Annotated in this window: 52 protein-coding genes and 4 pseudogenes (1 of these 56 running past the window's edge); 12 read left to right on the plus strand and 44 right to left on the minus strand. The window is 41.4% G+C overall.

What is annotated here, in order from left to right; translation table 11 throughout:
• Positions 1-43 precede the first annotated feature (43 nt).
• Positions 44-580, plus strand: a complete 537-nt coding sequence (locus tag ELQ35_RS16520; RefSeq protein ID WP_370873475.1) for a GTP pyrophosphokinase — start codon at positions 44-46, stop codon at positions 578-580.
• Between the two features lie 184 nt (positions 581-764).
• Here the strand turns inward: ELQ35_RS16520 and ELQ35_RS16525 are convergent, their stop codons facing one another.
• From ELQ35_RS16525 to ELQ35_RS23180, 5 genes are all read right to left on the minus strand, one after another.
• Positions 765-1988 carry an L-lactate MFS transporter gene (locus ELQ35_RS16525; protein ID WP_126866159.1) on the minus strand — a complete coding sequence of 408 codons (1224 nt, stop codon included), beginning with the start codon at positions 1986-1988 and terminating at the stop codon, positions 765-767.
• A 156-nt stretch (positions 1989-2144) separates the two neighbouring features.
• Positions 2145-2570 carry an ASCH domain-containing protein gene (locus ELQ35_RS16530; protein WP_126866161.1) on the minus strand — a complete coding sequence of 142 codons (426 nt, stop codon included), beginning with the start codon at positions 2568-2570 and terminating at the stop codon, positions 2145-2147.
• A gap of 68 nt (positions 2571-2638) precedes the next feature.
• Positions 2639-3025, minus strand: coding sequence for a DUF3021 domain-containing protein (locus ELQ35_RS16535; protein WP_126866163.1), 387 nt, complete (start codon positions 3023-3025; stop codon positions 2639-2641).
• Positions 3026-3042: 17 nt separating this feature from the next.
• Positions 3043-3117 carry a hypothetical protein gene (locus ELQ35_RS23175; RefSeq protein WP_246026106.1) on the minus strand — a complete coding sequence of 25 codons (75 nt, stop codon included), beginning with the start codon at positions 3115-3117 and terminating at the stop codon, positions 3043-3045.
• A gap of 119 nt (positions 3118-3236) precedes the next feature.
• Positions 3237-3470: a hypothetical protein gene (locus ELQ35_RS23180; protein ID WP_246026102.1), complete on the minus strand. Its 234-nt coding sequence runs from the start codon at positions 3468-3470 to the stop codon at positions 3237-3239.
• Between the two features lie 765 nt (positions 3471-4235).
• Here ELQ35_RS23180 and ELQ35_RS23800 point away from each other — a divergent pair.
• A pseudogene (locus ELQ35_RS23800) lies at positions 4236-5029 on the plus strand (MFS transporter); the annotation flags it as partial.
• Positions 5030-5310: 281 nt separating this feature from the next.
• Here ELQ35_RS23800 and ELQ35_RS16550 read toward each other — a convergent pair.
• The 4 genes and pseudogenes from ELQ35_RS16550 to ELQ35_RS22695 form a co-directional block, all read right to left on the minus strand.
• The gene (locus tag ELQ35_RS16550; RefSeq protein WP_126866165.1) at positions 5311-5877 is read right to left on the minus strand and encodes a DUF4256 domain-containing protein; all 567 of its coding nucleotides are present in this window, start codon (positions 5875-5877) and stop codon (positions 5311-5313) included.
• A 582-nt stretch (positions 5878-6459) separates the two neighbouring features.
• A pseudogene (locus ELQ35_RS23195) lies at positions 6460-6602 on the minus strand (hypothetical protein); the annotation flags it as partial.
• Between the two features lie 230 nt (positions 6603-6832).
• Positions 6833-7540 carry a DNA alkylation repair protein gene (locus tag ELQ35_RS16555; protein ID WP_126866167.1) on the minus strand — a complete coding sequence of 236 codons (708 nt, stop codon included), beginning with the start codon at positions 7538-7540 and terminating at the stop codon, positions 6833-6835.
• Positions 7541-7990: 450 nt separating this feature from the next.
• Complete coding sequence (locus ELQ35_RS22695; RefSeq protein ID WP_185861801.1) at positions 7991-8167, minus strand: hypothetical protein; 177 nt, start codon at positions 8165-8167, stop codon at positions 7991-7993.
• 12 nt (positions 8168-8179) lie between these two features.
• Between ELQ35_RS22695 and ELQ35_RS16560 the strand changes: the two genes are divergently transcribed.
• Positions 8180-8668, plus strand: a complete 489-nt coding sequence (locus ELQ35_RS16560; RefSeq protein ID WP_281278132.1) for an LrgB family protein — start codon at positions 8180-8182, stop codon at positions 8666-8668.
• A 269-nt stretch (positions 8669-8937) separates the two neighbouring features.
• Here ELQ35_RS16560 and ELQ35_RS16565 read toward each other — a convergent pair whose 3' ends face one another.
• The 5 genes from ELQ35_RS16565 to rlmD all read right to left on the minus strand — a co-directional run bounded on the left by ELQ35_RS16565 (position 8938) and on the right by rlmD (position 17280).
• Positions 8938-9246 (minus strand): transposase, encoded by a 309-nt coding sequence (locus ELQ35_RS16565; RefSeq protein WP_126866170.1) that lies wholly within the window; start codon positions 9244-9246, stop codon positions 8938-8940.
• A 273-nt stretch (positions 9247-9519) separates the two neighbouring features.
• Positions 9520-11145, minus strand: coding sequence for an ADP-ribosylglycohydrolase family protein (locus tag ELQ35_RS16570; RefSeq protein ID WP_126866172.1), 1626 nt, complete (start codon positions 11143-11145; stop codon positions 9520-9522).
• Between the two features lie 27 nt (positions 11146-11172).
• Complete coding sequence (locus tag ELQ35_RS16575; protein ID WP_126866174.1) at positions 11173-13722, minus strand: DUF4268 domain-containing protein; 2550 nt, start codon at positions 13720-13722, stop codon at positions 11173-11175.
• An 818-nt stretch (positions 13723-14540) separates the two neighbouring features.
• A complete protein-coding gene (locus tag ELQ35_RS16580; RefSeq protein ID WP_126866176.1) occupies positions 14541-15515 on the minus strand; it encodes a tRNA dihydrouridine synthase in 975 nt (324 codons plus the stop codon).
• Between the two features lie 385 nt (positions 15516-15900).
• The gene (gene rlmD, locus ELQ35_RS16585; protein ID WP_126866178.1) at positions 15901-17280 is read right to left on the minus strand and encodes a 23S rRNA (uracil(1939)-C(5))-methyltransferase RlmD; all 1380 of its coding nucleotides are present in this window, start codon (positions 17278-17280) and stop codon (positions 15901-15903) included.
• 202 nt (positions 17281-17482) lie between these two features.
• Here rlmD and ELQ35_RS16590 point away from each other — a divergent pair, with 202 nt between their 5' ends.
• On the plus strand, positions 17483-17698 hold the full coding sequence (locus tag ELQ35_RS16590) for a methionine aminopeptidase (protein WP_126866180.1): 216 nt from the start codon (positions 17483-17485) through the stop codon (positions 17696-17698).
• A gap of 178 nt (positions 17699-17876) precedes the next feature.
• Here ELQ35_RS16590 and ELQ35_RS16595 read toward each other — a convergent pair whose 3' ends face one another.
• The 5 genes and pseudogenes from ELQ35_RS16595 to ELQ35_RS16615 form a co-directional block, all read right to left on the minus strand.
• On the minus strand, positions 17877-18383 hold the full coding sequence (locus ELQ35_RS16595; RefSeq protein WP_126866252.1) for a GNAT family N-acetyltransferase: 507 nt from the start codon (positions 18381-18383) through the stop codon (positions 17877-17879).
• 79 nt (positions 18384-18462) lie between these two features.
• Positions 18463-18732, minus strand: a pseudogene (locus ELQ35_RS16600) (VOC family protein); the annotation flags it as partial.
• A complete protein-coding gene (locus tag ELQ35_RS16605; RefSeq protein ID WP_126866181.1) occupies positions 18728-19258 on the minus strand; it encodes a GNAT family N-acetyltransferase in 531 nt (176 codons plus the stop codon). The gene ELQ35_RS16605 and the pseudogene ELQ35_RS16600, both read right to left, overlap by 5 nt.
• Positions 19259-19969: 711 nt before the next feature.
• On the minus strand, positions 19970-20716 hold the full coding sequence (locus ELQ35_RS16610; protein ID WP_126866183.1) for a poly-gamma-glutamate hydrolase family protein: 747 nt from the start codon (positions 20714-20716) through the stop codon (positions 19970-19972).
• A gap of 403 nt (positions 20717-21119) precedes the next feature.
• On the minus strand, positions 21120-22034 hold the full coding sequence (locus ELQ35_RS16615; RefSeq protein WP_126866185.1) for a diacylglycerol kinase: 915 nt from the start codon (positions 22032-22034) through the stop codon (positions 21120-21122).
• A 333-nt stretch (positions 22035-22367) separates the two neighbouring features.
• On the opposite strand from ELQ35_RS16615, the gene ELQ35_RS16620 reads away from it, so the two are divergent.
• The 3 genes from ELQ35_RS16620 to ELQ35_RS16630 all read left to right on the plus strand — a co-directional run bounded on the left by ELQ35_RS16620 (position 22368) and on the right by ELQ35_RS16630 (position 25660).
• Positions 22368-23660 (plus strand): ABC transporter substrate-binding protein, encoded by a 1293-nt coding sequence (locus ELQ35_RS16620; RefSeq protein WP_126866187.1) that lies wholly within the window; start codon positions 22368-22370, stop codon positions 23658-23660.
• Positions 23661-23759: 99 nt separating this feature from the next.
• Complete coding sequence (locus ELQ35_RS16625) at positions 23760-24800, plus strand: carbohydrate ABC transporter permease (RefSeq protein ID WP_425466836.1); 1041 nt, start codon at positions 23760-23762, stop codon at positions 24798-24800.
• The gene (locus ELQ35_RS16630; RefSeq protein ID WP_126866189.1) at positions 24797-25660 is read left to right on the plus strand and encodes a carbohydrate ABC transporter permease; all 864 of its coding nucleotides are present in this window, start codon (positions 24797-24799) and stop codon (positions 25658-25660) included. The genes ELQ35_RS16625 and ELQ35_RS16630 overlap by 4 nt, the downstream gene beginning before the upstream one ends.
• A 131-nt stretch (positions 25661-25791) precedes the next feature.
• On the opposite strand, the gene ELQ35_RS16635 is transcribed toward ELQ35_RS16630, so the two are convergent.
• Positions 25792-26259 (minus strand): GNAT family N-acetyltransferase, encoded by a 468-nt coding sequence (locus ELQ35_RS16635; protein WP_126866191.1) that lies wholly within the window; start codon positions 26257-26259, stop codon positions 25792-25794.
• 350 nt (positions 26260-26609) lie between these two features.
• Here ELQ35_RS16635 and ELQ35_RS16640 point away from each other — a divergent pair, with 350 nt between their 5' ends.
• Positions 26610-27131 (plus strand): hypothetical protein, encoded by a 522-nt coding sequence (locus ELQ35_RS16640; RefSeq protein ID WP_126866193.1) that lies wholly within the window; start codon positions 26610-26612, stop codon positions 27129-27131.
• 116 nt (positions 27132-27247) lie between these two features.
• Here the strand turns inward: ELQ35_RS16640 and ELQ35_RS16645 are convergent, their stop codons facing one another.
• A complete protein-coding gene (locus tag ELQ35_RS16645; RefSeq protein ID WP_126866195.1) occupies positions 27248-27673 on the minus strand; it encodes a DUF1731 domain-containing protein in 426 nt (141 codons plus the stop codon).
• A gap of 30 nt (positions 27674-27703) precedes the next feature.
• Entirely contained in the window at positions 27704-28096 is a 393-nt protein-coding gene (locus tag ELQ35_RS16650) for a thiol-disulfide oxidoreductase DCC family protein (protein ID WP_126866197.1), read from the minus strand.
• A gap of 297 nt (positions 28097-28393) precedes the next feature.
• Here ELQ35_RS16650 and ELQ35_RS16655 point away from each other — a divergent pair, with 297 nt between their 5' ends.
• Entirely contained in the window at positions 28394-28843 is a 450-nt protein-coding gene (locus tag ELQ35_RS16655) for a GNAT family N-acetyltransferase (RefSeq protein ID WP_126866199.1), read from the plus strand.
• Positions 28844-29297: 454 nt separating this feature from the next.
• Here ELQ35_RS16655 and ELQ35_RS23490 read toward each other — a convergent pair.
• Together ELQ35_RS23490 and ELQ35_RS16665 are read right to left on the minus strand one after the other, a co-directional pair.
• Positions 29298-29543: pseudogene (locus ELQ35_RS23490) on the minus strand (VOC family protein); the annotation flags it as partial.
• A 27-nt stretch (positions 29544-29570) separates the two neighbouring features.
• The gene (locus ELQ35_RS16665; protein ID WP_126866201.1) at positions 29571-30602 is read right to left on the minus strand and encodes a S66 family peptidase; all 1032 of its coding nucleotides are present in this window, start codon (positions 30600-30602) and stop codon (positions 29571-29573) included.
• A 184-nt stretch (positions 30603-30786) separates the two neighbouring features.
• On the opposite strand from ELQ35_RS16665, the gene ELQ35_RS16670 reads away from it, so the two are divergent.
• Positions 30787-31212, plus strand: coding sequence for a VOC family protein (locus ELQ35_RS16670; RefSeq protein WP_126866203.1), 426 nt, complete (start codon positions 30787-30789; stop codon positions 31210-31212).
• Positions 31213-31463: 251 nt separating this feature from the next.
• On the opposite strand, the gene ELQ35_RS16675 is transcribed toward ELQ35_RS16670, so the two are convergent.
• The 4 genes from ELQ35_RS16675 to gatC all read right to left on the minus strand — a co-directional run bounded on the left by ELQ35_RS16675 (position 31464) and on the right by gatC (position 35255).
• Entirely contained in the window at positions 31464-31787 is a 324-nt protein-coding gene (locus tag ELQ35_RS16675) for a hypothetical protein (RefSeq protein ID WP_126866205.1), read from the minus strand.
• Between the two features lie 264 nt (positions 31788-32051).
• Positions 32052-33482, minus strand: coding sequence for an Asp-tRNA(Asn)/Glu-tRNA(Gln) amidotransferase subunit GatB (gene gatB / locus ELQ35_RS16680; protein ID WP_126866207.1), 1431 nt, complete (start codon positions 33480-33482; stop codon positions 32052-32054).
• 12 nt (positions 33483-33494) lie between these two features.
• A complete protein-coding gene (gene gatA, locus ELQ35_RS16685) occupies positions 33495-34952 on the minus strand; it encodes an Asp-tRNA(Asn)/Glu-tRNA(Gln) amidotransferase subunit GatA (protein ID WP_126866208.1) in 1458 nt (485 codons plus the stop codon).
• Between the two features lie 12 nt (positions 34953-34964).
• Positions 34965-35255, minus strand: a complete 291-nt coding sequence (gatC, locus tag ELQ35_RS16690) for an Asp-tRNA(Asn)/Glu-tRNA(Gln) amidotransferase subunit GatC (RefSeq protein ID WP_126866210.1) — start codon at positions 35253-35255, stop codon at positions 34965-34967.
• A gap of 466 nt (positions 35256-35721) precedes the next feature.
• Here gatC and ELQ35_RS16695 point away from each other — a divergent pair, with 466 nt between their 5' ends.
• On the plus strand, positions 35722-37014 hold the full coding sequence (locus tag ELQ35_RS16695; RefSeq protein WP_126866212.1) for an ATP-binding protein: 1293 nt from the start codon (positions 35722-35724) through the stop codon (positions 37012-37014).
• A gap of 269 nt (positions 37015-37283) precedes the next feature.
• On the opposite strand, the gene pruA is transcribed toward ELQ35_RS16695, so the two are convergent.
• From pruA to ELQ35_RS16730, 7 genes are all read right to left on the minus strand, one after another.
• On the minus strand, positions 37284-38831 hold the full coding sequence (gene pruA / locus ELQ35_RS16700) for an L-glutamate gamma-semialdehyde dehydrogenase (RefSeq protein WP_126866213.1): 1548 nt from the start codon (positions 38829-38831) through the stop codon (positions 37284-37286).
• Positions 38832-38925: 94 nt separating this feature from the next.
• Complete coding sequence (locus ELQ35_RS16705) at positions 38926-40107, minus strand: CamS family sex pheromone protein (RefSeq protein ID WP_126866215.1); 1182 nt, start codon at positions 40105-40107, stop codon at positions 38926-38928.
• A gap of 10 nt (positions 40108-40117) precedes the next feature.
• Positions 40118-42124, minus strand: a complete 2007-nt coding sequence (gene ligA, locus ELQ35_RS16710; RefSeq protein WP_126866217.1) for an NAD-dependent DNA ligase LigA — start codon at positions 42122-42124, stop codon at positions 40118-40120.
• A gap of 26 nt (positions 42125-42150) precedes the next feature.
• Positions 42151-44370 (minus strand): DNA helicase PcrA, encoded by a 2220-nt coding sequence (gene pcrA, locus ELQ35_RS16715; RefSeq protein ID WP_126866218.1) that lies wholly within the window; start codon positions 44368-44370, stop codon positions 42151-42153.
• A 103-nt stretch (positions 44371-44473) separates the two neighbouring features.
• The gene (gene pcrB / locus ELQ35_RS16720) at positions 44474-45157 is read right to left on the minus strand and encodes a heptaprenylglyceryl phosphate synthase (RefSeq protein WP_126866219.1); all 684 of its coding nucleotides are present in this window, start codon (positions 45155-45157) and stop codon (positions 44474-44476) included.
• Between the two features lie 406 nt (positions 45158-45563).
• Positions 45564-45857, minus strand: a complete 294-nt coding sequence (locus ELQ35_RS16725) for a YerC/YecD family TrpR-related protein (RefSeq protein WP_126866221.1) — start codon at positions 45855-45857, stop codon at positions 45564-45566.
• Positions 45858-45963: 106 nt separating this feature from the next.
• Positions 45964-47706 (minus strand): adenine deaminase C-terminal domain-containing protein, encoded by a 1743-nt coding sequence (locus ELQ35_RS16730; protein ID WP_126866223.1) that lies wholly within the window; start codon positions 47704-47706, stop codon positions 45964-45966.
• A 173-nt stretch (positions 47707-47879) separates the two neighbouring features.
• Here ELQ35_RS16730 and ELQ35_RS16735 point away from each other — a divergent pair, with 173 nt between their 5' ends.
• The gene (locus tag ELQ35_RS16735; protein ID WP_126866225.1) at positions 47880-48137 is read left to right on the plus strand and encodes a YgaP family membrane protein; all 258 of its coding nucleotides are present in this window, start codon (positions 47880-47882) and stop codon (positions 48135-48137) included.
• A 145-nt stretch (positions 48138-48282) separates the two neighbouring features.
• On the opposite strand, the gene purD is transcribed toward ELQ35_RS16735, so the two are convergent.
• The 9 genes from purD to purC all read right to left on the minus strand — a co-directional run.
• Positions 48283-49554 (minus strand): phosphoribosylamine--glycine ligase, encoded by a 1272-nt coding sequence (gene purD, locus ELQ35_RS16740; protein ID WP_126866227.1) that lies wholly within the window; start codon positions 49552-49554, stop codon positions 48283-48285.
• Positions 49555-49888: 334 nt separating this feature from the next.
• Positions 49889-51424, minus strand: a complete 1536-nt coding sequence (purH, locus tag ELQ35_RS16745) for a bifunctional phosphoribosylaminoimidazolecarboxamide formyltransferase/IMP cyclohydrolase (protein WP_126866229.1) — start codon at positions 51422-51424, stop codon at positions 49889-49891.
• A 2-nt stretch (positions 51425-51426) separates the two neighbouring features.
• Positions 51427-52017 (minus strand): phosphoribosylglycinamide formyltransferase, encoded by a 591-nt coding sequence (gene purN / locus ELQ35_RS16750; protein WP_126866231.1) that lies wholly within the window; start codon positions 52015-52017, stop codon positions 51427-51429.
• Positions 52014-53042, minus strand: a complete 1029-nt coding sequence (gene purM, locus ELQ35_RS16755; protein ID WP_126866233.1) for a phosphoribosylformylglycinamidine cyclo-ligase — start codon at positions 53040-53042, stop codon at positions 52014-52016. The genes purN and purM overlap by 4 nt, the downstream gene beginning before the upstream one ends.
• Positions 53043-53058: 16 nt before the next feature.
• Complete coding sequence (gene purF / locus ELQ35_RS16760) at positions 53059-54471, minus strand: amidophosphoribosyltransferase (protein ID WP_126866235.1); 1413 nt, start codon at positions 54469-54471, stop codon at positions 53059-53061.
• The gene (gene purL, locus ELQ35_RS16765; protein WP_126866237.1) at positions 54456-56678 is read right to left on the minus strand and encodes a phosphoribosylformylglycinamidine synthase subunit PurL; all 2223 of its coding nucleotides are present in this window, start codon (positions 56676-56678) and stop codon (positions 54456-54458) included. The genes purF and purL overlap by 16 nt, the downstream gene beginning before the upstream one ends.
• A complete protein-coding gene (gene purQ, locus ELQ35_RS16770; protein ID WP_126866239.1) occupies positions 56662-57348 on the minus strand; it encodes a phosphoribosylformylglycinamidine synthase subunit PurQ in 687 nt (228 codons plus the stop codon). The genes purL and purQ overlap by 17 nt, the downstream gene beginning before the upstream one ends.
• Entirely contained in the window at positions 57345-57599 is a 255-nt protein-coding gene (gene purS / locus ELQ35_RS16775) for a phosphoribosylformylglycinamidine synthase subunit PurS (protein ID WP_126866240.1), read from the minus strand. The genes purQ and purS overlap by 4 nt, the downstream gene beginning before the upstream one ends.
• Positions 57592-57671: the 3' portion of a phosphoribosylaminoimidazolesuccinocarboxamide synthase gene (gene purC / locus ELQ35_RS16780; RefSeq protein WP_126866242.1), read on the minus strand. The gene runs 640 nt beyond the window's last position; only the last 80 of its 720 coding nucleotides appear in the window; its start codon lies off the right edge, out of view; the stop codon is at positions 57592-57594. Before purC ends, purS begins: the two co-directional genes overlap by 8 nt.

Below are 57671 nucleotides of genomic sequence, written 5' to 3' on the forward strand. Positions count from 1 at the left end.
TTTAGGCTGTTGCATTTGATTATACAACTAGCCTTTAAGAAAAATATATAAAAAAGGAAAAACTCCTTCGTTATCATCCATTAAAAAAGACGTCCGCAACATTGCAGGAATCAGAATCACCTGTTCGTTTATTTCGGATATTTATGAACTGGCGAAGATGCTGCAAAACCAGAAAGATGTTGACGTTATCGAATACAAAGATTACATTCAAAACCCAAAACCAAATGGGTATCAAAGTCTGCATATGATATTGGAAATCCCCATTTTCATGTCTGACCGGGAGGTAAATATATTGGTTGAAGTCCAAATTCGGACCATTGCCATGGATTTCTGGGCGAGCCTGGAACATAAAATCTACTATAAATACAACAAAGAGGTACCCGAACATTTAATTGCAGAACTAAAGGAAGCCGCAACCACAGCAGCCACATTGGACCGCAAGATGGAGCAGCTCCATAAAGAAATCACTGTTTATAAACAAGAGGATGCCCATAAAAATGATGAATTTCTGTCGAAAATCAACGATGACAAATATTCGATTCCAAAATTTTTTTTTAGAAACGTTCCTTCAAAACAGTGAGACATTAAATAAGAAGCTTGAATAAACAAAATAGAATGGATGAGAGAAGCGGAAATCCGCTCTCTTTCCATTCTATTTTTGTATTACTCCCTTCCACGTGGGTTGAATCGTATTCTTAGATAGTAAATGATTTAGTTGTGTTTACTGCACAGTTTTTCTATATCAACCAAGCTAGGTACCCGGTCTAATGTTGTGGAATCCGGTGGTCCCTGTTTACTTCTCCGTCAGGTGATCCATTATCTGGGGCCTTTATTTTTATAGCTATTAATAATGAGATCACGCATAAAACTGCAATGAGTGTAAAGGTTGGCTTGAAACCACCAAGTGCGGTAGCGATAAAAGATCCGGACAATGCACCGAGACCAAAACCTTGGTAAATCACACCATAATTTTTTCCCTGGTTTTTCAATCCGAAGAAGTCAGCGACAATGGCTGGGAATACGGTAATATTGCCGCCAAAACAGAAGGCAATGCCTGCCACACAAGCAAAGAACAAAGCGTAATTCAGTTCTGCAAATCCTAATAAAGTCACGGCTATAGCTGTCACTAATAATGAACCGGCCACTACTTTAAGACGGCCGACTCTATCGGACAAGGCGCCGAGAACGATCCGGCCGGTTGTATTGAAAATGGCTACTAGTGCCACTGCATTTGCAGCCGCCGCCACATCCAGTCCAGCCAAGCTGACGCCAATATCTTTCACGATACTAATTAGGTATAAGCCACTCATGCAGGCAGTGAATAAAATGATAAACAATAGGTAGGCTTCCTTTGTTTTCAACATTTCTTTCACTGTATAATTTTTGCTCTGCACTCCATTAAGGGTTTGTGCCCCGCTGCTTAGTTCCGCCTCCCGTACAAGGAACGATCCGCCAACAATCATCACCATAACAATCAATCCCCAATAGAAAAACGCTTGGGAAACGCCTACGGATTCTATTAGTGCTTCGTTAATGTATTTGAATATCAAGCTTCCTGTACCATAGGCACCAACCGAGATTCCGGAAATAAGCCCTTTTTTCTCAGGAAACCACTTTATAAGATTGGATAAAGAAGTAATATATGCAGAGCCATCTGCAAAACCCACCACTACACCCACGAACAGATAGAGCATCCACAAAGACGAAATTTGAGAACTAAGTATTAACCCTGCTCCCAACAAGATACCAGAAAAACGAATTAGACGGGGAAGTCCCCATTTATCCTGCAGCTTACCGGCAAACAGCGTCGAAAATGCCAATGCAAAGCTTGTAATAGAGAATGTTATCGCAACCGAGCTCAATTCCCAGCCAAACCGTTCCACCAACGGCTGATTGAATAAACTCCAAGTGTAGATTGTACCTAACCCCATCTGCACAACTACGGTTCCAAGCACAATGAGCCATCGATTCCCATTGCCTGCTTTCATTAGATCTCCTCTTTTCTTCCGGTTTATTTTCTAAGGTGTCACAAAAGAGGATAAATAGTAGTGTTAGTATGAATTACCAGCCATTTTTCGTTGTTTGGTGAAAATTGTACCAATCGGCAATGGCTATCTTTTGCAGAGTTTCCCACTAATTAATTGTTATAACGCATACTCCCATAATCCAAGTTTTCCTTTCGCTGGAATGAATTCATCTAACATCTGCATGTCCTTCACTTCCCAAGCAAAACCTCCCACTGGAAAGTCACCTAAAAAATAGTCATTTCCCGATACGATTCGTCCATCCTCCAGGACTGCCCATGTCTCGTTGTTTTCAGTCACCTTCAAACATTTTTCCAGGCTGCATACAGCAATGATCATACCATTTGGAAGATTCTCCTTTATATACCCATGCTTACCAAGCAACGACTGAATGGCAACATGATTACAAACAGCCTTATCTATTTTTTTACTTGTGTGAATTGCCAGGGGTCCACGATAATTTGTTTTCCATGACCTTGTTTCATATTTGGCCTCTCTTAAAACAAAAAGGCTTGCCCAAGGCTGGATTATCGATAAAACCTTCATTCCAACTGCCTCCAACTTTATGAAAGTTTACTTTGGAATATAGTGTCCGAGTAAAACATGATTCCGATTCAATTTCCTCGGTTATCCAGGCCATCATTCAAACTTTTCACTTGGAAGCGGAAATAGAGATAGAATATAATCCAGATTATTACATATAAAAGGATGAAAATTCCGATTCCAGCCGATAATCCATTTAAGCTGAATGGTATCCAGCCAACTAAGAAAGAAAGGAAGAAGTACAGTATACTAACTATCATGAAATGCAGAATAGTCTGGGATAATAAACTCCATTTATCTATTTCAAATAATAAAGTTGCTGTAGTAAAAAACCAGCTGCATAAAAGGCAGCCTATCGCATTTTTCACGAAAATCTCACTATCCAATGCGGTTACATCCCCAAAGCCAATTATGCCAAAACTTATCCCGACAAAACTGCGAAGTAAAAGTGTTTTCATTTTGATCCCTTCCTTTTCTATTGAAATGCTTTTTTAATTCCTTGAACATAATGGCGAGAAACATAATCTTTTTCCCCTGAATTAAAATACACACACAAAGTTCCGTTGAAAGAAGCTTCAAATCTGCTTAATTCATCTAAGTTTGCGATGCCAATTTAGAAATTGATTACGTGGAAGGTCCTTTTCCAGCTCATATAACCTTTCTTTCATTTCAAAAAGTCCCTTGTTTCGCCCGCGCCATTATAGAAGTACTCTCTGTAAACAAACAGATAATTTCCTCAGCCCGGAAAACATGCTGCATTTCTCCTTTCCTTCCGATAAAATATGGCCGTTTCTTCTCCTTCAAGAGATCCATCAGTTCCTTCACATCCTCATTCCATTCATGATTCCGAATAAGTACCTCTATCTCTTGGAACTCTTTATCTATCTCTACCTGTATTTTCATCTTTGTGGACCTCCTTTGCTTGTAGTTTAAGTATATTGATTAACGGAAATAACACTTGTGATTTCCAGCTACCTGTATGTAAACACCACTAACTTGCATAAAATATGCTTTCAGTTACATCGATATTTTAGTAATAAAAGTATAAGCACCTTCGAACAAGGATGAAAAAAATGGACAGCAAATAGCATGAAAATAATGTAAAGATCAGAACGGAGAACCAATTTATCAATGGATTCAGGTTCACCAAAAAACCGGTAATAACCCAGATATAATTTGTGGAAACCAACAATCATAAAGCATGTACATAACCGATCGAAGAAAAATATATGTTTTGTGAGAAGGAAAGTGTGCAAGCTTTTCTCAAATATATCACGTTTAAGAAAGAACAAATCCAAGGAGTGAGGCAAAGTAAATCGGACGAGTCGAAAACTTGTCCTATTATGATGAAGTGGTTTAGTGGAAAGAAGAACATCTGACTTTTCAAAAAGTCCAAAGCCATGGAGTACTTAGAAGGTACATCAAGTCTAACTATACCTAAGCCCATATTCAGGGAAGTAAGAAAGGCTGATTCTTAAGCGGCCATTTGTGAGATATTTTGATGGAGTAAACTTAAAAAGGTCAATTCATTTTAGCTATGTTTCGGTATTGTCTCTAATTCTGATTCCCCTCCCCTAATCACATTTTTTCCCTGGCTTAAAAAGGTTTCATAAGGGAAAAAGCTTTTTATGTGTTATTTCGTAAATCTAAACATTTAACAGGAGGGGTATGGTGAGAAATCCTATAAAGAGATTAGATAAGGATAATGTCACGGTTATTGATAGCAGCGTTGCAAAAAAATCCATGGTTGGGACATCTTTCGGCAATGCTATGGAATGGTTTGATTTTGGAATTTACTCTTTTTTGCTGTAACAATGGGAAAGGTATTCTTTCCTGAAAATTGATCCTTCTTTTCAGTTAATTTATGCTTTCGCTACTTTTGCAGTTGCTTTTATAGCAAGGCCAATTGGAGGCATATTCTTTGGAATGCTTGGAGACCGCATTGGCCGTAAAAATGTTTTGGCTTTAACTATGATTCTAATGGCTGCTGCCACACTGAGTATAGGACTTATTCCCGGTTATGCAACATTGGGCATTGCAGCGCAGATTTTGCTTCTTCTGGCGAGACTGGTACAGGGATTTTCCACAGGAGGAGAATACGCAGGGGCCATGACATATATTGCAGAAACAACTCCCGATAAGAAACGTACTTTCATGGCTAGCGGCCTGGAAGTTGGAACACTTGTCGGTTATATTGCAGGGGCCGGTTTGGTTACAGGACTGACCTTTCTGCTCGGAAATGAAGCCATGGTGGAATGGGGCTGGAGAATAACATTCTTTATTGCGCTCCACTGGGCTTGATTGGCTTTTATTTCCGAAACAGCTTAGGTGAAACTCCGGCGTTTGAAGCGATGAATGAAGCTATAGATGAAGGAAATCAACGTACGTCACTAAAAGAGATTTTTGTTGAACATAGGAAAGCCCTGTTAATTTGTACAGCTATTGTTATTTTCTATAACGTGAGGATCCAAGTGAAATAAAAGAAGTGCTTAAACACCTGGAAAAAGCCTTATGGTGGCAAGAAGAGGTAAATGGGCAGGTGAAAGCCAACAATAAATATGAGGGTGCCAATGTGAACCCTTCATAAAGACTAACGATTGCTGAAGCCATAAAGACACAAAAAAAGGAGCTGCCGCAGCAGCCAAGTCTTATTAATTAACGCACCCAGTAGTTGAATAATGAAATTAAAGCCTTTCCCCAGGTATTCCATTCTCAAATTCAAATTTAGCTGTTTGTGCATAGTTTAGATCCTTAACCAGCCACGGAAACCCCTTGCAGCATAGTAGGATTCCGCTCCATTGTGGTACACAAATACAGTGTCGTAGCGACAATCACAAAAGATGGCCCCGCCAAGTTTTCTAATATTAGCAGGAGTTTGCACCCAACTCGATGTTTTCATATCGAAATTTTCAAGTTTCTGCAGCTCCCGGTATTGTTCTTCTGTTAAAAGTTCAATTCCCATGGTAGTTGCCATATCAATAGCGTTATTTTCTGGTTTGTGTTTTTTTCTTGACTCCAGTGCTTTACGGTCGTAACAAACACTTCTGCGACCTTTAGGACTTTCTGGTGAACAATCATAAAAAATGTATTCGCCCGTCTTTTTATCATGGCCAACAACATCCGGTTCACCGCCAGTTCCCTCCATTTCATTGAGCGACCACAGTTTTTCAGTATTATCTTCAATCTTAGCTTGTACTTTAGCCCATTCGAGACCTTTATGTCGGTGCATGTTTTTCTCAAAACGGGCTTCCAAAGTTCGTAGTAGTTCTTCACGTTGTTCTAGTGACAACTCCTTATTCCTCTTTGTCATATTAGTTTCCCCCTTGGGTTGTCCTCATAATTGAATAAGGACTAAACTGCTCCTTAGTACAATAACTTCAACAAAGATGCGTTATCCTTCTTAGATAAACGCACCCAATAGCCATCCATGAAGCGCAAAAATCAGCGCTTCACCACAGAGAATGAAAATTGGTCTCTATGTCGATAATGTTTTAATGGCTGGCGAAGAAGGTCGTTGAACTATGGTGCCTTTGAGCCCATCCGTTAGTCTGACTCCGACGACCACGGTGTACCACCGACTGTCGCGCCCTTTATGGGTAGCACTTATGGGAGATTAATCCTTTTTTGGTCGTCGCGCTAGCCTCAACTTAATTGGAGGTTTTTGTTTAACGATTTACCAAACTCAATCAGATCACTCATAAGGCTCAGCCTTTTTTTAAAAAGTGTTTTTACTGGGTCTATTTTGTTGTGGTTTTTTCTGGATTTTGAGCTTTTTTAATTTTCATGGGAGTTGAACAAAAAACCTTAAAACATAAAAATGATTATTCTATAACAAAAGATAAGAATTTCAATATAACATCCTTCATGCTGTAAGGTATTCAGCAATTACAATATTTCGATACGTGTAACAAGGATGCATCCACTCAAATTCTTCGGTCACCTCACAGTCAAGAACGATATTTCTCAACTTCTCATATTCTTCCTTCCACTTTTTAGCTTTAATTCAACCTTGTGATTCATTCTACTATTTGTCATCAAGGAACACCCCACTTAAATTTTTCAATCAGCAAACAGTTAAGAACCATCATTTTCAATTTCTCCAATTCTTTCGGTCACTTATTAGCTTCACTTGAATATTCATCAACCTTGAATCATTTTCCATGACCCACTTGGCAAGCCTGCTTGAATCGGTTAAGGTAGACCAAACCGAAACTCATTCTTCTTCCTACATGCGGTTACTTCTTCTTCAACACCCCAATGCGATTTTAACATCTTACATATTTGCGTTTGAAACCAAGCTTCCCTCTATCAATTTCTTTTTGAATACTTTCGTAAGCGTTTAGGAAACTGCTTTTCTTCTTGTCCCGTTTGACTTCTACTGTCCCTACTTCCTTCGCTGTCTCGACTGCCTTTTCATGTAGCGGCAAATATGAAATCGCTACGGTGTATAGAAAATTATTCATAGCGGATTTCGTTCGTTCTGGTGAATGATGAATCGAATTTTTCACAATATCAAGCATAATGGAAATCTTGCTTACGGAAAATTCATTGTCTAGGCGATTCCCTAAAAGCCAGCAATAGCAACTCCAGCCCGCTGACATTCTCAACTCGTCACCGCTAGTAATCCATTTATCAGCAACGTCTTGTGCAAGATCTGATTCTGATAAAGTTACTGCTACCACATAATCGGACAGCATATAAAAATACGCTCCATCCATCCAACGATCAAAATCCGACTCAGTCATGGCTTTTGGGTCTGCAATAATGCCTGCAAAGTACATAGAATCGTAGTTACCTGTGGCATAAAGCTCTTCAGCTAATCGTTGATTTATTTTTATTTTCTTTGCGATTGGCTTCATAGCACCTGTTGCCACGCCAAAAAGCGGCTCGTGCGCACCATTGGATATGTAAATTTTTTTAGCTCGTTCCTTACCAAGAGCTTCAAGCTCCTGCATAACTGTTTCGAGATCCATAGTATTGTACATCCTTCCTTAATATTAGTTCCCATTTAATTGTAACCAACTAGTTTATATTCTCTATCAACTCGTCAATACGTCTCAATTTTACCATTAATCTTATTGAAATATTCTGCCCCGTTAGCCACGCATGCAGCAGAGCTGCACCACAGAGAATGAAAATGGTTTGGAAGTGTCAATACTGATACTGACCTTAATCCAATAAACCAGAATCCATAAATCAATGAATGTCGTGGCTCTCCATTTTTTTATAAGGAATAAAACGAGTCTTCATTAGTAGTGCCTTTTTACGAGATTACAGAAGATTATTTTCATGGTAGTTAAATAAGAAAACAATTGTATCAGACTATAAGTGCTGATTATTCTTTTGGTGCAGGAAATACCTTTATAATGTCTGTGACGACTTTTTGCCCGTCTTTTTCACTGAATGCTACTGTTACACTAATATTATCTTTGAAACGTCCTGAACTCAGGGATTAATTCTTCCATTATGATGAACTTTGTTTCTATCCCATCCACCAAACCAACTAGTTGTGCACCATTTTTACTAGCTACTTCCATTGTTATTAATTCAGGTTTTCCGCCCAAATAGTCCAAGGAATACTTTACCTTGAACTTCTCCATTTTGGCCCATCTTTGTCGCTACCCTCTAATAAAAAAGCACATGTCCACCTGCTAATGAAACATCTGATTGAAGTGGTAGCCAGCATTGTGGTCGGCTCTGCGGTTGCAATTATCTCTTCCTTTCTTTACGCTGTTTGGATCCAGCTTAGCCCATCTCTGATAACCAGTCTAGTCCCGCGTTCCATCACGACACCAGTCGCGATGGACGTATCGAAAACCATTGGAGGAGTTCCCACCTTGACAGCTGTGTTTGTGATCATAACTGGCATAACAGGATCCATCGTGGGACCGGGAATGATACGGTTACTTAAAATAGAGAAAGCTACGGCAAAAGGACTCATGCATGGGATGAGCTCACATGGTGCTGGTACATCAAGGGCATTTGAAATCGGAGACTTAGAAGGCACATTCGCTAGCCTGGCCATGATTACAGCAGCCATCATCACGATCATATTGGCCTATACCATTTTTCCGGCATTGCAGAATGAGCTAATTATATAACACACATAGTGTCTAAGAGCAGGTTCTTGTGTATATCTGAAGAGAAGCTGGTTTAATGCGTGACATATGGGATAAAGAGGGTATGAAAAGTTCATGTTTTTTAGTTATGGAATTAGCATAGAATTCACATTGCAAATAGCTGATTTTGATATCAATTTCTTCTTGGTCGGTTTCCGACAGCCCCTTCGTTTGATAATAAGCTGTGGATCTTGACATATCTAGCAATTCACATTGATGCTTAATGGATCGTTCACCGTTATTGAAATCAATTAAGGCTTTCTTTTCTTCAACTCTAAGACCTGTTGTTGTTTTTTTTTAAGCCAGTTCATGTCCACAGTCAGCTGCCCAATCTGATTGATCAGATCCTCCTTTTCGGCAGCATGTTCTTTTTTCATATTTTCAATTTGAGAAGATTTCTTGTCGAACACGGTGGGCAATTCTGTCCTCCATCGACTGATGAGCTGTGGGCTGACACCATGCTTCTGGGAAATCTCATTCAGGGTACTTTCTTCCCTGAGTATTTCTAAAACAACTTTTGCCTTTTCTTCTGGGGTATAGGTTTTCCTCTTTTTACTCATAGTGTTAGTTTATCTTATTTTATGATTTTGTGTGTCCAACACTATGGGTACATTATAGTCTACTATCTCTTAAATCCTTAAGCTTTTCCCATTCTTTTTTTCGCACTTTTCTCTCTTGTTCTTTAAAATATGAAATATCATCTTTTGTCATACCAGATGAATAGCATCTTCAAGTTCTTTACCACTTAGCCCCCAAAAGAAAATCCCATTCACTCATAATATGTTCCACCAATCTAAAAAGTAATAGTAATTATTTATTTCTTTATGAGCATTCTACTCATCCTCATCTTCTTCATGTTCAATTTCTAAGCAAGATAGGAGGTCATTCCAATTATTTGGATATGCATTACTTCCTTCCCAAACAGTGTCTCTTTGACCTTTGTATTTTACTGCAAGCTCCCATTGTGTTCCATCGCAAACGCAAGGATCAATATACTCACTGTTCCAATAATCAACATGGATAGAATTGAATTTATCTAGTAGCTTACTTGTTTCTTCTTTTGAATACTTTTTTTCAATCGGAGCCTCACACCATAGGGTTGTAATCAAACATGCTGAATTTTCTTTGAAAATTAAACGATACGTATCATATCCCCCGTATCCACCAATTTCAAAGTAAATTCCCTCAACTTCTTGAGCAGAGCCATTAATATCTATGTCCTTGAGTCTTTTTAGCCATTTTAAGATAATACCTTCTTTAAAAAAGCTATGAAGCAATCCTTCACTAAATCTTTCTCCTCGAATTGCCCTCATTATAAGTGCAAGGATACATTGGGCATCTAATAATTCTACCTCCGTATTTCGCATAACTCTTGTATTCCATTTAAGTCCGTTATCTTCTAAAATTGAACCATAATTAGTGAGCTTATACTCTGTATGGCTTTGTGAAAAGTGATAGAATTCATCAACAAACATTTTTACTAGCTCATCATAATTTACAAACGGCATTTGAATTGGGTGCTCAGAACTCCCATCATTTTTACGATCGAAAATCCAGTCACCAAAATTCTCAGTATCAGATAGTTTACCAATATATTTTGTGAGAACTTTAAACTTACTATATGAATTTCCATCTTCAGCGAATTCCCGCCACTGATTAAAAATGGTGCTTAGCTCCTTATCAAGGTAGGTAAATGCCTTTTCTTTAATTTCTAAAGGGACTCCGTAATACGCTTCTGCAATAGCCCCAGTAATCGCTGTCAAAGTATCACTATCACCACCGACTGAAATCGCAGTACGAATAGCATCTTCAAAGGAAGTGGATTCCAAGAAGGCTACTATTGCCTGCGGTACCGTTTCTTGGCAAGTCTCATTAAATTGGTATGTTTCTCTGATTTCATCAATTGTGAAATCTAAAGAATAATAATTTCTATTAATCTTTTTTCGAATCTCACTTTTAGTAAATCCACGCCTCGCCATAAGTATTGCTACAGATGTAGCCTCAGCACCTTTAATTCCCTCATCATGATTATGAGTTATCCCAGTGACGATTTCAGATAATCTGCATGCTTCACTTTCAGTCCTTGCAGCAAACCCGACAGGACTTATTCGCATAGCCGCCCCATTTCCAAAACTATTATAAGGTTTAGGATTTTCACTAAAAACCCATTGTCCAAACATGCCACCATAACCGCAATTTGGATACTTACATCCGATTTCCTTCATAAATTTAATGGTCATATTTTCAAGCAATGAATAATAATCACTATCGAAATCATACCCGCCAAATGAAGGCTCCATTATTTTCTCTGTTTCCATAATTGCTTTTGCAACGGCAAGACTCATAATGGTGTCATCTGTTGCTTGGCAATCATCACTAAACAAGTCAAAGTCCTTGCTTCTATGATTATTGAATTCAAAACGAGAACCAACAATATCACCTATAATCGCACCAATCATCAACTATCCCCCTTCCCACACTCTTTATTAATCCACGGTATCGAGCGCATTTTTAAGTTTATCAAAATGGTTAATAAGCCATTCAAAATGTTGAATATACAATTCTGAGTTGTGTATATCTGCTTCAACTGAATATAGAATCCTTTTTGCTACACTTTTTTCCCGGCTGGTGTACCACTCAAGGGAAATACCACATGAATTTTCAATCTTATCTTTTTTCGATTCAAGCTTTGAAAAAGACTCTGGGTTGTAAACATAAATCCCTATACGCAGTATTTTCTTTTTAAGAAGTTGAAAAAATAAATGGTAGTCAGGACTGCCAACTGTAACATCATACCAGTTTTGACCAAAAGGTTTTCTCGAACCAATATCTTCTGATCGGCCTTGTTCTGCACAATACCGAACAAAGGCAGTCCAAAAATCTAATTGTAAGTCTGTCGTTGCAGATGATAGTTCACCGTTTGCCGTTTCCACTGTACCAGGCATAATATCATCCTCGGTAATTTCAGGAACTTCATCTCTTGATTCGTTTACAAAAGAGATATGGAGCAGTTCAGTCATCTGATCTTCATCTTTAAAACGTATGTCCCAACGCTTCTCAATGAATTTTAGCATTTTCATACCACGTTTAAGGATACGCTCGGCATCCCAATCAGATTCATGAGACACTTCAATTTCAGAATGTGAACCATCTTGATAACCACGACGTCCATTTGTCTTTGATACTTTCTTATCTTCAAAACTATCATTCTGTAAAGCAGAATTTACACTCTGCGATAATGGTAGAAGATTTCCAAGGGAACCTGATAATATTTTGATTTCGCCATCCGTATATTGGCGGAACTGATTCCTCCAATACCATTTAGTTGGTGTTTGAGGAAGTATATGCTCAATCGTAACTTTGTCTTTCTCTACTTTTGTAAAAGGTGTCCACCCAAGTTTTTCAATACCTGTTTGTTCAGCTTTTCCATATTCATATTCAAATAAAAGATAACGTAGATCACGCCAACCATAAAATCCATCACCATTGGAAAAATTTTTACCCATCCGAGTAACAAATGTATCAATCGTGTACTCCATATCCCAGTCAGTTGTATCATTCAAAGATGTTGTAACTTGATCAATAGCCAGTTTTCCCATATATACTTCACGCGTTTTTCGGTAATAATGACTACTTTGATAGCTAGACTGATAAGCAGCCATTCTGAAAGATAAAAATATAAAACGTTCAATAGCGCAAAATAAATCGACTCGTTCGTTAGATGAAACTTCTTTATCTAACGAAAGTGATACAGTAACGAGCGGTCTAAAATAGCCAATTCCAATTCGATTAAGACGCTCTAACCAAAGTTTTTCTTCATGAGTTAAACTACTAAATTGCGGAAAATAAGAATAAAACCAGTATTTTGCTACATCTTTCAAACTATTAACATAATCTGCTATGTCCTTTGGTTCAAGTTTACTTATTGTTTTTACAGTAGCATCATCAGTAGGCTTCGGAATATCATCATCTTCATCAGCAAATTCTATATCTGTATTTTCTGGAATTTCTTCCTCAATCGCTTCAACCTGCTTATCAAATACATTTTTTGCGGAGAATTTATTCAGTAAGAATTTTATGTAGTCATCGCCTTTTTTACGTGAATAATTAAAATACATAATCCAATGAGCTCTTAAAAATTCATCATCAGAAAGTGGTGAATGTTGATTTCGGCCAAGCTGGTAATAAACCTCTTTCCATCCATCGTTTATTTGTTTTCTCATTTCTGCTTTATCCATCACATCCAATTGTGAATCATCATATAGCGTAGTCAAATATATAAGTCGATTCTTAAGTAATTCAAGATTCGTTAGTTTCTTACCTCGATTATTCATTGTCTCAAAAGCAACGAAAACATCGTAATCATCTTCAATTTCATGAATATTAAACATCAACTGTAACGTAAGTTTACGAAATAAAATTTCTATACCCTCAATACCTTCAGTTACATACAGTTTTTCAAGGCAATCTGCAAAAAAGTCCTTTGCATATTTTAAATTTTGTGTGTAGTAAGTTTCATTTACCGCTCCGCTGTACGGCTCTTCATATACCCTAAAAATAAGATAATCAGCACTAGGATTATCTGTCTCATATCCAAACAAGTATGTTGTTATTAGGTTCTGTGGAGGGCGTTTCTGTGATATATATTTTGACCGTAAGGATTTTAAGGTTTGATAGCAAAGAACAATCTCATCTTCGCTTTTGTCAACATTACATTCTAGGTTCTTCACGAAAGATACTAACTCGTTTACAAGTATAGAAAAGGTGGTAAGACGTTGTTGTCCATCAACAACATGATAAGCTTTATAACCTGATTCAAGCAGCCACTTATCGTTTCCCCAGCTTTTTGTTTCTGACTTTGGAACTGCTTTTAGAGAAAGTAACCCCGTATAGTGATATCTATCCTCCTGCAGATTCATTACATCATCCCAAAAGTCCACAAGCTGGGCCTGCTTCCAAGCGTAACCTCTTTGATAATCTGGAATGCGAAACAATTTATTTTGATATAACTCAGAAAGTGATTGTAATTCGCTCATAATTTTTCTCCTATTTCCATTAAAATTTAACTGTTTACTTTAATTATACTGGATACACAAAGACCATACACGAGCTATCGTAATTTTTCTTACACCGCCTACAATGTCTCCTTCAAACACAACCAAAATTTCGACTCCCTCTCGATTATCAACATAAAAACAACCCTTAAAAATGCGGTAAATAAGCCATTTCCAAGGGTTTCAACATTATTTTTGTATAACCAAGTAAACTCCTCCGAAAATACCCATTCCGAACCCGTATTCTTCCGTTGTCGATAATATAAAGATTTCCTACCGAACCCCAATTTTGAGTGTTTTTTGATTCAAAATTGACCATTTTCCGTCTGTTTTCCCGCATTTTTTTCATAAAAAATCACGAGTTGAAAAGAGTTTTCCGACTGAAAAGAAACCGAAATAAAACCGTAAACCGAGACAGGACAAGGGTTTGTACCGAAAAAGACCCGAAAATTGAAAAAGTTTATTTTACCGAAAACCGAGTCTGAATCGGAAATGTTTATTTTAAGTGAGAAATGTTTATCTTTGGGTTACAATTTTAACTCCAGCAGTGCGACCGTTTCAACGTGTGTAGACTGAAATTGACAACACAAGGAGATGTTGGTGGGTTTATCAACAAATCCTATTTGGAACCTTACTAAAAGGAGCGACTAATAACAAACATATAAAGCAAAAATTGGCGGGATGAGTCCGGTTCAATACCGCCTTCACACCAGCCAATTAACTGCTTAGTATAACCTCTAACTTTTGTAGGCACACCAGTTTAACGTCCTACTTCGCTTTTCCCTTGAATTGGGATACTTCTACTGTTCCTCCATTCCATCAAGATGCTTTGACCCAAAGTTATCGAGCAATGCACGCACTTCATCTGTTGACTCTGTGCTCATTAATTGATTTCTTAATTCACTTGCCCCTCGAAACCCACGGACATATATCTTAAAAAAGCGATGAAGAGCCTTGAACGAACGCAGCGAATATTTATCATGAAGATCGAGATGCAGCCTTAAGAGATCAAGCAATTCCTTACTACTATGATCTTTCGGCTGCTTTTCAAAGGCAAATGGATTTTTGAAAATACCACGCCCAATCATAACCCCATCAACACCGTATTGATGAGCGAGCTTTAAGCCAGTTTGACGGTCAGGGATATCCCCATTGATTGTCAAGAGTGTATCTGGTGCCACCTGGTCACGAAGCTTCTTAATCTCCGGGATTAGTTCCCAATGAGCATCTACTTTGCTCATTTCCTCTCTTGTACGCAGATGAATGGAAAGATTAACAATGTCTTGTTTCAATATGTGTGTTAGCCAGTCGTGCCATTCGTCTACATCAGTGTAACCAAGCCTTGTCTTTACACTTACGGGCAATCCTCCTGCTTTTGCTGCTTGTATTAAACCTGCTGCAACTTCTGGACGACGGATAAGGCCGCTTCCCTTCCCATTCTGTGTCACATTAGGTACAGGACAGCCCATATTGATATCCACACCCCGAAACCCAAGTTTCGCCATACCAATACTCATTTGCCGAAAGTATTCAGGCTTATCCCCCCATATATGAGCTACAATTGGTTGTTCATCCTCTGTAAAAGTCAAACGCCCACGCACACTTTGGTTCCCCTCTGGGTGACAATAACTCTCCGTGTTTGTAAACTCTGTAAAAAACACATCAGGTCTGGCTGCTTCACCCACTACATGGCGAAAAACAACATCCGTCACATCTTCCATTGGTGCCAGTATAAAAAAAGGTCGTGGTAAATCACGCCAAAAATTGTCTTCCATATTCAAATCCTCTCATTATGGGATATCAGTCCAACTCCTTATCCCAAAATTAAAAGCAAAATGTCCCTGCTTCTTTTACACTTATACCATGCTTAAGCACTTTTTAACAAACTGATTGGAAATGTTTATTTTTATAAGTTATTGTTTATTTTACCTTCACAATCTCTGTACTACCAAAATAAATTCCTGCTAAATTCTTCCCCATCAACCAGCATTCCACTGTTCGAGTTAAAATAAAGTTTTGCTAAAAAAGACTGAAAAGAAAATTGGAAGAGCACTGGATTGACAAGGGTTTAACAGGAAAAAGACCCCGAATTCGCAAAAGTATTTTTTACGAATCAGGGTCAGACTGGCAATTGTTTATTTTAACTAGCAAGAGCATTTTTTAATTAAACATCTTCAATTCCAAATCCGTCACGACTTCTACGTGAGTAGTCTGCGGAAACATATCCACCGGCTGCACCTCAACCGTCTTATACCCGCCATCCTCCAAAATCCGCAAATCCCGCGCCAGCGTTGCCGGATTACAAGACACATAAACAACCTTCTTCGGTTTCATATCAATAATCGTTTGCAGCAGCGCTTCGTCACACCCTTTACGCGGTGGATCAACAACCAGAACATTAGCCTTGTTACCCTGCTTGTACCATTCTGGAATAACAACCTCCGCTTCCCCGACTGAAAATTCCGCATTATCAATCCCGTTCAATTCAGCATTCCTTCTTGCATCCTCAATCGCTTCTGGAATAACTTCAACGCCAAACACTTTCTTCGCCTTTTGAGCTAGAAACAAGGAAATCGTCCCAATCCCACAGTAAGCATCGATGACCGACTCTTCTCCAGTGAGCCCGGCATACTCTAATGCTTTGCCATACAGCACCCTAGTTTGATCTGGATTCACCTGATAAAACGACAAAGCCGAGATGGCAAATTTGACATCCCCAATATAGTCGTAAATCACGTCATTCCCCCAAAGCACCTTTGTTTTCTCACCGAGAATCACATTTGTCCGTTTTGAGTTCACATTATGCACAATCGACTTCACATGCGGCAGACGGACCACAATTTCTTCGACGATTTTATTTTTCTGAGGAAGGTCAGCTGTTCTGGTAATGACCACAACCATAAGCTCCCCTGTTGTTTTCCCATAACGAGCCATAATGTGGCGGAGAGTTCCTTTATGCGCTGCTTCATCATATGCCTGAATCCCCTGCTCGCTGCAAATTTCCTTCACAACCTGAATCGCTTCATTAACAGCAGGATGTTGGATCAAGCTTTCATTCGTATCAACAATCTCATGGCTTCGCGGCTTAAAGAACCCTGCAATGAGTTTTCCGTCTTTTTCTCCGACCGGTACCTGTGCCTTATTTCGGTAATGCCACGGCTCTTCCATGCCCAGAATTGGGTGTACCTTGACGTCTTCCAATTTCCCAATTCGCGAAAGGACCTCACGTACTTGCTTTTCTTTAAATTGGAGTTGTCCTTCATAACTTAGATGCTGGAGCTGGGTTCCTCCATATTTATGTGTTTCAGAAGCGGGCACTTCAATCCGGTGCTCGCTTTTTTCGTAAAGTTTAATCAGTCGGCCAAATCCGTAGCCTTTATTGGTTTTGATCACTTTAATTTTTGCCTTTTCGCCCGGGAGCCCGTCTGGTATGAAGATTGGGTAACCATCTACCTTTGCCACCCCTGCTCCATCATGGGTCAGATCCTCGAACGTCACATCTATATAATCATTTTTAGCGACTGGTGCTGTTTTTTTCATGTGTACTTCCTCTTTCTATAAAGATCAATATCACATTTTACCATACATCGTTATAATTAAAAATTCATTCCGGGCTTAGTCACAAAACACCTAAACTCTTCATAAAATAATATAACAAATTTTATCCCTAGAGCCTCGAGGTGTTATGTATAAAAATCCTATTTCTAAAGCAAAATAAGAAAAAATAGGTGAGGTGAGTAGAATGGGATTATTCAATGCTATATCTGCGTGGAATGCTTCCAGACTTGAGAGGCATGTTTCGAATATGGAGGAAAAGGGGTTATGTCCTGACTGTCGCGGCAGGGGGTTTAATGCCTATGCTCCGAATGAGTATAACTATTCGAACGTGTACGACTGCTCCGGATGCAATGGTACTGGTTCCTTTACCGACTGGGCTGAATCAAATGGACAAATCTAATGATAGATGTCAAAACTAATTCAATTTTTAACATCCAAAAGGGCTGATTATGTTGGGAGATTCCCGCGAATCAGTCCTTTGGATTGGAACAGTACAAGCTTAGCACTTCCGACGCAGGTTTTAACTTTAAATTGAAGGCATAATTAATTGTTTTTATTCATTTGCCTATGATCGATTTCTAAAGAGATTTATAATAAAAAACGGTTGTATGTAGTTCCCCATTTGCTGACCGTGCATAGTTAGGGATTCGTCCCGATTCAACATAATCTATTGAAGTATAGAGGTGATTAGAAGGATCTCCTTCTCTTGTATCAAGAACTAAAAGCGACCTGCCTTCTTGTTTTGCTGTTTCTTCAGCTTTTTGCATTAATGAACGGCCAATACCATTACGTCTAAAATCAGGGTGGGTCATTAATTTTCCGATTTCCCCTCTATGCCTGCCGTTCTGCTGAGTGCATAAATGTAATTGGACGCTCCCAGCTATCTCATTGTTTATTTTGGCCACAAATAAAATCACATCAGGTTTTATTACAGTTTCCCAGTATTTTTTCGCCTCTGAAAGCTGCATTGGCGGCAGAAAACCAATGGACGCACCATCCTCAACTACCCTTACCAGAAGCTCCGATAGCCTATCAATATGTACCCCAATTGATTTTACTTCTTCAATTTCCACTTCACTAAACAACACAAACACCTCCAATGGACTGCTTTCTTTATCCAACCATTCAAATAAGCCTCCTGTTTGTTAAAGAAGGAAAATTTGATTATATCAAAAACTCCATATGTTTTTTTTCTTCTTTATAATAATCCAATCTGTCTTGCAGAGTACCTGTATGGAATTCAAACTTATGGCCATCCAGATCAGTAAAGTAAATAGACTTTTTATCGCGCTCATCTCTCTCACGACTTGAATTTACATGTAGGTTCTTTAGTTTTTCATGCATCTCATCGAAGTCTTTTTCGTCAATTGAAAAAGCTACATGTGTATAGGACTCATTTATTTCGTTTCTTGGAATATCTTTTTCTAAGTTAACTGGATTTTAATATAGAATAAACATTTGTATCATAAGGAACACCATTTTGATACATATAGTTTCTTAAAATCCCTTCTTTTTCAAAGCCTAATTTAATTAATAACTGATTAGAAGCATGATTATCAATAAAAACAACTGCCCCAATACGGGTTAAGCCAAGTTCATTAAATCCAAATGAAACTACTTTTTTCACCGCTTCTGTAGCATACCTTTTTCTCCAGTAATCAGGATGGAGTTCGTATCCAATTTCAGCTCTCTTATATTTAGGTGACCAGGCATGAAACCCGATTGTGCCAATAATCCCTTCTTTGCCCTTTAATTCAATTCCCCATCTAATACCCCTTTTTTCGTTGTAGTTTTTAGAAAAAGCTTCAACAAATTGCTTTGCTTGGTCCAGGGTAGTTAATGTATCCTGTCCATAAAAACGTGTTACAGCATTATTAGAAAAGCAATTAAAGATTCCATGTGCGTCCTTTTCTGTAATTTCTCTTAAAATTAACCGCTCTGTTTCAAACACTGGAAACATTCTACCTCTCCTTTAATAAAACACCATTTATTTGCCATATTTCCGTATAAGTCAATTGGGTGTATCACAAACATTTTAACGTAAAACCCACGCTAAGACATTTCAGGTAGCAAAAAAAATGATTTTTCCTTCGCTAAGGGGATAATCGTCTTCTTAGCCTATCACACCCATTAGCCATCCATGAAGCGCAAAAATCAGCGCTTCACCACAGAGAATGAAAATTGGTCTCTATGTCGATAATGTTTTAATGGCTGGCGAAGAAGGTCGTTGAACTATGGTGCCTTTGAGCCCATCCGTTAGTCTGACTCCGACGACCACGGTGTACCACCGACTGTCGCGCCCTTTATGGGTAGCACTCATGGGAGATTAATCCTTTTTTGGTCGTCGCGCTAGCCTCTACTTAATTGGAGGTTTTTGTTTAACGATTTACCAAACTCAATCAGATCACTCATAAGGCTCAGCCTTTTTTTAAAAAGCGTTTTTACTGGGTCTATTTTGTTGTGGTTTTTTCTGGATTTTGAGCTTTTTTAATTTTCATGGGAGTTGATTAGGGAACACCCACTACTTCACTTTCAGTCTTTTAAATAATTGGAAGTAGATAATTAATGAGCATTCTTGTAAACCCTTCCATTTTTCCACATAGCAATAAAAGATGAAAGGGGATCTTTTTACTAAATTGCACTTATAAGAACGGTCTTTCACATAACTGTTTTATTTATTGTAAGCGCTTTCTTCGTTGGCCTCACCAAAAGAAAGTACCGTATCATAGGAGTAGCTGGCTGCTTTTAATCCATCGATAAATCGATAGTAGATAGCAGTTGTGTTTGAACGGTTTTGCTGTGACCAATCATGGTTCTCAAAAAAGGATTTGCGCAGCTCTGCAGTCAGCTCTAACTGGACACCGGCTTTCAGCTGATTATCATTGACAATGTTCTCATCATTCGTACCACCAATGTCAGAAGGCGCTTCTTCAATACGAAAGCCTCGTTTGCGAAGAGAATGTCCGATCATTTTCTTAAAGGTTTCGTTTTTTCCACTGAGGAACACAATTGATTCTTCTCCCCGATAACCATGAATGGATAAAACGGTCATGGAATCCTGAGCCATTTTTCTGCCTATTGGCTCGTCAAAGCTTACAGATGTGAGATGTAATATCTGATTATTACTTGGTTTTATCCCTTCAAATAAATAATAAGAATACCTCATTTGTTCTGCCAGACCTTTGGCTGCTTCCGATGTTCCAGGTTCAATACTTCCGCCGTGAATAGCGATTATGGCAATATTACTGTATCTCTGCTTATAATTGATTGCATAATCTTCATTTAGTACTTCATGTTCACTTAGCTGCTCATATGAATCGTAATAATTATCACTTGCATAAGATATAATACAGCCAGTGGACAAAATTAAAGACACAGATAGTAACAACAAGATGTACAGTTTGGACATTTTATTCATTCTAATCACCTCTATATATAATATTGGTGTTGGAATGAATTGGTCCCATTTTTTTAATTTTTTTACTATTCTGTCACCTAAGCGTTTCAAATAAAATGTCAGGCCAATCTAGAAAGGATAGTCTAACCTTAATAATCCTATTAATAACACAACTTAGGAAACAGCCTTATACCAAAAATCATCAGAGTAATTTTGGACTTTTGTCTATTTAATGTAAAGTTTTATTCTTTTAGTGACAAAGTAGCTAGTTATAATTCCTATAAGAAAAGGGATTTTTGAAGAAGTACCTGTTCTGATAACACTTCTTTCTAATTCGTGAAATTCATAGTTACTATACATTAACCAATCGATTTTCTTCATATAATATAAAAAAAGACCACCGCAACGAGTGATCTTCCTGGGATTATTGATTGGCCGGGTCATCAGGTAGCTTTCCTGCCGGAACAAATACATCAAAATGGCGATAATGATTGACGAATTCCGCCGGGGCCAGCCCACCAAATTCACCATCAAGGTTAAGTTGCATTTTGTCTTTTGTGGCGACTTTAATTCGGTTTGCCTTTGCGTATATGACGTTTCGGTCATTTACATGCTCACCGCGAATAGCAAGAGTGGCGATCCGGATAAAGTCGGCCAGATTCGTTTTTTTCAAAATCAGCATCGTGAACATGCCATCGTTCAATGAAGCATCAGGTGCCAGTTTTTCAAAGCCGCCGACAGAGTTCGTGTTAGCAACCAGGAACAGCATGATTTCGCCTTCAAAAATCCTGCCGTCATACTCGATAGTAACTTCCGTCGCTCTGATGGATGGCAGCATTTCAATGCCTTTCAAATAGTACGCCAGCTGTCCGATCATCGTTTTCAGCTTGCTGGGCACTTCATATGTCAATTCGGTGAGGCGTCCCCCGCCCGCAATGTTAATAAAGTACTTTTCATTCATTTTCCCGATGTCGATTGGCATCGTGTGCCCTGCTGCAATAATATCAGCCGCCGCCTCGACAGACCGGGGTACCTGAATGGCACGCGCAAAGTCATTAGTTGTTCCTACAGGAATGATGCCAAGCTTCGGTCGCCTTTCCGCATCCGCAAGCCCATTGACGACCTCGTAAATGGTTCCGTCACCACCGGCCGCAATCACGACATCATATCCTCGTTCAATTGCGATACGCGCCGCGTTCGTTGCATCGCCTTCTTCTGTTGTCGCGTGGCAGGACGCTTCGTATCCAGCTTTTTCAAGCTTCGCCAGCACTTCCGGCAAATGCTTTTTAATCGCTTCCCGACCAGACGTTGGATTGTAGATCAATCTTGCTCTTTTCATTTCCCATCATCCTACTTAATATAAATGAATTCCACATTTTACATGTTACCGATTTATGTACGAAAAAGCAATGAAGCATAATCCATACATTTATTACAGCCCGCGCTTTTCCTTTAAATAGGAAAACCTTCCTTATACACTTCTTCCCATTTTAATCACCTTTCTATATTACCTTTAAAACTGCTATACAATCAACTTTATTAAGCCTTATCATTTTCTGAAATTTTAATATCGATAAAACCACAGGTAGATATTTACATGTTTCACAACTTCAAGAAGAGGTATAAATAGTAGTACAAAAATGACTTTTTAGAAAACGGAGGAAACAAAGCAATGGCAAGAGGATTTCGTTTAGGTTTTGTTCTTATTCTTTTATTTAGCGTTATCTTATCCGCTTGCTCCGGCGGCTCAGATGCAAGTGATAAAAATAAAGACGGAAAAGTAGTCGTCAATTTCCAGACATTCTGGGGTTCGGAAACAAGAAAGCCTGTTATTGATAAAATTGTCTCTGACTTTAACAAGTCACAGGACGAAATTGAAGTAAAGCACACCTTCGTTCCATGGGGGGATATCTGGACGAAGAACACGGCAGCTGTAGCAGCAGGAAATCCTGCTGATGTCATTGTAAATGACCTTCACTCCGTGGCACACCGCGCGAAAAACGGACAGACCGAAGACTTGTCCCAGTACTTGGGTGAAGACCTTAAAAATACACTTTATCCAAACCTGTGGGATTCGGCATTATATCAGGACAAAGTTCACGGAGTTCCGTTTGCAACCGATAACCGCCTGCTATTCTACAACAAGGATGCTTATAAGGAAGCCGGCCTCGATCCGGAAAAGCCGCCAACCACATGGCAAGAGCTTGAAGAGCATGCAAAAAAGCTTGATGTGAAAAAGGGAAATAGCTATGAGCGCGTCGGCTACTATCCATTATGGGGCAGCTTTGGTGCAGCCAGCTGGATGTCGAACGCCGATGACGGCAAAGGGTTTATTGAAGGAGACAAGATGTATTTTGCCACAGCTAATAAAATCGAGGGCCTTGAGTGGGTTGCTGATTGGCAGAAGCGCCTTGGCAAGAAAAATGTTCAGGCGTTTGAAGCTGAATTCGGCAGTGGACAAACGAATCCCTTTATTTCAGAGAAGGTTGCAATCTGGACTGATACGGCAAACTTCTACACCCAAATTCGTGACTCTAAGACTGATATGAACTTCGGAGTAGCTCCGATTCCTGCTTTCAAAGAAGGCGGCCGTAACTGGAATGAAGGCGGCGGCTTTGTAATGGAAGTGCCAAAAGGCGCGGAGCATCCAAAGGAAGCAGCTACGTTTATCGAGTATTTAACAAGCGAAAAGGTCCAGTCGTATTGGGCTGAAAAGAACTTTGACATTGTGGCCAACAAAAAGGCCGCAGATAGCGTAGTCAATGCGCTTGAGGGTGACGGCAAACTGGTTTACGAAAGTGCGATAAATAACTTGAAAGACACACCATTCCACTCTGTACCGGTGAAGTATCCGGACTATAAAAGCATTGTGGATCCGATCATCGACAATGCCGTCCAAGGCAAGATTTCACCGGAACAGGCATTGAAGAAAGCGGAAAAAGACGTAAAGAACAGCGCGAAATAACACATAGCTACTTTGCTTCAGGAAAATATATAAAATATTACAGAAAAAAGGGAAGTCATCGGACTTCTCTTCTTTCTGTAACGTGAGAGGAGCTTTATGATGAATGAAACGGTAATAAACGAAAAAGAAAAACCATATCCTCCCGAGAAAACAACTGAGCTCGACGTTACTTCAGCAGCCCTTCCTAAAGCAGCTGTGCTTTCAAAAAGAAAAAGAAATAAAGGCGGCAAAACAGAAAACCTAATGGGATACCTGTTCATCTCTCCATGGATTGTGGGCTTGCTTTTCTTAATGGCAGGACCGCTTCTTTTTTCCTTATATGTAAGTTTCACCGATTATAATATTACCTCGCAAATGAATTTCGTAGGACTCGATAATTATAAGCGGATGTTCACAGAGGACAATTTATTTTGGACATCGTTATGGAACACCCTTTATTTCGTGATATTTTCAGTACCTTTGACGACAGCAGGCGCTGTATTTGTGGCCCTTCTACTGAATCAGAAAATCCCCGGTATGAAAATCTTCCGGACAATTTACTATCTTCCTGCGGTACTTTCCGGGGTAGCTGTTTATTTTCTATGGATGCACCTATTAAGCCCTTCAACCGGGCTCGTAAATACGATCCTTGACTGGTTTGGGATCAACGGTCCTGCGTGGCTGTTCGATCCGGAATGGACCAAGCCTTCGCTTATTTTGATGAAGCTGTGGAGTGTCGGCGGCGGCATGCTGTTGTATCTCGCAAGGCTCCAGGGAGTGTCACCGGCGTTATATGAAGCCGCAGACCTCGACGGAGCGAATGCTTTTCAAAAGTTCTTCCATATCACCCTGCCGATGCTGACGCCGATTATTTTCTTTGACATCATTACAAGCACGATTTTCTCCTTCCAAATCTTCCAGGAAGCTTATGTAATGATTCAGGGAGGAGACCTCAGCTCGTCCGGCGGATTAGAAGGCGGACCGGCGAATTCCTTGCTATTCTATAACCTGCATATGTGGAACAACGCGTTCAAGATCTTCAATATGGGTTACGCTTCAGCAATGGCATGGTTCTTGTTCTTTATCATCATGATTCTGACAGTCTTTCATTTAAAATTCAGCAACAAATGGGTGCATTACGATGGAGGTGACAAGAAGTGAACAATGAAGTGAAGTTCTATCAAACGAGAAGATTTAAAACAAAAACCAAAAACACCCTGGTGCTTGCCATCTTGATATTGGGCAGCATCGTACTGCTGATACCGCTTTGGTGGATGATTTCGACTTCTTTGAAAACACCTGCCGAAATCGCCCAGCATCCTCCTTCCCTTATCCCGGAGTCGTTTCAGTTCTCAAACTATTTCGAAGCCTGGCAAACCGGCGCGTTTACGCGCTGGGGGCTTAATACACTATTTATCTCCGTGATTGCGACAATTGGCCATGTATTCGTTAATTCGTTTGTGGCTTACGGATTTGCCAAGATCAAGTTTAAAGGCAGAAATGCACTGTTTGTCATTCTTCTGGCAACAATGCTGATTCCTGCTTTCGTTACCCTGGTGCCCCAGTACATTATCTTTTCAAAGCTCGGCTGGGTAAATACGTATCTGCCGCTGATCGCGCCAGCCTTTCTTGGAAGTGCCTTCTATATCTTCCTGCTTCGCCAGTTCATGCTGACGATTCCGGATGAATTAAGCGAAGCGGCAATCATGGATGGAGCAAGCCACTTCAAAATTTGGTGGCACATTATGCTTCCGCTAACGAAACCGGCGCTTATCATTGTCGCGCTGTTTGCCTTCAACGCTGCATGGAATGATCTATTAGGACCACTATTATATCTGAATGATGAGAATCTATATACGCTGCAGCTCGGTTTGCAAACATTCAAAGGCAACGTACAGGTCCAATGGCATTACTTAATGGCGATGTCATTCACAGTCATGCTTCCGACTTTGATTCTCTTCTTTATCTTTCAGAGGCATTTTATTGAAGGAGCCAATCTCTCTTCCGGAACGAAGGGATAAGGAAAAGCCTTTAAAATCAAGGTTTTCTTAGTTAATCAAACGTTTGATTAAATTGAATCATAACAAGTCTAAACTTGAAAAATAAACCGCATGGATCGTTTGAGATCCATGCGGTTTATTTTTAGAACTGCTTATAGCGGTTTTCCCATAATTGCAGTTTTAACAGGAAAACCATTCGGGTTGGTTACGATTTCTTCCTTGATTACACTGTAGCCAAATGATCGGTATAATTGAATATTTTTCGGAAGGGATACCCGGACTTTGCATCGCATTTCATTTTTGTTATCTTGTTTAGCATGATTTTCCAGCCAGATTAACATCGACTTCGCAACCCCTTGCCCCCTTGCATGTGAAGGAACTGAGACACGTGAAAAGTAGAGGTAATGATCCTCCATTTTGAATCTTGCAGAACCTATTGGAATGTCCTCCTCAAAGTGAATAATTGCCTGTTCCGAATCGTTCCTAACCGAATTAAGAATCAAGGATACAGTTTCATTCAGGGCGCTTGAAGGAAATTCAAGAGTTCGATATTCCTCGAAAGCCTCCAGCATTAGTTGATGCATGATATGAATATCTTTTTCAGCTGCCACCTTGATCATTTATTCTCACCTTTCCACTTAATAAGCTTGAAGAGTCTTTATTTTATTTCGGTTTACGAGATGTGCCGATTTCACTTATTTCCGCCTTCTCACCCATCAAAAAATAGTCAAAATCATTCCTATAACAAATAGGAGAATAGTAGGCAGTTGTTTCAGTAACTGGCAATTGCATCACCCGCCTTATTTCCTTTCTAATCATATAGCTGGCCTAATGAGAACTTACTTTAATCTACATGATAGGCTTTATCATTATTTTAATATGCCTTTGACCTTTTCATCCTTTTTATTCTTTGGTTTATTTTCTGACTCTCGTGGTAATTTTAAGTATATAAAGGCAAGGAGGTTAACAAATGGGCCTATCTACGAATCTTGTTTCTCTTTCTCTTGGTTTGAGTGTGCTCCTTTTTACTGGATGCAGCAATGAAGAAATATCAAAGGATACGGAGCAAGCTGCTAAGCAGGTCGAACAAAAGGCGGAAGAAGCTACAGGACAAGTGAAGGAAGAAGTTAAGCAGCTTTCTGATACAGCGAAAAAAGAAACCCCGGTAATCGTTCAAAACATGAAGGATATCTATAAGGAGGGTGACCAGAAGATAAAAGAAAACACCCTTCAAAAAGGTGATAAAGCCACCGTCAAAAAAGATGCCTATCTGGCATTAAATCCTGAAGCTTACGATGAATTATATCAACTAATAGAAGTAAATGATTTAAAAGGTGTTGAAAAAATAGAAAAGGAAAAGCAGGTATCGGCTATTAACAAGGACAGCGAAGTAGAAGTAATTGAAAGAGATGTCCGCCGAACCAGGGTTAAAATGACGGATTCGGGTAAAGAAGGGTATTTGCCTACAACGTTACTTGAACCCGCCAAATAACGATTGCACATCAATGTGTCAGTGTGCATTTGAATGGATCCCCTTTCATCCGCACCCATTATTATTAATAAGGACTTACTTAGCCTTGGAAGCTGCCAAGGCTTTTTCTAAGCGCTTTAGACAAGCTCCTTTAAGGTCGTTTCCAAATCTGAATAATGAAAAGTAAAGCCGCTATCCAGCAGTTTTTCAGGTAGACAATTCCGGCCAGTGAGAGCCAGACTTGGTTCCGTCTTCATTAGTAAATAAGCCCCCAACCAAACGAACGGAGCCGGTGCCGGAGGATTCCAGCTTTTTCCCATTGCTTTTCGTAACGTTGCCATGAATTGTTTATTGGTGACAGGATTAACAGCATAACAGCCTTCCAGCTCACTTACCCAATCATTTATTTGAACAGCATCCCAGTGTATATACTTAATTCTGTCTTCCATGCTGGATTTCCCTCTTGTAAGGATAACCACTTCATACCCGTGAGCAGCCAGAAACTCAGCCACTGATTGACCTAGGAAACCTGAACCGCCAGCCAATACGACCTTTTTACCCATAAAATGAAATCCTCCCTATCTCCCTATCTATTAATCGATAAATCTTTCCTTGAATTCAGGGGAAGGTAACATACAGCTATCTTGCTTTCCAAACCACTTATAGCGATTCTTAGCAATAATATCGTAAAAGAAATCCCGTATCGGTCTTGGTATGATTCGCAGGATGGATACAAGTTTCCAAGCCCCTTTCAGGTTTTTACAGATTCTCAATACAGCCGTGGATTTTGTATAACTTTTATCATTTTCTATCAAAACAATGCTGTTCAACTTCTTAGATAATCGATACCGCTCAATTGTTTCTTGCCCCAAATCACTCTGGAGCGAACCAAACTTAAAGTGAGCAACAGGATCCCTTTTTAAAATAAATTGTACACTGCTGTTACAGAGGTTACATATTCCATCGAATAAGACAATGCTGTCCATTTTTCCTCACCTCAGTATATGAGAATAACTACCTTATATCATATGTTCTATCATTATTGTATATCTAATTTTATCATTTGAAGATTTATTTGATTGCTTCACATCTTAACAACGAGAATAATCAAAATTTTAGACTTGAACCTTACGCAACGTAATGACTTTAACCGAAATAGGAAATGTTTATTTCAACTTATATAGTAAATTTAGTTATAATTGTAGAGAATAGTTTGATAAACTTTTTCCACTAGATCCTTTGGGTTACTAGTGGACAATTCATAATAAAGAGGGAGAATAGGTATGGAAGTATATCAAGCAACATTGTCAGATCTAAAAGAGGTTTCTAACTTATTTAATTTGTATCGCATGTTCTATAAACAACCATCTGATCTAAATGGGGTCGAGCTTTTTATCTCTGAACGCTTGAAAAATCAAGAGTCTGTTATATTTGTCACCGTGGATCAAGGTGAATATTTGGGGTTTACTCAACTATATCCTTCCTTCTCATCTGTTTCGATGAAAAGAACATGGATATTAAATGATTTATACGTGCATGAAGAAGCAAGAAGGAAAGGTGTCGCTCAAAAGCTTTTAGAAAAAGCCAAAGAATATGCCCTAAGCACAGGAGCAAAATCATTAGAGCTTCAAACCGCTCCAGATAATAATGACGCCCAAAGGCTATATGAAAAGAATGGATATAAAGTAGATTCATCATTCTTGAACTATGCTCTAAATTTAGTACAAAGTTAAACCACATATTTTTAATTAATGTTTCGGAACCTTCCGAATAACAATACCCTTTGGCGCTCAAGGGGTTTCAGCTTATCACCATTTATCGTTTATGCAGGATTTTATACCTCGTTGATCCATCAACGCTTTTCGGGTTCTGAAGAAGCTTGTGGCTGCATAAAAAAAGGAGTTCATAAAAAGGTACTGCTTTTGATTCTTCTCCTAATACATCAAAACTTCAAGCACATTGGTAGTTAATGTATGGATCATCAGGAAACTCTTTTACCAATTTTAAAAGTATTTCGTTAGATTCTTTTTGCTTGCCTTCTTTTCGCAAATCATTTGCTCTATCTAATTCTTTTCGTACAAACCTTTTCCTCTATATCTTCTTTGTTCCACTCTTGCTCCCGATCGTTTAGACATTAATTAAGAAAAGATTCCTTTCGTAAAACCAAGGATGCAGTTCATTTGGTATCTATTCATTTATTTCCCATTGTGGATTCCAGACAACTTCCCACAAATGGCCATCTGGGTCTTGGAAGTAGCCAGAGTATCCACCCCAAAAAGTGTCATGAGGCGGGTCTGTTATATTAGCACCAGCCTTCTTTGCCTGTTCCATTACCTTGTCAACTTCTTCTTTACTTCCTACATTGTGACCAGTAGTAAATTCGGTAGGACTTGATACGGTCTGATTAATCTTTGCATCATGTGCGATATCTTTGGCATTCTTTATAAATTTATAAGTATTCTATTCCACTCCACTTTCTAAAATAAAGAAAGTTCCATTACTACAATCAATTTCTGCTATAGCGCCATACGGCAAAATAAACTTCGGTTCGGTATGACCAAAATTCAAGTCATAAAGAATCGGCAAATCTTCCAAATCATATTCCTTCATGACTTTGCGAATTTCTTCTTTATATTCCTCGTAGTACTTCTCGTCTAGTGGTTTGCCGAAAATGATTCCATTCGCTTTTTGCAGAATGCCTTGTGCTGCATAATTCCGCAACCAATATTTTATAAGCTCTGGTTTTGGCTTTTCTTCAGAGGTTTCAAAGAAAAGAATGCTATCTTCCCAATATTTCTTATCAGGCCAAATTTCTGTTCCTTTCGCGAACTCTAGCACTTCAATACAACCACCAATCAAACGTCCTTGTACGACACCTGAGCCTTGAAGTACTTCACAACCCGAATTCTGCTGCATCGTACGTCGTTGGTTCTTATTCGCTTCATCCCAATCCAAATACTCACTCGTCCATTCTTTAGCTGGTTTAATTTCACCGATAACTTCATTTGAAAAGAACGTTCGCTTCACCATTTCAATTGTATATGTATCCATCTCAACATTTTCTGCAAAATCCACTAAAATCGCTGGACCGTAAAAAGATGAGATACCTGCTTTATGGCAAAACAAATGTGAAATCGTCACATCTGAATAGCCCACAAAAACTTTGGGGTTCTCATGTATTACATCAAAATCAATATAAGGAAGTAAACGAATACTATCATCTCCACCAATATTCGCAAAGATTCCTTTAATACTCTTATCTTTAAATGCCGTCATCAAATCTTCCGCACGGGCTTGTGGATTCTTATAAAGGTAGTCTCCACCATTCAAACTATTCGGCATTGGGACAACCTTAAGACCAAAAACTTCTTTTAATCTCTTTACACCTTGCTCATAACGCCATCTAAGCTCAGGATCACCTGCCCCACCCCATGAAGGACTTACTGTCGCAACAATATCTCCTGGCTGTAATTTCCTTGGTTTTATTAACATATGAACACCTACCTTATTTTTATATCTATATAATTCACTTAATTACCATGATTTCCTTGATATTTCTTTAACCGACCTTTAAACTTACTTTCTTTCTTAGCCATTGTAAATCCTCATTTCCAGACGTTACCCCAGTTAGTATTGTATAATTCCTTTAATATAACAATGAAACCAGGAGGATTATATGGATAAAAAAATGGATCATATCGGCATTGCTGTCCGCGATTTAGAAAGCAGTATTCGTTTTTATGAAAGTATTCTAATGGGTAAACTGATAGACCGTTATAAAAGCGATGTAAGTGGTGTGGAAAGTGAAGTGGCGATCCTGGAAGTAGGCAGAGACAGAATTGAACTGTTGGCACCAACAAACAATACCACGTCACCAATTGCAAGATTTATCAAGCAAAAAGGCAAAGGTGTCCACCATATTGCCTATCGAGTCGATGATCTAAATAAAGCATTGGAGGAACTTCAGATGCAAGGTATTCGTATATTAGAAGGATCTTTGAGAATAAACAAGCATGGCAGACGCTTAATTTATTTGAACCCGGCTGATACAGAAGGTACAATTATTGAATATTGTGATTATCCGGAGCAAACTGATCTGTAAAAGGATCAGTTTTTATGTTTGATGAATGTTGTCCATAGCATAACTCTCCAATCAAATTACATTCCCTTAAATGTTGGATAAGTATGTAAAAGTAATCACTATAATAGCTAATTAGCGGGACTTTCGATACTTCTGCTTGATGGACTTACAGAAACGATTTGGATCATGCCATAATTATCATTCTGCGGCCTACATTTAATTTACCGGATATTGAAAAGGCTATACCACTTAAAAAGTGGTATAGCCTTTTTTTATTTTGTTACTTTTACTTCAGTAACTTCATCTTTTTTATCCGGTTCCAGGAATTTGTGGGTCTGCTGATCCATCGTATCAGCCGTGGACAGTGCTTGACTGTTGGGTTCCTTTTCATTGTTGTTTTGTGGTGTATATTTTTCTGTAGAGCTGTTTGTTCCTGTAAATGTTCGAACCTGATCCATAATCTTTTCACGTCTTTCAGGTGTAACTAAAGATTGAATCTTATTCATAACTTTGTCACGCGAGCTCTTATTTCGAAATAAATACGCTGCCGTTCCCAAAGCTGCAATGCCTAATAAACTATTTTTTGATTTTGCCATTTTAAGTCCCTCCCTAATATGTATTCCTATTATTCCCCTAAATAAGGTATGTAAACGGTTTGTTAAACGTAAAGATAATCTAATTCTACAAATTCGAAAAATATTTACGGAAAAAGGAAATTATATACCACTTTGTTAAAAACTAAATGCCTAAAGCAAGATTCTTCAAACGCTTCGATCATTAATTGATAACCGTCTGCCAGTTTGTCCACAAGAAACGGCAGGTATGCAAAAGCCGTACCGCTTATAGCGATACGGCTTATTTTATCGTTTTTGAATTTCTTCAAGCAGGATCTTGTTTACAAGCGGCGGATTGGCCTGTCCTTTTGTCGCTTTCATGATCTGGCCGACAAGGAAGCCAATTGCTTTTTGTTTTCCATTTTTAAAATCGTCTATAGACTGCGGATTATTGTCTAATGCTTCACCGACAATCTTCTTTAGGGCGCCTTCATCCGAAATCTGGACTAGGCCTCTTTCCTTTACGATTGTCTCGGGATCTCCGCCATTTTCAATTAATTCTTTAAAGACTTGCTTGGCGATTTTCGATGAGATTGTGCCATTTTCTATTAGCTTGATCATCCCTGCCAGTCCTTCTGGTGTTAGGGCCACTTCATGCAGTTCTTTTCCCTCGGCATTTAAATAGGCGGAAAGCTCCCCCATGATCCAGTTAGATGCCTGTTTGGCATCTGCATCTTTTTCAACTGTAGCCTCAAAGAAATCGGCTGTTTCTTTTGTAACCGTTAATACGGCTGCATCATACGCTGAAAGGCCGAGTTCTTCCATATAGCGTTTCTTCCGTTCATCGGGAAGCTCAGGGATTTCTGCGTGGATACGTGCTTTCCATTCTTCATCAATATAAAGATCGAGAAGATCAGGCTCAGGGAAATAGCGATAATCATCAGATCCTTCTTTCACGCGCATTAGCAACGTCTTTCCGGTTGACTCATCGAAACGGCGTGTTTCCTGTTCAATCACCCCAACTGCACTCAACACTTCTTCCTGGCGTTTTTCTTCATACTCAAGCCCTTTACGGACAAAATTGAAGGAGTTCAAGTTCTTAAGCTCTGTCTTTGTACCGAATTCTTTTTGACCAGCCGGACGAAGCGAGATATTCGCGTCACATCTCAATGAACCTTCTTCCATCTTACAATCAGAAACCCCGGTATACTGGATAATCGATTTTAGTTTTTCCAGGTAGGCATATGCCTCTTCCGGAGAGGAGATATCAGGCTCGGAAACAATTTCAACCAACGGCGTTCCCTGGCGGTTATAGTCACACAGCGAGTAGCCGTCCCCTGTATGGGTCAGCTTGCCTGCATCTTCTTCCATATGGATGCGCGTAATACCGATCTTCTTTTTGTTGCCGTTTACTTCTATTTCAATCCAGCCGTGTTCGCCAATTGGTTTGTCAAATTGCGAAATTTGGTAAGCCTTCGGATTATCCGGATAAAAATAGTTTTTCCGGTCAAATTTCGTTTCAGTTGCGATTTCGCAGTTTAACGCCATCGCAGCCTTCATCGCGAAATCAACGGTTTTTCGGTTTAATACCGGCAGTACACCCGGGTAACCGAGGTCAACTACTGTGGTATTTGTATTGGGCGCTGCCCCAAAATGATTCGGGCTTGCCGAGAAAATTTTCGAATCTGTTTTAAGCTCCACATGTACTTCAAGGCCAATAACCGTTTCAAAGTTCATCTTTTTCACCCCTTACAGCTGCGGTTTTAATTTATGAAAATCTGTTGCCTGCTCAAATGCATGCGCAGTGCGGTAAATCGTGCTTTCATCAAAATGTTTGCCGATAATCTGCAAGCCAAGCGGAAGACCGTTCGCGAAGCCGCATGGCACGGAAATCCCCGGAACACCGGCAAGGTTCACCGGAATCGTCAAAATATCGTTCGCATACATTGTTAAAGGATCGCTTGTTTTTTCACCGATTTTAAAAGCAGGCGTAGGGGATGTCGGCCCAACGATTACATCATATTTATGAAACACATCTTCAAAGTCTTTTTTAATCAGTGTACGGACCTTCTGAGCTTTTTTGTAATAAGCATCATAGTATCCAGAACTTAATGAAAAGGTTCCAAGCATAATACGGCGTTTTACTTCATCGCCAAAGCCTTCAGAACGCGTTTGCTTGTACATATCTATCAAATTGGCAGCATTGTCGGCACGGTAGCCGTAACGAACCCCATCAAAGCGGGAAAGGTTTGCTGATGCTTCAGAGGAAGAAAGCAAGTAATATGTAGCTAGTGCGTATTTAGAATGCGGCAGTGATACCTCTTCCCATGTTGCACCGAGCTTTTCGAGCACCTTTAACGCTTCGAGCACCGATTTTTTCGCTTCTTCCCCGACACCTTCGCCAAGGTATTCTTTTGGTACAGCAATTTTCAGGCCTTTAATGTCCCCTGTTAAAGAATTCACAAAACTGGGCACGTTCACATTTGCTGAAGTGGAATCCATAGGATCAATCCCGGAAATTGCTTCAAGCAGATAGGCATTGTCTTCGACTGTTCTCGTAATCGGTCCTATTTGGTCAAGTGAAGACGCAAATGCAATTAACCCGAAGCGGGAGACACGGCCGTATGTCGGCTTTAAGCCGACCACACCGCAATAGGCTGCGGGCTGGCGGATGGAACCTCCTGTATCTGAGCCAAGCGAAAACAAAACTTCCCCGGCTGCGACGGATGCTGCTGAACCACCTGAAGAACCTCCTGGAACATATTCAAGGTTCCAAGGGTTTCGTGTGTTTTGGTAAGCCGAGTTTTCATTGGAGGAGCCCATCGCAAATTCATCCATGTTTAACTTACCGATGGTGACAGTCTTTGCCTGCTGCAGCTTCTGGACAACGGTAGCATCATAGATGGGGTCAAAGTTTTCGAGAATCTTACTTCCAGCTGTCGTACGAAGATTCTTCGTTACGATGTTATCCTTCACACCGATCGGCGCTCCGAACAAGATCCCGTTGTCTTCTCCTTTTGCAAGTTTGTCATCCAATTCTTTGGCCTGGATTCTTGCTTTTTCTTCATTTAATGTCAGAAACGATTTCACCTTGTCCTCTACCTGACCGATCCGTTCATACGATTCATTGACAAGGTCGGTAACGGAAAGTTCCTTCTTATGTAAAAGTTCATGAAGCTCTGAAACCTTATGTTCAAACAGCGACATCTATTTCCCTCCTTAATCCAAAATCGATGGAACGCGGATTTGCCCATCCTTGCTGTCCGGCGCATTTTTTAATACCTCTTCAATCGGAAGCCCCTGTTTCGAAATATCCTCTCTCATGACATTCTTCATGTCCAGGACATGAGAAGTCGGTTCTACATTGTCTGTATTAAGTTCATTCAGCTGCTCTGCAAATGAAATAATTTGATCAAGCTGTCTTGTGAACATTTCAGTTTCTTCCTCGGTAATCCCAAGCCGTGCTAAATGAGCCACATGCTTGACCTGATCCATCGAAATACGCGACACTCTTTTCACCTCCATATAGAAAAGCCCAAACTGTTAGAAAAAGCGGCTTAACTTCTGAATCGATAAGCCATCATTTCGTATTCTTCCATTTACCAATGATAGTGGTTAGTCTAAAAAACAATATATAAATCATATCAGACTTTTCAGTTCTAAAGCAACAGTCATCCCCCAGGCAATACTGTTTCTTTCTCTTACTACCGATTGTCGAAATATCCAGTAACAATTTGCTGAAATTCCACTTATTTATCGGAAATACCGCAAATATTGTCCAGGAAATAATGAGAAAGACCATTTGTAAAGAAACGAATATAACCAATATGAAACTATTAGTTAGTTTCAACAATGTATTAAAATCACCAATAGTAAAGTCACAACTTTCATCATCAAGCTATACCATTAATCTGTATACACCCCTTTCATTTTTCATGTATATTAATAGTAATGATAACCAGGATGTGATGTTAATATGTTGGAAAAATATAAAGGCAGAATCATTTCCACTAGTATATTTGTTGGTGCTGTTATTTTGTGGAACAGCATTTATTACGGTTATTATAACTATCCAATCAATCTTCCGATGGATATCATTTATACGATATTTATTGCTGCACTCGTCTGGTGGCTGTCATCATACTATGATAAATCCAAGCTCCTGCTAACCAACTTATCACTCAGCGAAGAAAAATATAAAAAACTGTCCGAATCAACCAGCTATGTGTTTGATAACCTGAATGAAACGGTCTTTCAAATAGATAGACACGGAAACTTCACATTGCTCAATCCTGCCTGGGAAACACTGACCGGTTTTACTATCAAAGAAAGTTTAGACAATAATATTTTCTTATATGTCTATCCAGAAGACAGGTCCTTAATAACCCAACAAGCATTAACCCACTTTGCGAAAAAAACAATAGCAGTAAAAGAAGAAGTTCGTTTTCGTAAAAAAGATGGCGGTTTTATTTGGTTAGAACTCAATGCAAAGCTTTCATACGATGTTGAGGGCCATTTCGACTCTTCGGTTGGAACATTAACTGACATTATGGACTGGATAACATCAGAGCGGGAACTTCTTGAGTTAAATGAAAACCTGTCCATACAATCAGAAAAAATGGCGGTTGTCACTCAAATGTCGGCCGCAATTGCACACGAAGTACGAAACCCGTTAACCTCTATATCTGGCTTTATTCAATTATTAAAGGAACATAAACAGCTTAATGAAGAATATATCGATGTGGTTTTTTCGGAAATTGAGAGAATAGAACTTGTTTTGAGCGAAATGCTCGTACTGTCAAAACCGCAAATCTTGTCTTTTACTAAATTCGATCTGGCTAAAGCGATTGATCATGTCGTAGCCCTTATACGTACCGAAGCCAATATGAAAAGCATAGAACTTGAATTACATGCTTCTTCAAGGCCAATATGGGTTTTCGGGGAAGAAAACCGTTTAAAACAAGTTTTTATTAATATTATCAAAAATGCTATCGAGGCCATTGATACCGGAGGAAATATACAAATTTATTACGCTGAGGACAAGGAATTTGTGTCGGTTTATATTAAGGATAATGGTGCCGGAATCCCCAAAGATATATTGAACATGATCGGCCAGCCATTTTATACCTCTAAAGAAAAAGGAACAGGGTTGGGATTAACCATTTGTTTTAAAATTATTGAGAGTCATAATGGAAAGATTCATATTACCAGTGAATCTGGTATAGGAACCACATTTGAAGTAATCCTTCCCCGATATATAGAGAAATAATAAAGCCTCCCTTATCGGTTTGTTATATACCGGAATTAACCAGATGTATAAATAATGATACCAATCCAATAATCAGCACAATACTAAATAACCCTTAAGCTTGTCGGCATAAGGTGGATTATTCCTCTTTTTATGGCTGGTTCTGTTTAATCTTTTTCCATTTTTTCATGGTTGGTTGGACAAGAAAATCAAATAAATTTATTGTTGTTTTTATCACGATTTTCTTAAATAAAAACCTCCCCACACCAGGCGGGAAGGCTGTGACTTTCTTAGTACATCTCCGAAGTTGTCTTACCCTGCATATGAAGCACAAGGTAATCTGGTCCGCCTGCTTTGGAGTCAGTTCCAGACATATTGAAACCGCCAAATGGCTGATAGCCTACGATAGCGCCTGTGCAGCCGCGGTTGAAGTAAAGGTTGCCGACATGAAAGTCTTCACGCGCCTTCTCCATGTTGGTACGGTTGCTAGTAATGACAGCCCCTGTTAAGCCATAGTCGGTGTTGTTGGCGATTTCAATCGCTTGATCGAAATCTTTTGCTTTTGAAAATGCAACAACCGGTCCGAATATTTCTTCCTGCATTAGGCGCGCTTTCGGCTCGAGGTCAGCAATAATAGTTGGCTTTACAAAATAACCAGTGGAATCATCGCCTTCTCCACCTACCATCAGCCTGCCTTCTTCTTTGCCGATTTCAATATATTCGATGATTTTTTTGAAGGCGTTCTGGTCGATTACCGGACCCGTGAAGTTATTTTTATCTTCCGGGTTTCCGACGGTCAGTTCCTTTGTCAATTCGACGGCACGGTTCAACACCTGGTCATAGACATCTTCTACGATAACAGCACGGGAACATGCTGAACATTTTTGCCCGGAGAAGCTGAATGCTGATTTCACAATCGATTGAGCTGCCAGCTCCAGATCAGCCTCTTTATCAACGACGATTGTGTCTTTGCCGCCCATTTCCGCAATGACTCGTTTTAACCAAATTTGGCCCTCATTTACCTTGGAAGCGCGTTCGAAAATACGCGTACCGACCTCGCGGGAACCGGTGAATGATACGAAACGGGTGCGCGGATGGTCAACCAGATAATCCCCCACTTCAGCACCGCTTCCGGGCACGAAGTTAAGTACTCCTTTAGGAAGGCCTGCTTCCTCCATGACTTCGACAAACTTAGCCGCGACTACAGGAGTCGTCGAGGCAGGTTTTAAGAGGACCGTGTTGCCTGTTACGATCGCTGCCACGGTTGTCCCGGCCATGATCGCAAACGGGAAGTTCCATGGAGAAATGATAATCCCTACACCAAGCGGGATATAGTCATAGCGGTTATCTTCATTCGGCCTGCTTTGAACAGGAACCCCGTCTTTTAATAGAAGCATTTGGCGAGCATAGAATTCCATGAAGTCAATGGCTTCAGCAGTATCCGCATCTGCCTCATTCCATGGCTTGCCTGCTTCTTTTGTTAAAAGGGCAGAGAATTCATGCTTGCGGCGGCGGATGATCGCTGCTGCCTTAAATAGTACATCCGCACGGACTTCAGCTTTGACCTTCTTCCATGTAGTAAAAGCTTCATCAGCGGCTTTCATTGCCTTTTCGGCCAATTCGCGGTCTGCCTTGGATACACGGCCGATTACTTCTTCTTTATTGGCTGGGTTATAGGAAATAATCTTATCTTCTGTGGAAATGCGCTCGCCACCGATAACTAAATCATAATCTTGTCCCAAATATGCTTTAACTGTCTTAAGACCTGTTAGATAATCAGTTTTGTTAGTTTCCTGAGAGAAGTCAGTGAACGGTTCATGCTTGTATGTTTGTACCAAATAAATCCCCTCCAATGTAAACTCGAAATTATCAGTCTACTATTATTTTACATGATACTATCTAAGTGTTCAAACATGTAAATACAAAAACAGATCAGTGATAAATATGGACGAACGGCTCATCCTGATTAGCTTTGCGGACAATCAGTGCTTCCGGGCCATTAACGGAGGTGATCGATACCTGTACTGATATATGCGCTTGGAAGTGCTGCATGACCAGACCGGTCACATATTGAGTGAAGCCTACCGCTTCAGATTTACCATAGAATTGGATAGGGATATTCATGTCCAGCTCCTGTAATTGATCATCGACATAGAATGCGCGGCCAATTACACCATTGAAGTTGGGAAAGTACTTTTCGACATCCTGCTTAAAGTTATCAAAGGCATTCACATCTGCACGAAATTTACTTTTCGTTTTATCGTCGGCAGGGAATACGTAATACCTTTCGTTCACTTCTTCCCATTTATCGATTTTACTGCTTCCCTCGTCAACATTCGTATAAGAGATAAAATTCCCTGGTACGACGGAAGATCTTTGTTTTTGTTCAAATAGGGCAATTGTAATCGGAACTTGTTTTAAATTGTCCATTTTCCTTAATCTCTGCAATACTTCCGCAGCGATTTTCCTGCCTTCTTGTTCACGTTTTTTAACATCATTGCTGTAGGTGGCCCCGAATTCCTTTTTTTGATAATAGTTGACAGAATTAAGTGCGAGACCGATAACAACACCGCCAAGCCGCACCTTGTTATTTTTATCCTTTAACAAATAATCATGCTCAAGGATATGGGCTAAATAGATGGGGTTTTCTTGATTTCGGGTGTCCAGGTCACCTTTACCGGAATCTAAGGGATTGAGCCCGATATTTTCAGTTGACTTCAGGCCTTCATCCTTTAATTGTTCCTTTGTGAATTTGCGATTCAGCCAGAGGTTGACCGTTTCTTTGTCCAGATTCTGTCCTTCCTGAAATAAATATTGATCAGGATCAAATTGGTTCTGGGCAATCCGCATGAGGCCTGTCTCGAATTCTTCAATATCATAACGGGTATTCAAATTGGATACTACGAGGCCCCTTGCTTTCGCCGGCTTAAACGGCAGGAATGTCCGATAATATTTGTCTGAAATATTGTAATTCGGAATAATCACCGCTTTCTCCTCTGATTTATTCTTTGATTCAGCTGTATCCGGAACTATTTCCTGCTGCTTCTCGAATTTTGGCGCACAGCCAGCAAGAAGAAGTAACAGAATCAGCCCGATAAAGGAGGATTTTTTCATGGTTCACCTCTTATTTCTCTAATTCTCGAATCAGTCTCTCCTCGTCCCATACTTCAATATCCAGACTCTGCGCTTTTGTTAGCTTAGAACCTGCCTCAATGCCAGCAATAACTAGATCAGTTTTCTTTGAGACACTGCCTGCTACATTCGCTCCCATTGTTTCAAGCTTTTCTATTGCCACATTGCGCGTCAGCTGTTCCAATTTTCCGGTCAACACGACTGTTTTTCCTGCAAAAAACGAATCAGAATTCTCAATAATAACTGGCTTTGCCCCTGTATACACTTGGTTCACTCCGGCCGCAGCCAGCTCTTTGATCAACTCCTGGACTTCCTCGCTGTCAAAGAAAGTGACGACCGAGTCGGCCATTTTTTCCCCAATTTCATTCACTGCTGTTAAATCTTCTTGTGCGGCCTTTCCCAATGCTTCCATCGTATCGAATTCTTGAGCAAGGGTTTTGGCTGCCTTTGAGCCTACATGGCGGATTCCAAGTCCAAATAGCAATCTTTCCAATGAATTGGATTTAGAAGCTTTAATTGCCTGCAAGAGATTGTTGACGGATTTCTCTCCCATCCGCTCCAGGCTAATCAACTGTTCGTAGGTTAATTTATAAATATCAGCAACATCCTTAATTAAATGTTCACTGAATAATTGGCTGATCACTTTCTCTCCAAGTCCGTCAATGTTCATCGCATTACGTGACACAAAATGAATCATCCCTTCACGGATCTGTGCCGGACATTTTGGATTGATGCAGCGAAGCGCCACTTCTTCATCAAGGCGGACAAGCTCGCTCTCACATTCAGGACAGTGAGTGGGCATATGAAATTCCACTTCCTGTCCAGTCCTGCGTTCAGCGAGTACATTTACGACTTCTGGGATGATATCGCCTGCTTTTTTGACGACAACCTGATCGCCGATTTTTATATCTTTTTCTCTGATTAAATCTTCATTATGAAGCGAGGCCCGCTGAACGGTCGTGCCGGCAACTCTTACTGGTTCCAAAATCGCAGTTGGCGTCACCACACCGGTTCGGCCTACACTTAATTCGATATCGCGAAGGGTAGTAACGACTTCTTCAGCCGGAAACTTATACGCAATAGACCAGCGCGGGCTTTTTGCAGTGGTTCCAAGCTCTTGCTGCTGCTCGAGGGAATCGACTTTAATGACGATTCCGTCGATATCATACGCAAGGTTTGGGCGTTTTTCTACCCATCCTTCCACATATGCTATCACTTCCTCGATATTTGCGCATTTTTTTCGTTCTTTATTGGTTTTGAAGCCGAGATGGTCGAGCAAATCCAGGCCTTCACTATGCGATGTTACTCCTGTCTCGCCGAGGTCGGCTATGGCGTATAAGAAAATATCAAGATTTCTCTTAGCTGCCAATTTCGGGTCAAGCTGGCGTAAGGAGCCCGCTGCCGCGTTACGTGGATTCGCGAACGGCTCTTCGCCGCGTTCCGCTTTCGCCTGGTTTAGCGCTTCAAACGATTTTTTCGACATCAACGCTTCACCGCGTACTTCAATCGTAATTGGATCGGTTATTTTTAACGGAATTGATTTTATCGTTTTGAGGTTTTCTGTAATATCTTCCCCGATCGTTCCGTCACCGCGCGTTGCCCCCTGTCGTAATAACCCATCTTCATACAAAAGCGTCACAGCAAGCCCGTCAATCTTCAATTCGCAGACATAGGAAAAACTGTCTCCCACTGCTTGGCGGACTTTCCGGTCAAAGTCACGCAAACCCTCTTCATTGAAAGCATTCCCTAGACTTAACATTGGACTGCGGTGCTCTACTTTTTTAAACATTTCCAAGATCGCTCCGCCGACACGCTGTGTAGGAGAATCGGGAGACCGAAGCTCAGGAAATTGTTCTTCATATTCAATCAGTTCTCTCAAAAGCTTATCATATTCAGCATCCGTGACAGACGGTTTATCCAATACATAATAGTCATAGCTGTATTGATTTAAAATGTTTTGCAAATCTTTCACATGCTTTTCAGCCGTTTTTACGTCCATGACTTCTATCCTTTCCTAAGTGTTGCTCACGCCTTTTCAATCGGCGCAAACTTTGCAAGCAGACGCTTAATGCCGGTTGGGCTTGGGAAAGCAATGTCCAATTCTTTTCCTTCTCCTTCACCCTTCACGCTGACAACTGTTCCGACTCCCCACTTTTTGTGCGACGCTTTATCTCCTACACGCCAGCCGATTTCTTCCCCGCCTGATGTCGAAGGAGCTGTAACAGTACGGGAAGGGGTGCGCTGCTGCATTCCCCTGGAAGAACTTGATGATGACATAAAAGCAGGGCCCTTTTTCTTAGGCAAAAGATCCTCGAGAATGTCCTCAGGGATTTCTGAAATAAAACGGGACACCGGGTTCATGTTCGTCCGGCCATACAGTGTGCGCATTTGGGCATTGGTAAGATACAGCTCGGTTTCAGCCCTTGTGATGCCCACATAAGCGAGGCGGCGTTCTTCTTCCATTTCTTCCTCATCTATAAGCGAGCGGCTATGAGGGAAAATACCCTCTTCAAGTCCTAGCAAAAAGACAATCGGAAATTCAAGCCCTTTTGCTGAGTGAAGGGTCATCAATGTAACAGAATCCTGAGTTTCCTCTGTATCGCCTAATTGGTCGATATCGGCAACCAGTGCCAGATCCGTTAAGAAAGCTACCAATGATTTATCATCACTTTTATCTTCGAAGCTTTTCGTCACGGATAAAAATTCATCTATATTCTCTAGTCTGCTTTGTGACTCGAGCGACTTTTCCGCTTCAAGCATTTCCCGGTACCCCGCTTTCCCGAGCACTTCCTCGACAAGCTCGGTTACCGATAAATATTCCTGCATTTGCGTGTAACCGTGAATTAAGTCGCGGAACTCCCTGACCGCTTTCGAAATCTTCGGGCTAAGCCCAATCTGCTCAATTTCCTGAAGCGCCTGGAACATCGACAAATCATTCATCAGCCCATAGTCGCCAATCTTATCAAGAGAGGTCGCACCGACACCGCGTTTTGGCATATTAATGACACGGCGCAGGGAAATATCATCATCCGGGTTTGCAATCAGGCGCAGATACGCAAGGATATCCTTGATTTCTTTCCGGTCATAGAATTTGATGCCGCCGACAATGCTATATTGGATATTGGATTTTAACAGGACTTCTTCCATTACACGCGATTGTGCATTCGTACGGTAGAGAATGGCGATATCAGAGAATTTCCGAGAGCCGTCCCGCGTCATCTCGTTGATTTTTCCGGCTACAAACTGGGCCTCTCCCTGCTCGCTGTCGGCCCGTAAATAAAAAATTTTGTTTCCTTCGGCATTTTCTGTCCATAGGTTTTTAGGCTTCCGGTTTCGGTTTTTATCGATCACTTCGTTGGCTGCCTGGAGAATCCTTTTTGTCGAACGGTAGTTTTGTTCCAGGAAGATGACATTGGCGTTCGGATAATCCTTCTCAAAGGAAAGGATATTCGCTATATCAGCGCCTCTCCAGCGATAAATCGACTGATCGGAATCGCCGACGACACACAGGTTCCTAAAGCGTGATGCCAGCTGTTTTACGAGCATGTACTGGGCGCGGTTTGTATCCTGGTACTCATCGACATGGATATATTGAAACTTGCGCTGATAATATTCAAGCACCTCAGGCACCCTTTGGAACAACTGGATTGTTATCATGATCAAGTCATCAAAGTCTAGAGCCTGGTTTTTGCGGAGACGTCTTTGATATTCAGCATAAACCTCCGCCACTGTCTGTTCATAATATCCCCCTGCTGCTTTCGTGTAATCCTCTGCAGCCAACAATTCATTTTTGGCAGAGCTGATTGTTCCTAAAATGGCCCGATAGTCAAACTTCTTTGTATCGATATTTTTGTCTTTTAAGATCTGTTTAATAACCGATTGCTGATCGGTTGTATCAAGGATAGAGAAATTCCGGCTAAAGCCAATCCGGTCGATGTCCCTTCGTAAAATGCGGACACACATGGAGTGGAAGGTTGAAATCCAAATTTCCTCAGATGCCCCTCCCAATAGGTTGCGTACTCTTTCTTTCATTTCACGCGCTGCTTTATTTGTGAAAGTGATCGCAAGGATATTCCACGGTGCCACTTCTTTTTCTACCATTAAGTAAGCAATGCGGTGGGTAAGCACTCTTGTCTTACCGCTCCCTGCACCGGCCATGATCAAAAGCGGGCCGTCCGTTGCTTTCACTGCCTTTTGCTGCTGCTCATTTAATCCTTTTACTAATTTATCAGATAAGTATTGCATGAAAACACCATCCTATTTGCAAACATTCGTTCTTATAGTATACTACAACTAATCAAACGATTGATTAATTTTTTTATCGATCTCTATGAACTTCGTTAAACATTTATTTTACTGCTGAAACGGTTTTCAACGCCATAGCCAAATCGTCATATACAATATTTCCCACAACGATCACATCGGCAAACTGCCCCATTTCCTTTGCCTTTTCAGCTGTTTTAATGCCGCCGCCGTAAAAGAGAACCGTTTCTGACAGATTTTCCTTTACCATTTCCACTAAGCGGGGATCACCGTACGTCCCGCTGTATTCAAGATAAAAAATAGGCAAATGAAACATTTTCTCGGCCATGATTGCGTAAGCCATGACATCGCCTTCATCGAGTGCAGTATTTGCCTTCGTCAGCGCTGCAGCTTTACAGTCTGGATTCATAATGCAATAGCCCTCGACAATCATTTCATCCCAATTGATAATTTCACCGTATTCTTTAACTGCCTGATGATGTAAATTCATCATCCAATCCGGGTCCGTGCTGTTTAAGACTGTCGGGATAAAATATAAGTCAAAGCCGGGAGTGACCGTTTCCAGCGAAGAAATCTCCATTATACAAGGAACGGAAAATCTTCGAACCCGCGCCATCAGACCCAGGACATTTTCCAAAGTGATTCCATCTGACCCGCCGACTATGATTGCATCTGTTCCGGATTCACAAATCCGTTCAAGTGCTTCATCCGTTATATCTTTATTGGGATCGAGCTTGAAAGCATGCTTCCACTCACGAAAATCATACATGACAATCCTCCATTCTAGCTTTCCATTACACCATTATATCATTTAGAAATTTCTTAGAAAAACAGAAGAATGTCCGAAAAGCGCAAGCGCCTTGTATAAAGGACCGTCGACTAAGAACCGCCACGTCCTGTGGCGAACGTCGACGTCAGCGCATCCTGCGCAAGTCCGGCAAGCATAAGGCAAGCACAGAAAGAAGGCTTCTTTCCTTCTTGCTGTGCTTGCCTTATGACCTCGAGGCCGACTAAGATCGCCACGTCCTGTGGCAACGCCGGCACTAGCACGTCCTGTGCGTCGGGGCTAGACTGCTTGCGCTAGACACGAAATCAAGTTGAAAAAGTTATACTTTCTTATTCAACAAACGCGAAAAGCCGGGGTTATGTCCCCGGCTTTGGATATTCTAATGAGGTTACTCTTCTTTTATTCTATCAAGGGCCATTGTATAGGCATCATTCCCATAGTTCAGGCAACGTTTTACCCGCGAAATCGTTGCAGTGCTGGCACCAGTCTCCGTCTCGATTTTGTGGTACGTTTTCCCCTCCTGGAGCATTCGTGCCACTTCCAGCCGCTGCGCCAGTGACTGAATCTCATTTACCGTACATAAATCGTCGAAAAAGCGATAGCATTCATCTAAATCCTTTATAGACAAAACAGCTTGAAACAACTGGTCAAGCTCTTTTCCTCTTAATTTATCAATTTGCATAGCATTACTCCTTATTATGACCTAATTATGTTCAGAGTCTCTCTGGCACCCTTACAATATTCTTTTTAAGAGCTATATGAATTATCTGGTGCTTTTCTTTTATATTTTAACGCATTATCGGAGGAAAGAGTACCGTTTTATTCATGACATCGTACATTCCTTCCTGAGTAACGCGTATATACGGCAGATGGGTCGATGAAAAAAAAGACAAACTGTACACCGGATCTGAAAAAGGATAGCCTCTTTCCTGAAGAAGGTTTTTCATCTCATTTTCTTTCTGTATCAGTTCCCGGACAGGCTCACTTGACATGACACCATTCAACGTTAACGGGAGCTCGTATATGACGTTCCCATTTTCGGTCATAACAATCCCGCCGCCAATTTCCTTTAGCCGATTGAAAGCAATGATCATATCTTCCTTCCGCTTGCCAATCAGGATGATATCTCCCGTGTGGGAATAGGAACTGGCAAACCCGCATAATTTATTGGCAAAACCTTTAAGGAGCGTATTGATTCTCCATTTTCCATTCGCATCCACCATCATTAAAAAACATTCATCATGCTTGAAGGATAGCTCCTCATATGAAACATCAAAAGAAATCGAATACGGTTTCGTTATGACATCATTGACCATTTCGATTCCAAACGGCATCGAAAATTCCAAGTCGTTCGCTTCAATGTCCCAGTCAAGCTGCATAGGTTTGAAATCATATTCATCCCAGTTGACTTTGGCAAATTCGGCACTTTCGATTCCATTGCGCTTCACCCATTTTCCTTTCGCAAGCACAGAAACAGGTGTCGGATTTTCCTTATCCTCCAGGAAATTGATATTGGCCACTCTTCCTGTGGCAATATTGCCGTGAAGGTATTCAATGTTATAATAACGGGCGATGTTTATCGTAGCCATATTATAGGCATCAATCACCGGAATACCTTTTTCGATTGCGATTCTAATCATGTTGTCGGTTAATCCTTGTTCATAAAAGGAAGGCGGTGAGCCGTCAGTCGTGAATAGGAATTTATCGAAATGCTCTATTCCCAGCTCCTGAATTTCATCCAGCAATTTAGGCAGATCAGGACGGATTGAAGAATGGCGCAGCGATACAGTATACCCCTGCATCAAGCGTGACATCACTTCTTTGCCAGTCATGGCTTCATGATCGGCATCGGCCCCGAACAGCATCATTTTTGCCAGCGTTTTTTCAGAGGCACCTGGAAAATGCCCTTCAATTTGCTTTCTCATCCGTTTCGCTTCCTGCATCCAGTGAAGCAGCATATCATCGCCAGCCAGCAGCCGAGGCCAGCCTGTCAGCTCTCCGCCCTGAAGGACGGCATCATGCTCTAGCCATGACTTTACTTCACCATGTGAAAAAATCATTTCCTCATTCTGAATTTCCGTTTGCGCATCAAATCGGCACCACCAATACATCGTGGCCGGAATGTTTCGCAACTCCCTCAGCAGAGAAAACGCTTTCTTTTTTTCTAATTGTAAAAAAAGGACCAGGTTATCATTGATTAACGTCGTGGTTCCAAAATTAGATGCATAATGAGAAAGAGAAAGGGGATTATATAATTGGGATGGATGGGAATGGGGTTCGATGTAACCCGGAACGAGATATTGTTCTTTACAATCAACAATTTCACAGCCGTCAAGTTTATCGGGAAGTTTTTCTCCAACATAGACGATCCGATCGTCGTAAATCCAAATATTCGCTTTCATCCATTTTCTAAACACTTGATTTAAGTAGACTGCATCCTTAAGCAATATATGTGGTGCCCTATTGCCATCCAACACATCTGTATGCTCACGCAGATGCTTGTTTTTCCATCTATATCGTTGTTCTAGCATGAACATCACCCCATTTGTTTCTGATTTTATCTACAAACATGTAGTAAGCGCTTTATTTAACCAATTGACTGGAAGAATCCGATTAAGTTTTTCTATATAGTAACATATTAAACAGTTTAACACAGTAAAGTTTTAAAACTTTCTGTTACAACTTTGTGAAAGAGGCCATTTATATGAAAGTACAGCAAAATATCGGGATTGTGAACGCCTTGATCCGGATTATATGCGGATTCACATTATTGGCATGGACTACGGCCAAACTCGTTAAGAAACCAGGACGGGAATCTTACATACTCGTTGCGATGTTGGCAGCAATGAAAATTGGCGAAGGGTTTCTCCGTTATTGTCCATTAACGGACATATATGAGAGCATGAATAAAGGTGACGTTTCTGACAATCAGGATGAAAAGCAGTCGGATCGGCAGTCATAACGCTTTTTTGGCAGATAAAAATGCTTGGATTATGTCTTTATCCAAGCATTTTTACTTATGTTCCTATAAACAAACGTTGTAAACAGATCCAACTTTTTAGTCTTACTATCCAAATCCGATAGTTTACTATCCGATTAATGATTGTTTAGGAAAAATCGAATTGGATCGCCTTCTGTCCAATGTCCTTTCTCCAGAAAAGCCCATCACTTTGAAGCGGTTTGAGCTCTTTATAGACATTTACTTGGGCTGACAGAAGGTCGGATCCTTTTGCGGCCAGCAAAAGGACGCGCCCTCCGTTCGATATATAGTCACCGGACTCATTTTTTGCTGTACCCGCGTGATAAATATGCGTTTCAGGACTGATCTCTTCCAGTCCTTTAATGATAGAGCCCTTTTCGTATTCACCCGGATAGCCTTTCGCAGCAACAACCACCCCAAGTACTGGCTCGGCATCCCACTCGATTTGAAATTCGCTTCCGTCCAGAACAGCCTCAAGAACATCGATAAAATCCGTTTTCAGCCTTGGCAGTACGACCTGCGTTTCCGGGTCGCCGAATCTTGCGTTGAACTCAATGACTTTGGTTCCATTTTTCGTTGCTATTAAACCCGCATATAGAACGCCTGTGAATGGACGCCCTTCCTCGACAAGTGCGGCTGCTGCCGGTTTCAGGACAGTTTCCAACGCTTTTTCAACAATGACATCAGGAATTTGCGGCACCGGTGAATAAGCGCCCATTCCCCCGGTATTCGGTCCTTTATCATCGTCGAATGCCCGCTTATGGTCCTGGGCGATTACCATTGGATAGACTTTTTCGCCATTTACAAAGGCCATGAACGAAAATTCTTCGCCGTCTAAATATTCTTCTATGACCACTTTCGCAGATGATTTGCCGAACTTAGCATCTACGAGCATGTCGTGGAGGGCCTCCATTGCATCTTTCATCGTTTCGGCAACGACTACCCCTTTTCCAGCGGCAAGCCCGTCTGCTTTAATCACGATAGGCACACCCTTTTCCTCCAAGTATGCTTTCGCCTCATCAAAGTTTGTGAATGTTTCATATTCCGCGGTTGGAATATCATACTTTTTCATTAGGTCCTTAGCAAATGATTTACTGCCTTCAATCTCTGCAGCCAGCCGGTCAGGCCCGAACACCCGCAGGCCTGCCTGTTTAAAATCATCAGCCAGACCATTCAGCAAAGGGATTTCCGCTCCGATCACGGTCAGGGAAATATCATGTTCCTTCGCAAAAGCAATAAGAGCTTCATGGTTGTTTTCCTGGATCGGTACCAGTTCGGCAACATCCTCCATCCCCGGATTTCCAGGTGCGGCATATACTTGATTGACACGTTTGCTTTCCTTCAGCTTGTGGGCAATGGCATGCTCCCTGCCGCCCCGGCCGATAACTAACACATTCATGAATCCACCTCATTTCATAAGAAAAACCGTCACCGGTCCTTGGCTTACGAACATTGTTCTTCAGTAAGAGCATTGATTAGCCAAGGAGACACCCGACAGGCATAAGACGAGCAAATGCATGGGAACCGGTTTTTTCCCCATCAGCTGATTGGCTTATGACCCGAGGGTGGCAGGTGTAAGGTTAGACACCAATCTACATTCAAAAAAGTTATACTTTATTATCTCTTAAGAAAAGCGCAAGCGCCTTGTCAGAAGGAACGTCGACTAAAATCCGCCACGTCCTGTGGCGCACGTATAATACTTATACCCACTTTGCACCGACATGATCCCAGCATTAGTGTTTAAAATGCCGGACTCCTGTAAATACCATGGCAATCCCGTATTCATCCGCTTTCTTGATGGAATCCTCATCCTTGACAGATCCCCCTGGCTGAATGATGGCTGTGATGCCCGCCTTTGCTGCCGCTTCGACTGTATCGTCCATTGGGAAGAAGGCATCAGAAGCCAAAGCGCTGCCTTTTGCCCTTTCAGCAGCCTGTTCCAAGGCTATTTTGGCAGCACCGACACGGTTCATCTGTCCAGCACCGACACCGAGTGTCATTTTGTCATCGCAAACTACAATTGCATTGGATTTTACATGCTTAACGACCTTCCAACCAAGCTTCAATGCTTCCCACTCCTGGTCTGTCGGCTGGCGTTTTGTCGGAATTGTTATAGTTGCCTGATCCCATCCGTGTCCGTCCATATCCTGGACAAGCAGGCCTCCTTCGATGGAAGTCAATTTACGTTCCACTTTTTGGCTGCCTTCAAAGTCAATGGTTAACAGACGAATGTTTTTCTTTGCTGTCAGGATTTCAAATGCTTCCTTTGAAAAGTGAGGGGCAATGACAATCTCCAAGAAAATACCGCTCAAGATCTCGGCTGTTTCCTTATCAACTTCGCGATTCAACGCGATAATTCCGCCGAAAATCGATGTTTCATCGGCTTCATAAGCTTTTTTGAATGCTTCTGCAACGCTGGATCCTGTACCAACTCCGCACGGGTTCATATGCTTTACGGCAACAGCTGCCGGTTCTTTAAATTCTTTCACAATTTGAATGGACGCATCGGCATCATTAATATTATTGTAAGACAGCTCTTTTCCGTGCAGCTGTTCTGCATGGGCAATGGAGAATGCAGAGCCAAGCGGCTTTTTATAAAAGGACGCCTTCTGATGGGGATTTTCGCCGTAGCGGAGCGTTTGCTTTAATTCATATGTTACCGTCAGGCTTTCCGGATTTTCTTCTTCAGCATGCTTTGTCATATATTCGGATATCACAGCGTCATATGAGGCCGTATGGCGGAATACCTTTGCGGCAAGCCTTCTTTTTGTGGCAGGCTGGGCTTCCCCTTGTTCGAACAATTCACCAAGGACTGCTTCATAATCAGCGGGATCTGTCACAACCGTTACATATTCATGGTTTTTAGCAGCTGAACGAAGCATCGTCGGTCCGCCGATATCAATATTTTCAATTGCATCCTCCGCGGTAACGTCCGGCTTGGCGATGGTCTGCTGAAACGGATAAAGATTGACACAGACGAGCTGAATCGGGGTAATGTTATGCTGTTCGAGCTGGCTCTGATGTTCTGGATCTCCGTGTCGGGCCAAAAGTGCACCATGAACATTTGGATGCAGGGTTTTCACGCGTCCATCCAAAATTTCAGGAAATCCGGTAACCTCGCTGATTCCTGTCACTTCTATGCCGTTTTCTGTTAATGCTTTCTTCGTGCCTCCGGTAGATACGATTTCAAAGCCGGCTTCTTTTAAACCTTTTGCAAATTCTACAATACCGGTCTTATCGGAAACACTAAGCAATGCTCTTTTAGACACTTTTATCCCTCCACATGAATGTTATGATTTTTTTGTAATAGTTCCTTTAGAACGAGCGGATATAGTTCATGCTCCTTACCCTGAATCCGCTGCTGAAGGGTCTGTCGTGTATCGCCCTCCAACACCGGAACAGACTGCTGCGCAATGATCGGCCCGGTGTCCATTCCTTCATCTACGAAATGAACCGTCACCCCTGTGATCTTCACTTTTGCAGCAAAAGCTTGGCCGATTGCATCCCTGCCCGGGAATGCCGGAAGCAATGACGGATGGATGTTGATAATCCTGCCCGGGAACTCATGTAAAAGCGTCGGTCCGATCAAGCGCATATAGCCAGCCAAAACAATGAATTCCACTTCATGATCACGAAGCTTCGTTAAGATAACTGTTTCAAAGTCTTCTTTACTTTTATATTCTTTAGGCGTAAAGCAGAATGTCTCGATTCCGGCTGAATCAGCCCTTCGCAGGACAAAGGCATCCTTTTTGTCGCTCACAACCAGACAGATTTCCGCATCCAAACCGCTTTCTTTCTTTGCATCGACAATCGCTTGAAAGTTGCTTCCGTTCCCTGATGCAAAAACGGCAATTTTCTTCATCGGGTAAAGGACACTCCTTCCCCGCTGACCACTTTTCCAATCACACTCGCTTTTTCCCCACAGCTTTCAAAATGGCTTAAAACATCTTCCCCATCTTCCGGGCTTACTACGACAGCCATGCCAATTCCCATATTAAAAATATTGAACATTTCTTCCTCGGACAGCTTTCCTTTCGTTTCCAGCAATTTAAAAATCGGCGGGATATCCCACGTCCCCTGTTCGATTTCAATGCCGCGATTTTCAGGAAGCATGCGCGGGAGATTTTCGATAAATCCGCCGCCGGTGATATGGGCCATCCCTTTTACCTTGAATTTCTTCAATGCTGACAGGATTGGCTTCACATAGATTTTTGTCGGCTTAAGTAATTCTTCGCCCAAGGTGCAGCCCAGTTCATCGATTTGTTTAGTTAATGCCATCTGGGAGTCTTGCAGCAAAACCTTGCGGACGAGCGAGTAGCCATTGCTGTGAATCCCGCTTGATGCAAGACCGATGACAACATCCCCTGGAACAATGTCTTTTCCGGTGATAAGTTTCGATTTTTCACTGGCCCCTACGGCAAATCCAGCCACATCGTATTCATCCACATCATACATTCCCGGCATTTCAGCAGTCTCACCGCCGATAAGCGCACAGCCAGCCTGCTCACAGCCGTCAGCAATCCCTTTTACGACGCTTTCGATTTTCTCGGGAAGCGCTTTGCCGCAAGCAATATAATCTAAAAAGTAAATCGGTTCAGCGCCCTGAACGACAATGTCATTGACGCACATAGCGACACAGTCAACTCCGATCGTATCATGCTTATCAAGCATGATTGCCAAAAGCAGCTTCGTCCCGACACCATCTGTACCAGACACTAAGACCGGTTCTTTCAAACCCAGTGAAGATAAATCAAACATTCCGCCAAAACCGCCCAGCGAGCTCATGACTTCCGGGCGCATCGTCCGCTTCACATGTTTTTTCATCCGGGTAACCGATTCATAGCCTGCCTCGATATCAACCCCAGCCTGCTTATATGCATTTGCCACTGCTATTCCTCCCCAATTAGCTTTTTTGCAGCTCCGGTACAGCCTGCTCGTAAATCTCCGTTGGATAATGACCGGTAAAGCACGCAAGGCATTGCCCGTGGTTTTCGCCGCCAAAAGGCCTTCCAATCCCCTTTACCATACCTTCAACACTTAAGAAAGTAAGGGAATCCGCGCCAATAAGCTCCCTTATCTCTTCCACGGAGTTTTCTGAAGCGATCAATTCATCCTTAGAGGATGTATCGATTCCATAGAAGCAAGGGTTTTGAATCGGAGGCGAGCTGATTAAGACATGTACCTCTTTTGCTCCGGCTTCCTTCAGCATTGTGACTATCCGTCTGCTCGTTGTACCGCGGACAATCGAGTCATCCACCATAATGACGCGTTTGCCTTCGACTACTCCCCTGACCGGGGCAAGCTTCATTTTTACCCCTTGCTCGCGCAGGGACTGTGACGGCTGAATAAACGTCCGCCCTACATATCTGTTTTTGATTAAACCCATTTCATATGGAATCCCTGAAGCTTCCGCATACCCGATGGCGGCAGAAATACTGGAATCAGGCACGCCCGTAACCACGTCTGCCTCTACTAATGCTTCAATGGCCAGCTGTTTGCCTAAGTTTTTTCTGGCAGTATGAACATTAATGCCGTCAATATTGCTATCCGGACGGGAAAAATAAACATATTCCATTGTGCACATCGAACGTTGGCTTGAAATGGAAAAGCGTTCCGAATGTATACCTTCTTCATTTATAATAACCAGTTCCCCCGGTTCAAAGTCCCTGACAAATTCAGCTCCGACGATATCCAGCGCACAAGTTTCAGAAGCGACTACATACGCGTCTCCTACCCTTCCAAGAGAAAGCGGACGCAGTCCATGCGGATCAAGCGCGACAATCATTTCCGTTTCGGTCATGATCAAGAACGCATAAGCGCCTTTTATCATGCCTAATGCATTTTTAACCCGTTCCTTAAGTTCCAAAGAGCCGCCCCTTTTAATTAAATGGGCAAGCACTTCCGTATCAGAAGATGTTTGAAAGATGCTGCCTTGTGCTTCAAGCTGCCCTTTCAGCTGTTTTGCATTGACAAGATTCCCATTATGGGCGAGGGCAAGGCCTCCGCTTTGGGCGTTAAACAGAAACGGCTGAACATTTTCATACCCTCCGCCGCCTGCTGTTGCATAGCGTACATGACCGATTGCCGCTATGCCAGATAGGTCTTCCATTTTCTCTGAGGTAAAGACTTCAGTAACAAGCCCTTCTCCTTTAACACCCGTCAGTTTCTTTCCATCACTCAGCACCATTCCAGCGCCTTCCTGGCCGCGGTGCTGCAGGCTGTGCAATCCATAATAGGTAATCTGTGCCGCATCATCATGGCCCCAAACCCCGAACACACCGCATTCCTCATTCAGGCCTTTTATTTCAGCAAGCATGGGATCGCCCCTTTCCAGGCTTCGTATAATTCACTGACATCTGCATGAACCAATTGATCATTTTTCTCATTCACAACTGTTAAAACACGACTGTTTGTTACTTTCCCAATAAGGGTTGCATCCACAGCCATTTCTTCAAATGCTCCGCGATGTTCAGGGTTAACAGAGACCAAAAAGCGCGATTGCGTTTCGCTGAATAATGCTGCTGCTTCATCGCCTGTGACTTTTACTTCTGCACCAAAATCTTCGGTTCCGAATAATGATTCCGCAATGGCAACAGCCAAGCCGCCTTCTGCTACGTCATGGGCGGAGGCAATCAGTCCGTTCTTGATGGCTGCCAATACTTGAGCCTGTCGTGTCTTTTCTACTTCTAAATCAAGAGAAGGGGCTTTACCGAAGATTCTTCCTTCGATCATTTTTTGAAGCTCGCTGCCTGCGAATTCAATGTTTGTTTCGCCTACTACATAAATCAGATCACCCGCATTTTTAAAGGTCTGCGTCGTTACGTGATTGATATCTTCAATTAAGCCGACCATGCCCACTACCGGGGTAGGGTACACAGCAACGCCGTTTGTTTCATTATAGAGAGAGACATTGCCGCCAATGACTGGTGTACTTAAAACACGGCACGCTTCACTCATCCCGTCCGCTGCTTTCTCAATCTGCCAGAAAATCTCCGGCTTCTCCGGGTTCCCGAAATTGAGGCAGTCCGTGATCGCCAGCGGTTCACCACCGGAACATACAATATTACGGGCAGCCTCGGCCACGGCAATTTTGCCTCCGGTTTCAGGATCAAGATATAAATAACGGGAATTGCAGTCCGTCGTCATCGCAAGTGCCTTATTGGTATCCCTGATTCTGATGACAGCTGCATCCGAACCGGGCACGACAACCGTATTGGTCTGGACCATATAATCATACTGGTCGTATACCCATTCCTTGCTTGAAATTGTAGGCTGGGATAGTAATTGTTTTAGGGTCGCATTGTAATCATGCAATCGATAAGACTTGTTTTCCATCTGCTGGAACTCTTGAAAATAGAGTGGTTCACGGGAAGGTTTATAGTACACTGGTGCTTCTTCCGCAAGGGCATCGGCCGGCACTTTTGCCACAAGTTCACCGTCATGGTAGAGTGTCAGGTTTTTATCATCGGTTACTTTCCCGACTGAGACTGCCTCGAGTCCGTATTTCGAAAATAAATCAACGATTTCCTGCTCACGCCCCTGTTTAACAACGATCAGCATTCTTTCCTGGGATTCTGAAAGCATCATTTCATAGGCAGTCATGCCTGTCTCACGCTGCGGAATGAAATCCAGGTTCATTTCAATCCCTGATCCTGCCTTGCTGGCCATTTCTGCTGAAGAGCTTGCCAGACCGGCAGCCCCCATATCCTGGATTCCGACAAGCGCATCGGATTGGATCAATTCAAGGCATGCCTCAAGCAAAAGTTTTTCCATGAAAGGATCGCCGACCTGGACAGCCGGGCGCTTTTCTTCGGAAGCTTCCGACAATTCTTCGGAAGCAAAGGTTGCTCCGTGAATTCCGTCTCTGCCTGTCTTGGCACCTACATACATCACGGTATTACCCGCACCATGGGCCTGGCCTTTTTTGATATCTTCATGGTTAATCAAACCGACACACATCGCGTTGACTAGCGGATTTCCCTCATAGGAGGGATCGAATTGGATTTCTCCGCCGACAGTCGGAATTCCAATGCAGTTACCGTAACCGGCAATTCCTGCAACAACTTCTTTAAATAGATACTTAACCCGTGAATTAGTTAATTCCCCAAAACGCAGGGAATTTAATAGCGCAATTGGACGCGCACCCATGGAGAATACATCACGGATGATGCCGCCCACGCCGGTAGCCGCGCCTTGGTAAGGTTCGATTGCTGATGGATGGTTATGACTTTCAATTTTAAAAACGACAGCCTGATTATCGCCGATGTCGACGATTCCGGCTCCTTCTCCGGGTCCCTGCAAAACTTTTTCCCCTGTAACAGGAAACTTTTTCAGCACAGGCTTGGAGTTCTTGTAAGAACAGTGCTCCGACCACATAACAGAAAAAAGCCCGGTTTCTGTATAATTTGGCAGTCGGCCAAGGATTTCTTCAACCTTTGCAAATTCCTGGTCGGATAACCCCATTTGTGAATAAATGCGCTCAGATTTGATCATTTCCGGTGTTGTTTCAAGCAGTAACGACATGTGATCCCCTCCAGCTTTTTACGATCGATTGAAACAGCTTTAATCCGTCTGCACTTCCAAGCAGCGAGTCAACTGCACGCTCTGGATGCGGCATCATGCCAAGCACATTGCCGCTTTTATTGGTAATCCCCGCAATATCTTCAAGGCTTCCGTTTGGATTCTCGCCATGGTAGGAAAAGACGATTTGGTTATTTTGCTTTAATTCCTCAAGGGTTTTTTCATCGCAATAATAATTGCCTTCTCCATGAGCGATCGGAACAGAGATTACTTCGCCCTGTTCATAAGCATTTGTAAACATTGTTTCATTGTTTTCAACCTTCAAATTCGCAGGACGGCAGATAAACTTCAAGTCTTTATTTCTGCGCATTGCCCCTGGCAATAAACCTGCTTCCAGTAAAACTTGAAACCCATTACATACACCTAGGACTGGTTTTCCAGCTTCGGCTGCCTTGATCACTTCTGATGTTACATTGGAAAAACGGGCAATGGCGCCGGAACGAAGATAGTCTCCATAAGAAAATCCTCCCGGAAGTAAGATTCCGTCATAACCGTCGAGGCTGTCTTCCGTATGCCAGACAAATTCTGCTTCTTCACCGAGTTCATCCTTAATCGCATGGTACATATCGCTGTCACAATTGGAACCTGGAAAGACGATCACTGCAAATTTCATTGAGTGATAACCTCCTCGATTTCATATCGATAGTCCTCAATTACTGTATTGGCCAGCAGCCTTTCACACATTTCTTTAACAAGCTGGTCAACATCGCGGTCCGATTTTTCAATCGCAAGTTCAAGGTATTTGCCGATCCGGACATCCTTCACTTCGTTATAAGTCATGCTGTGCAATGATTGCTGGACGGCCGTTCCCTGTGGATCCAATACACTTTCACGTAAGGTGATAAATACTTTGACTTTATACATGCAGGTTCTCCCCCAGCTTCGTTAAGATTTTTTCATATGCATCGGTTAGGTTGCCCAAGTCACGGCGAAAGA

The organism is Peribacillus cavernae, from assembly GCF_003989135.1.
In the GTDB taxonomy this organism is placed as follows: domain Bacteria; phylum Bacillota; class Bacilli; order Bacillales; family DSM-1321; genus Peribacillus; species Peribacillus cavernae.

Excerpts from the sequence above, each read along its gene's own strand:
- ELQ35_RS16650 (WP_126866197.1), bottom strand. The coding sequence starts at position 28,096 with ATGGACAGCATTGTCTTATTCGATGGAATATGTAACCTCTGTAACAGC.
- ELQ35_RS16550 (WP_126866165.1), bottom strand. The coding sequence starts at position 5,877 with ATGACAAAGAGGAATAAGGAGTTGTCACTAGAACAACGTGAAGAACTA.
- purL (WP_126866237.1), bottom strand. The coding sequence starts at position 56,678 with ATGTCGTTACTGCTTGAAACAACACCGGAAATGATCAAATCTGAGCGC.
- ligA (WP_126866217.1), bottom strand. The coding sequence starts at position 42,124 with ATGGACGTAAAAACGGCTGAAAAGCATGTGAAAGATTTGCAAAACATT.
- pcrA (WP_126866218.1), bottom strand. The coding sequence starts at position 44,370 with ATGCAATACTTATCTGATAAATTAGTAAAAGGATTAAATGAGCAGCAG.
- ELQ35_RS16615 (WP_126866185.1), bottom strand. The coding sequence starts at position 22,034 with ATGAAAAGAGCAAGATTGATCTACAATCCAACGTCTGGTCGGGAAGCG.
- ELQ35_RS16575 (WP_126866174.1), bottom strand. The coding sequence starts at position 13,722 with ATGAGCGAATTACAATCACTTTCTGAGTTATATCAAAATAAATTGTTT.
- ELQ35_RS16580 (WP_126866176.1), bottom strand. The coding sequence starts at position 15,515 with ATGGAAGACAATTTTTGGCGTGATTTACCACGACCTTTTTTTATACTG.
- ELQ35_RS16640 (WP_126866193.1), top strand. The coding sequence starts at position 26,610 with ATGGGCCTATCTACGAATCTTGTTTCTCTTTCTCTTGGTTTGAGTGTG.
- gatB (WP_126866207.1), bottom strand. The coding sequence starts at position 33,482 with ATGAACTTTGAAACGGTTATTGGCCTTGAAGTACATGTGGAGCTTAAA.
- ELQ35_RS16705 (WP_126866215.1), bottom strand. The coding sequence starts at position 40,107 with ATGAAAAAATCCTCCTTTATCGGGCTGATTCTGTTACTTCTTCTTGCT.
- ELQ35_RS16535 (WP_126866163.1), bottom strand. The coding sequence starts at position 3,025 with ATGAAAACACTTTTACTTCGCAGTTTTGTCGGGATAAGTTTTGGCATA.
- ELQ35_RS16695 (WP_126866212.1), top strand. The coding sequence starts at position 35,722 with ATGTTGGAAAAATATAAAGGCAGAATCATTTCCACTAGTATATTTGTT.
- ELQ35_RS16530 (WP_126866161.1), bottom strand. The coding sequence starts at position 2,570 with ATGAAGGTTTTATCGATAATCCAGCCTTGGGCAAGCCTTTTTGTTTTA.
- ELQ35_RS16610 (WP_126866183.1), bottom strand. The coding sequence starts at position 20,716 with ATGAATAAAATGTCCAAACTGTACATCTTGTTGTTACTATCTGTGTCT.
- ELQ35_RS16555 (WP_126866167.1), bottom strand. The coding sequence starts at position 7,540 with ATGGATCTCGAAACAGTTATGCAGGAGCTTGAAGCTCTTGGTAAGGAA.
- ELQ35_RS16670 (WP_126866203.1), top strand. The coding sequence starts at position 30,787 with ATGGATAAAAAAATGGATCATATCGGCATTGCTGTCCGCGATTTAGAA.
- purQ (WP_126866239.1), bottom strand. The coding sequence starts at position 57,348 with ATGAAATTTGCAGTGATCGTCTTTCCAGGTTCCAATTGTGACAGCGAT.
- ELQ35_RS16570 (WP_126866172.1), bottom strand. The coding sequence starts at position 11,145 with ATGATTGGTGCGATTATAGGTGATATTGTTGGTTCTCGTTTTGAATTC.
- ELQ35_RS16725 (WP_126866221.1), bottom strand. The coding sequence starts at position 45,857 with ATGCAAATTGATAAATTAAGAGGAAAAGAGCTTGACCAGTTGTTTCAA.
- ELQ35_RS16730 (WP_126866223.1), bottom strand. The coding sequence starts at position 47,706 with ATGCTAGAACAACGATATAGATGGAAAAACAAGCATCTGCGTGAGCAT.
- rlmD (WP_126866178.1), bottom strand. The coding sequence starts at position 17,280 with ATGAAAAAAACAGCACCAGTCGCTAAAAATGATTATATAGATGTGACG.
- ELQ35_RS16590 (WP_126866180.1), top strand. The coding sequence starts at position 17,483 with ATGGGATTATTCAATGCTATATCTGCGTGGAATGCTTCCAGACTTGAG.
- ELQ35_RS16525 (WP_126866159.1), bottom strand. The coding sequence starts at position 1,988 with ATGAAAGCAGGCAATGGGAATCGATGGCTCATTGTGCTTGGAACCGTA.
- ELQ35_RS23180 (WP_246026102.1), bottom strand. The coding sequence starts at position 3,470 with ATGAAAATACAGGTAGAGATAGATAAAGAGTTCCAAGAGATAGAGGTA.
- ELQ35_RS16625 (WP_425466836.1), top strand. The coding sequence starts at position 23,760 with ATGAATGAAACGGTAATAAACGAAAAAGAAAAACCATATCCTCCCGAG.
- ELQ35_RS16620 (WP_126866187.1), top strand. The coding sequence starts at position 22,368 with ATGGCAAGAGGATTTCGTTTAGGTTTTGTTCTTATTCTTTTATTTAGC.
- purN (WP_126866231.1), bottom strand. The coding sequence starts at position 52,017 with ATGAAGAAAATTGCCGTTTTTGCATCAGGGAACGGAAGCAACTTTCAA.
- ELQ35_RS16655 (WP_126866199.1), top strand. The coding sequence starts at position 28,394 with ATGGAAGTATATCAAGCAACATTGTCAGATCTAAAAGAGGTTTCTAAC.
- ELQ35_RS16675 (WP_126866205.1), bottom strand. The coding sequence starts at position 31,787 with ATGGCAAAATCAAAAAATAGTTTATTAGGCATTGCAGCTTTGGGAACG.
- ELQ35_RS22695 (WP_185861801.1), bottom strand. The coding sequence starts at position 8,167 with ATGGAGAAGTTCAAGGTAAAGTATTCCTTGGACTATTTGGGCGGAAAA.
- ELQ35_RS16645 (WP_126866195.1), bottom strand. The coding sequence starts at position 27,673 with ATGGGTAAAAAGGTCGTATTGGCTGGCGGTTCAGGTTTCCTAGGTCAA.
- ELQ35_RS16635 (WP_126866191.1), bottom strand. The coding sequence starts at position 26,259 with ATGATCAAGGTGGCAGCTGAAAAAGATATTCATATCATGCATCAACTA.
- ELQ35_RS16665 (WP_126866201.1), bottom strand. The coding sequence starts at position 30,602 with ATGTTAATAAAACCAAGGAAATTACAGCCAGGAGATATTGTTGCGACA.
- gatA (WP_126866208.1), bottom strand. The coding sequence starts at position 34,952 with ATGTCGCTGTTTGAACATAAGGTTTCAGAGCTTCATGAACTTTTACAT.
- purD (WP_126866227.1), bottom strand. The coding sequence starts at position 49,554 with ATGAATGTGTTAGTTATCGGCCGGGGCGGCAGGGAGCATGCCATTGCC.
- ELQ35_RS16735 (WP_126866225.1), top strand. The coding sequence starts at position 47,880 with ATGAAAGTACAGCAAAATATCGGGATTGTGAACGCCTTGATCCGGATT.
- ELQ35_RS16565 (WP_126866170.1), bottom strand. The coding sequence starts at position 9,246 with ATGAGTAAAAAGAGGAAAACCTATACCCCAGAAGAAAAGGCAAAAGTT.
- ELQ35_RS16605 (WP_126866181.1), bottom strand. The coding sequence starts at position 19,258 with ATGTTTCCAGTGTTTGAAACAGAGCGGTTAATTTTAAGAGAAATTACA.
- purS (WP_126866240.1), bottom strand. The coding sequence starts at position 57,599 with ATGTATAAAGTCAAAGTATTTATCACCTTACGTGAAAGTGTATTGGAT.
- pcrB (WP_126866219.1), bottom strand. The coding sequence starts at position 45,157 with ATGTATGATTTTCGTGAGTGGAAGCATGCTTTCAAGCTCGATCCCAAT.
- purF (WP_126866235.1), bottom strand. The coding sequence starts at position 54,471 with ATGCTTGCTGAAATAAAAGGCCTGAATGAGGAATGCGGTGTGTTCGGG.